At 71.0% G+C, this 53,596-nt stretch carries 58 protein-coding genes (1 of these 58 cut by a window edge); 26 read left to right on the forward strand and 32 right to left on the reverse strand.

Translation table 11 applies throughout. From position 1 onward, the window contains the following. Positions 1 to 16: 16 nt before the first annotated feature. On the reverse strand, positions 17 to 1,030 hold the full coding sequence (locus EOINJALH_RS16325) for a S1C family serine protease (RefSeq protein ID WP_088281928.1): 1,014 nt from the start codon (positions 1,028 to 1,030) through the stop codon (positions 17 to 19). A gap of 79 nt (positions 1,031 to 1,109) precedes the next feature. Between EOINJALH_RS16325 and EOINJALH_RS16330 the strand changes: the two genes are divergently transcribed. After that, entirely contained in the window at positions 1,110 to 1,946 is an 837-nt protein-coding gene (locus tag EOINJALH_RS16330) for a TatD family hydrolase (RefSeq protein ID WP_088281930.1), read from the forward strand. A gap of 29 nt (positions 1,947 to 1,975) precedes the next feature. On the opposite strand, the gene EOINJALH_RS16335 is transcribed toward EOINJALH_RS16330, so the two are convergent. Continuing rightward, positions 1,976 to 2,785, reverse strand: coding sequence for a mechanosensitive ion channel family protein (locus tag EOINJALH_RS16335; protein WP_088281932.1), 810 nt, complete (start codon positions 2,783 to 2,785; stop codon positions 1,976 to 1,978). Positions 2,786 to 2,825: 40 nt separating this feature from the next. On the opposite strand from EOINJALH_RS16335, the gene EOINJALH_RS16340 reads away from it, so the two are divergent. Both EOINJALH_RS16340 and EOINJALH_RS16345 read left to right on the forward strand, forming a co-directional pair. After that, positions 2,826 to 3,353, forward strand: a complete 528-nt coding sequence (locus tag EOINJALH_RS16340) for a DNA-deoxyinosine glycosylase (RefSeq protein ID WP_088281934.1) — start codon at positions 2,826 to 2,828, stop codon at positions 3,351 to 3,353. Further along, entirely contained in the window at positions 3,350 to 4,132 is a 783-nt protein-coding gene (locus tag EOINJALH_RS16345; RefSeq protein WP_088281936.1) for a spermidine synthase, read from the forward strand. The genes EOINJALH_RS16340 and EOINJALH_RS16345 overlap by 4 nt, the downstream gene beginning before the upstream one ends. 24 nt (positions 4,133 to 4,156) lie before the next feature. On the opposite strand, the gene arfB is transcribed toward EOINJALH_RS16345, so the two are convergent. Further along, on the reverse strand, positions 4,157 to 4,561 hold the full coding sequence (arfB, locus tag EOINJALH_RS16350) for an alternative ribosome rescue aminoacyl-tRNA hydrolase ArfB (protein WP_088282223.1): 405 nt from the start codon (positions 4,559 to 4,561) through the stop codon (positions 4,157 to 4,159). Positions 4,562 to 4,608: 47 nt separating this feature from the next. On the opposite strand from arfB, the gene EOINJALH_RS16355 reads away from it, so the two are divergent. The 4 genes from EOINJALH_RS16355 to EOINJALH_RS16370 all read left to right on the forward strand — a co-directional run bounded on the left by EOINJALH_RS16355 (position 4,609) and on the right by EOINJALH_RS16370 (position 10,350). Next, positions 4,609 to 5,223: a LysE family transporter gene (locus EOINJALH_RS16355; RefSeq protein ID WP_088281938.1), complete on the forward strand. Its 615-nt coding sequence runs from the start codon at positions 4,609 to 4,611 to the stop codon at positions 5,221 to 5,223. Positions 5,224 to 5,238: 15 nt separating this feature from the next. Beyond that, positions 5,239 to 5,772, forward strand: coding sequence for a methylated-DNA--[protein]-cysteine S-methyltransferase (locus EOINJALH_RS16360; protein WP_088281940.1), 534 nt, complete (start codon positions 5,239 to 5,241; stop codon positions 5,770 to 5,772). Positions 5,773 to 6,017: 245 nt separating this feature from the next. After that, positions 6,018 to 8,921 (forward strand): CheR family methyltransferase, encoded by a 2,904-nt coding sequence (locus tag EOINJALH_RS16365; protein ID WP_158219792.1) that lies wholly within the window; start codon positions 6,018 to 6,020, stop codon positions 8,919 to 8,921. 97 nt (positions 8,922 to 9,018) lie between these two features. Then, positions 9,019 to 10,350: a HAMP domain-containing sensor histidine kinase gene (locus EOINJALH_RS16370; RefSeq protein ID WP_088281944.1), complete on the forward strand. Its 1,332-nt coding sequence runs from the start codon at positions 9,019 to 9,021 to the stop codon at positions 10,348 to 10,350. A gap of 59 nt (positions 10,351 to 10,409) precedes the next feature. On the opposite strand, the gene EOINJALH_RS16375 is transcribed toward EOINJALH_RS16370, so the two are convergent. Both EOINJALH_RS16375 and EOINJALH_RS16380 read right to left on the reverse strand, forming a co-directional pair. Further along, positions 10,410 to 10,796 carry an FKBP-type peptidyl-prolyl cis-trans isomerase gene (locus EOINJALH_RS16375; RefSeq protein ID WP_144290064.1) on the reverse strand — a complete coding sequence of 129 codons (387 nt, stop codon included), beginning with the start codon at positions 10,794 to 10,796 and terminating at the stop codon, positions 10,410 to 10,412. 100 nt (positions 10,797 to 10,896) lie between these two features. Then, the gene (locus EOINJALH_RS16380) at positions 10,897 to 12,729 is read right to left on the reverse strand and encodes an acyclic terpene utilization AtuA family protein (protein WP_088281948.1); all 1,833 of its coding nucleotides are present in this window, start codon (positions 12,727 to 12,729) and stop codon (positions 10,897 to 10,899) included. 150 nt (positions 12,730 to 12,879) lie between these two features. On the opposite strand from EOINJALH_RS16380, the gene EOINJALH_RS16385 reads away from it, so the two are divergent. After that, a complete protein-coding gene (locus EOINJALH_RS16385) occupies positions 12,880 to 13,659 on the forward strand; it encodes an enoyl-CoA hydratase/isomerase family protein (RefSeq protein WP_088281950.1) in 780 nt (259 codons plus the stop codon). 16 nt (positions 13,660 to 13,675) lie between these two features. Here EOINJALH_RS16385 and EOINJALH_RS16390 read toward each other — a convergent pair whose 3' ends face one another. Beyond that, entirely contained in the window at positions 13,676 to 14,284 is a 609-nt protein-coding gene (locus tag EOINJALH_RS16390) for a DUF1415 domain-containing protein (RefSeq protein ID WP_088281952.1), read from the reverse strand. A gap of 21 nt (positions 14,285 to 14,305) precedes the next feature. Between EOINJALH_RS16390 and EOINJALH_RS16395 the strand changes: the two genes are divergently transcribed. Beyond that, positions 14,306 to 15,241: a tRNA-dihydrouridine synthase gene (locus EOINJALH_RS16395; protein ID WP_234413884.1), complete on the forward strand. Its 936-nt coding sequence runs from the start codon at positions 14,306 to 14,308 to the stop codon at positions 15,239 to 15,241. Positions 15,242 to 15,263: 22 nt separating this feature from the next. Here EOINJALH_RS16395 and EOINJALH_RS16400 read toward each other — a convergent pair whose 3' ends face one another. The 14 genes from EOINJALH_RS16400 to EOINJALH_RS16465 all read right to left on the reverse strand — a co-directional run bounded on the left by EOINJALH_RS16400 (position 15,264) and on the right by EOINJALH_RS16465 (position 28,197). Further along, positions 15,264 to 15,551: a hypothetical protein gene (locus EOINJALH_RS16400; RefSeq protein ID WP_088281954.1), complete on the reverse strand. Its 288-nt coding sequence runs from the start codon at positions 15,549 to 15,551 to the stop codon at positions 15,264 to 15,266. Further along, entirely contained in the window at positions 15,548 to 16,900 is a 1,353-nt protein-coding gene (locus EOINJALH_RS16405) for a DUF6861 domain-containing protein (protein ID WP_088281956.1), read from the reverse strand. Before EOINJALH_RS16405 ends, EOINJALH_RS16400 begins: the two co-directional genes overlap by 4 nt. A gap of 51 nt (positions 16,901 to 16,951) precedes the next feature. Next, entirely contained in the window at positions 16,952 to 18,010 is a 1,059-nt protein-coding gene (locus tag EOINJALH_RS16410) for a DUF6352 family protein (protein WP_088281958.1), read from the reverse strand. Between the two features lie 14 nt (positions 18,011 to 18,024). Then, positions 18,025 to 19,812, reverse strand: a complete 1,788-nt coding sequence (locus EOINJALH_RS16415; protein WP_088281960.1) for a glutamine--tRNA ligase/YqeY domain fusion protein — start codon at positions 19,810 to 19,812, stop codon at positions 18,025 to 18,027. A 100-nt stretch (positions 19,813 to 19,912) separates the two neighbouring features. Then, positions 19,913 to 20,221 carry a 2TM domain-containing protein gene (locus tag EOINJALH_RS16420; protein WP_088281962.1) on the reverse strand — a complete coding sequence of 103 codons (309 nt, stop codon included), beginning with the start codon at positions 20,219 to 20,221 and terminating at the stop codon, positions 19,913 to 19,915. Positions 20,222 to 20,260: 39 nt separating this feature from the next. Continuing rightward, complete coding sequence (locus tag EOINJALH_RS16425) at positions 20,261 to 20,686, reverse strand: DUF2306 domain-containing protein (protein ID WP_158219793.1); 426 nt, start codon at positions 20,684 to 20,686, stop codon at positions 20,261 to 20,263. A gap of 133 nt (positions 20,687 to 20,819) precedes the next feature. Further along, on the reverse strand, positions 20,820 to 21,656 hold the full coding sequence (locus tag EOINJALH_RS16430; RefSeq protein ID WP_088281966.1) for a LytTR family DNA-binding domain-containing protein: 837 nt from the start codon (positions 21,654 to 21,656) through the stop codon (positions 20,820 to 20,822). A 22-nt stretch (positions 21,657 to 21,678) separates the two neighbouring features. Next, positions 21,679 to 22,797 carry a sensor histidine kinase gene (locus tag EOINJALH_RS16435; RefSeq protein ID WP_088281968.1) on the reverse strand — a complete coding sequence of 373 codons (1,119 nt, stop codon included), beginning with the start codon at positions 22,795 to 22,797 and terminating at the stop codon, positions 21,679 to 21,681. Positions 22,798 to 22,831: 34 nt separating this feature from the next. Beyond that, on the reverse strand, positions 22,832 to 23,344 hold the full coding sequence (locus tag EOINJALH_RS16440; RefSeq protein WP_088281970.1) for a DUF6622 family protein: 513 nt from the start codon (positions 23,342 to 23,344) through the stop codon (positions 22,832 to 22,834). Positions 23,345 to 23,480: 136 nt separating this feature from the next. Then, on the reverse strand, positions 23,481 to 24,788 hold the full coding sequence (locus EOINJALH_RS16445) for a hypothetical protein (protein ID WP_144290050.1): 1,308 nt from the start codon (positions 24,786 to 24,788) through the stop codon (positions 23,481 to 23,483). A 3-nt stretch (positions 24,789 to 24,791) separates the two neighbouring features. Further along, entirely contained in the window at positions 24,792 to 25,550 is a 759-nt protein-coding gene (locus EOINJALH_RS16450) for an outer membrane lipoprotein-sorting protein (RefSeq protein ID WP_199873394.1), read from the reverse strand. 10 nt (positions 25,551 to 25,560) lie between these two features. Further along, positions 25,561 to 26,775: an FtsX-like permease family protein gene (locus EOINJALH_RS16455; protein WP_088281974.1), complete on the reverse strand. Its 1,215-nt coding sequence runs from the start codon at positions 26,773 to 26,775 to the stop codon at positions 25,561 to 25,563. Further along, complete coding sequence (locus tag EOINJALH_RS16460; protein WP_088282229.1) at positions 26,772 to 27,470, reverse strand: ABC transporter ATP-binding protein; 699 nt, start codon at positions 27,468 to 27,470, stop codon at positions 26,772 to 26,774. The genes EOINJALH_RS16455 and EOINJALH_RS16460 overlap by 4 nt, the downstream gene beginning before the upstream one ends. Before the next feature lie 82 nt (positions 27,471 to 27,552). Continuing rightward, entirely contained in the window at positions 27,553 to 28,197 is a 645-nt protein-coding gene (locus EOINJALH_RS16465; RefSeq protein WP_088281976.1) for a hypothetical protein, read from the reverse strand. A 268-nt stretch (positions 28,198 to 28,465) separates the two neighbouring features. Here EOINJALH_RS16465 and EOINJALH_RS16470 point away from each other — a divergent pair, with 268 nt between their 5' ends. After that, positions 28,466 to 29,074, forward strand: a complete 609-nt coding sequence (locus tag EOINJALH_RS16470; protein ID WP_158219794.1) for a YMGG-like glycine zipper-containing protein — start codon at positions 28,466 to 28,468, stop codon at positions 29,072 to 29,074. Positions 29,075 to 29,124: 50 nt separating this feature from the next. Continuing rightward, complete coding sequence (locus EOINJALH_RS16475) at positions 29,125 to 29,946, forward strand: DUF6515 family protein (RefSeq protein ID WP_144290051.1); 822 nt, start codon at positions 29,125 to 29,127, stop codon at positions 29,944 to 29,946. Between the two features lie 36 nt (positions 29,947 to 29,982). On the opposite strand, the gene EOINJALH_RS16480 is transcribed toward EOINJALH_RS16475, so the two are convergent. Both EOINJALH_RS16480 and EOINJALH_RS16485 read right to left on the reverse strand, forming a co-directional pair. Next, the gene (locus tag EOINJALH_RS16480; RefSeq protein ID WP_088281982.1) at positions 29,983 to 31,578 is read right to left on the reverse strand and encodes a helicase HerA-like domain-containing protein; all 1,596 of its coding nucleotides are present in this window, start codon (positions 31,576 to 31,578) and stop codon (positions 29,983 to 29,985) included. A 57-nt stretch (positions 31,579 to 31,635) separates the two neighbouring features. Beyond that, the gene (locus tag EOINJALH_RS16485) at positions 31,636 to 32,688 is read right to left on the reverse strand and encodes a PEP-CTERM sorting domain-containing protein (protein WP_088281984.1); all 1,053 of its coding nucleotides are present in this window, start codon (positions 32,686 to 32,688) and stop codon (positions 31,636 to 31,638) included. 190 nt (positions 32,689 to 32,878) lie between these two features. Here EOINJALH_RS16485 and EOINJALH_RS16490 point away from each other — a divergent pair, with 190 nt between their 5' ends. The 10 genes from EOINJALH_RS16490 to EOINJALH_RS16535 all read left to right on the forward strand — a co-directional run bounded on the left by EOINJALH_RS16490 (position 32,879) and on the right by EOINJALH_RS16535 (position 41,474). Continuing rightward, positions 32,879 to 33,604 carry a YebC/PmpR family DNA-binding transcriptional regulator gene (locus EOINJALH_RS16490; protein ID WP_088281986.1) on the forward strand — a complete coding sequence of 242 codons (726 nt, stop codon included), beginning with the start codon at positions 32,879 to 32,881 and terminating at the stop codon, positions 33,602 to 33,604. 7 nt (positions 33,605 to 33,611) lie between these two features. Then, positions 33,612 to 34,910 carry a phosphoribosylamine--glycine ligase gene (purD, locus tag EOINJALH_RS16495; protein WP_088281988.1) on the forward strand — a complete coding sequence of 433 codons (1,299 nt, stop codon included), beginning with the start codon at positions 33,612 to 33,614 and terminating at the stop codon, positions 34,908 to 34,910. A gap of 124 nt (positions 34,911 to 35,034) precedes the next feature. Beyond that, positions 35,035 to 35,889: an oxygen-dependent coproporphyrinogen oxidase gene (gene hemF / locus EOINJALH_RS16500; protein WP_234413896.1), complete on the forward strand. Its 855-nt coding sequence runs from the start codon at positions 35,035 to 35,037 to the stop codon at positions 35,887 to 35,889. After that, positions 35,886 to 36,509, forward strand: a complete 624-nt coding sequence (gene nadD, locus EOINJALH_RS16505) for a nicotinate-nucleotide adenylyltransferase (protein WP_234413885.1) — start codon at positions 35,886 to 35,888, stop codon at positions 36,507 to 36,509. The genes hemF and nadD overlap by 4 nt, the downstream gene beginning before the upstream one ends. Continuing rightward, entirely contained in the window at positions 36,510 to 37,364 is an 855-nt protein-coding gene (gene rsfS, locus EOINJALH_RS16510; RefSeq protein ID WP_088281991.1) for a ribosome silencing factor, read from the forward strand. Between the two features lie 16 nt (positions 37,365 to 37,380). After that, positions 37,381 to 37,851, forward strand: a complete 471-nt coding sequence (gene rlmH, locus EOINJALH_RS16515) for a 23S rRNA (pseudouridine(1915)-N(3))-methyltransferase RlmH (protein WP_088281993.1) — start codon at positions 37,381 to 37,383, stop codon at positions 37,849 to 37,851. 62 nt (positions 37,852 to 37,913) lie between these two features. Continuing rightward, positions 37,914 to 38,534: a nucleoside triphosphate pyrophosphatase gene (locus EOINJALH_RS16520; protein WP_088281995.1), complete on the forward strand. Its 621-nt coding sequence runs from the start codon at positions 37,914 to 37,916 to the stop codon at positions 38,532 to 38,534. A 9-nt stretch (positions 38,535 to 38,543) separates the two neighbouring features. Next, positions 38,544 to 40,037, forward strand: coding sequence for a ribonuclease G (rng, locus tag EOINJALH_RS16525; protein WP_088281997.1), 1,494 nt, complete (start codon positions 38,544 to 38,546; stop codon positions 40,035 to 40,037). A 306-nt stretch (positions 40,038 to 40,343) separates the two neighbouring features. Next, the gene (locus EOINJALH_RS16530) at positions 40,344 to 41,063 is read left to right on the forward strand and encodes a thermonuclease family protein (protein ID WP_234413886.1); all 720 of its coding nucleotides are present in this window, start codon (positions 40,344 to 40,346) and stop codon (positions 41,061 to 41,063) included. A 96-nt stretch (positions 41,064 to 41,159) separates the two neighbouring features. Further along, a complete protein-coding gene (locus EOINJALH_RS16535; protein ID WP_310732312.1) occupies positions 41,160 to 41,474 on the forward strand; it encodes a cupin domain-containing protein in 315 nt (104 codons plus the stop codon). Between the two features lie 48 nt (positions 41,475 to 41,522). Here EOINJALH_RS16535 and EOINJALH_RS16540 read toward each other — a convergent pair whose 3' ends face one another. The 6 genes from EOINJALH_RS16540 to EOINJALH_RS16565 form a co-directional block, all read right to left on the reverse strand. Next, positions 41,523 to 42,398, reverse strand: coding sequence for an aldo/keto reductase family oxidoreductase (locus EOINJALH_RS16540; RefSeq protein ID WP_088282001.1), 876 nt, complete (start codon positions 42,396 to 42,398; stop codon positions 41,523 to 41,525). Between the two features lie 4 nt (positions 42,399 to 42,402). Beyond that, positions 42,403 to 42,987, reverse strand: coding sequence for a peroxidase-related enzyme (locus EOINJALH_RS16545; RefSeq protein WP_088282003.1), 585 nt, complete (start codon positions 42,985 to 42,987; stop codon positions 42,403 to 42,405). A gap of 196 nt (positions 42,988 to 43,183) precedes the next feature. After that, positions 43,184 to 43,795 carry a Crp/Fnr family transcriptional regulator gene (locus tag EOINJALH_RS16550; protein ID WP_234413887.1) on the reverse strand — a complete coding sequence of 204 codons (612 nt, stop codon included), beginning with the start codon at positions 43,793 to 43,795 and terminating at the stop codon, positions 43,184 to 43,186. 119 nt (positions 43,796 to 43,914) lie between these two features. Further along, complete coding sequence (locus tag EOINJALH_RS16555) at positions 43,915 to 44,592, reverse strand: helix-turn-helix transcriptional regulator (protein ID WP_144290053.1); 678 nt, start codon at positions 44,590 to 44,592, stop codon at positions 43,915 to 43,917. Between the two features lie 225 nt (positions 44,593 to 44,817). Further along, entirely contained in the window at positions 44,818 to 45,354 is a 537-nt protein-coding gene (locus EOINJALH_RS16560; RefSeq protein WP_088282009.1) for a hypothetical protein, read from the reverse strand. Between the two features lie 56 nt (positions 45,355 to 45,410). Continuing rightward, a complete protein-coding gene (locus EOINJALH_RS16565; protein ID WP_088282011.1) occupies positions 45,411 to 47,099 on the reverse strand; it encodes an electron transfer flavoprotein-ubiquinone oxidoreductase in 1,689 nt (562 codons plus the stop codon). A gap of 190 nt (positions 47,100 to 47,289) precedes the next feature. On the opposite strand from EOINJALH_RS16565, the gene EOINJALH_RS16570 reads away from it, so the two are divergent. Genes EOINJALH_RS16570 through EOINJALH_RS16580 form a run of 3 tightly spaced genes read left to right on the forward strand, consistent with a single transcriptional unit; the run spans position 47,290 to position 49,195 of the window. Further along, a complete protein-coding gene (locus tag EOINJALH_RS16570; RefSeq protein ID WP_088282013.1) occupies positions 47,290 to 48,072 on the forward strand; it encodes an SDR family oxidoreductase in 783 nt (260 codons plus the stop codon). A 29-nt stretch (positions 48,073 to 48,101) separates the two neighbouring features. Then, positions 48,102 to 48,770, forward strand: coding sequence for a YceH family protein (locus EOINJALH_RS16575; protein WP_088282015.1), 669 nt, complete (start codon positions 48,102 to 48,104; stop codon positions 48,768 to 48,770). Between the two features lie 2 nt (positions 48,771 to 48,772). Further along, the gene (locus EOINJALH_RS16580) at positions 48,773 to 49,195 is read left to right on the forward strand and encodes a thioesterase family protein (RefSeq protein WP_088282017.1); all 423 of its coding nucleotides are present in this window, start codon (positions 48,773 to 48,775) and stop codon (positions 49,193 to 49,195) included. 15 nt (positions 49,196 to 49,210) lie between these two features. On the opposite strand, the gene EOINJALH_RS16585 is transcribed toward EOINJALH_RS16580, so the two are convergent. Together EOINJALH_RS16585 and EOINJALH_RS16590 are read right to left on the reverse strand one after the other, a co-directional pair. Continuing rightward, positions 49,211 to 49,774 (reverse strand): PAS and helix-turn-helix domain-containing protein, encoded by a 564-nt coding sequence (locus EOINJALH_RS16585; protein WP_088282019.1) that lies wholly within the window; start codon positions 49,772 to 49,774, stop codon positions 49,211 to 49,213. Continuing rightward, positions 49,774 to 50,202 (reverse strand): PaaI family thioesterase, encoded by a 429-nt coding sequence (locus tag EOINJALH_RS16590; protein WP_234413888.1) that lies wholly within the window; start codon positions 50,200 to 50,202, stop codon positions 49,774 to 49,776. Before EOINJALH_RS16590 ends, EOINJALH_RS16585 begins: the two co-directional genes overlap by 1 nt. A gap of 98 nt (positions 50,203 to 50,300) precedes the next feature. Between EOINJALH_RS16590 and EOINJALH_RS16595 the strand changes: the two genes are divergently transcribed. Together EOINJALH_RS16595 and EOINJALH_RS16600 are read left to right on the forward strand one after the other, a co-directional pair. Continuing rightward, positions 50,301 to 51,020 (forward strand): CoA transferase subunit A, encoded by a 720-nt coding sequence (locus tag EOINJALH_RS16595; RefSeq protein ID WP_088282021.1) that lies wholly within the window; start codon positions 50,301 to 50,303, stop codon positions 51,018 to 51,020. A 3-nt stretch (positions 51,021 to 51,023) separates the two neighbouring features. Further along, positions 51,024 to 51,662, forward strand: a complete 639-nt coding sequence (locus EOINJALH_RS16600; RefSeq protein ID WP_088282023.1) for a 3-oxoacid CoA-transferase subunit B — start codon at positions 51,024 to 51,026, stop codon at positions 51,660 to 51,662. A 41-nt stretch (positions 51,663 to 51,703) separates the two neighbouring features. Here EOINJALH_RS16600 and EOINJALH_RS16605 read toward each other — a convergent pair whose 3' ends face one another. Next, positions 51,704 to 52,477: a FadR/GntR family transcriptional regulator gene (locus EOINJALH_RS16605; RefSeq protein ID WP_088282025.1), complete on the reverse strand. Its 774-nt coding sequence runs from the start codon at positions 52,475 to 52,477 to the stop codon at positions 51,704 to 51,706. An 8-nt stretch (positions 52,478 to 52,485) separates the two neighbouring features. Further along, positions 52,486 to 53,596, reverse strand: the 3' portion of a protein-coding gene (locus tag EOINJALH_RS16610; protein WP_088282027.1) for a TRAP transporter large permease. 167 nt of this gene lie beyond the right edge of the window; only the last 1,111 of its 1,278 coding nucleotides appear in the window; its start codon lies beyond the right edge, outside the window; its stop codon occupies positions 52,486 to 52,488.

The following is a 53,596-nucleotide window of genomic DNA, read 5'->3' on the forward strand; positions in this document are numbered from 1 at the left end:
GGATGGGGTGGCGGGGTCAGAACGGCGGCAGGCCGGCGGCTCCGGCAGCGTTCTCGATGGGCACCGCAAAGCCGATGCCGATGAAGGTGCGCTGCTGGTTGGGGTTCATGATGGCGGTGACGATGCCCACCACGTGGCCGTCGAGCGTGACCAGCGGCCCGCCGGAATTGCCGGGGTTGGCCGCGGCGTCGAACTGGATCAGGTTGGACAACATGCGCTTGCCCTCGGGCGAGCGGAACTCGCGCTTCAGGCCCGACACCACGCCGTACGAGGCCGAGGGCCCGATGCCGAAGGGGAAGCCCACCGCCACCACGTGGTCGCCGGGCACCAGGCCGCCGGTGGAGCGCATGGTGGCCGCGTGCAGGTCGTCGGGGATCACCAGCGCCTGCAGCACGGCCAGGTCGTCCTGCGCCTGGATGCCGACGATGGTGGCGTCGGAGTCGGTGCCATCGGCGAAGGTGACGGTGATGCGGTCGGCGCCCTGCACCACATGCAGGTTGGTGAGGATCAGGCCCTTGTCGACAATGACCACGCCGGTGCCGACGCTGCGGCCGGCCTCGTCGGGGTCGGCGTCCACCTTCGGGTGATCGGCCGGGATCTTGCCGCCGGTCTTGCGCTTGCCGTGGGTGCCGGATGCCGTGCCGGCCGGCGGGTTCTGCCGGCCCACCACGCGCACCACCGACGGCAGCACCGCGGCATAGGCGGCGGCCGCGGCCGAATTGAGCGGCTCCTTGGCGATGGAGTCGCGCATGGCCGTGTCGATCTGCTCGAAGCTCAACGGCCGGATGATCTTGCCCGTCCAGGCCGGCCAGCCGGCCAGCAGGGCCAGCAGCAGGGCGCCTGCGGCCCACAGCCAGCGTTCACGACGGTGCACCGCCCGTGCCCAACGCGACGGCGGTGCGGCAGGCTCGGGCTGTGACGGCTCTGCCGCGGCGGGGGCGGCGTCTGCGCCGGGTGGCACCGCATCGCCTGCGGGCGCGGCGCGCGCGGGACGCAGGGGGGAACGGCTGTACAGCGGCGTGCGGGCCATCGTCACCGGCTCCGGCAACCGGCTCCGGGCTGCCCGTTGCCACGGTACCACGGGCTCGGCGGTCGTGCATCATGGGGGAATGCCCCCCTGCTGGATCGACACGCACTGTCACCTCGATGCTGCCGAGTTCGACGCCGACCGCGCCGAGGTGCTGGTCCGCGCGCGCGGCGCCGGCGTGGCGATGCAGGTGCTGCCGGCGGTGGAGGTGGCGAACTTCGACAGCGTGCGCCGGCTGGCGCACGCCGAGGGCCTGGCCTATGCGCTGGGCATCCACCCGCTGTATGTGGACCGCGCCGCCGACGACGCCCTCGACCGCCTGGCCGACGCGCTGAAGGCGCACCGCGGCGACCCGCGGCTGGTGGCCGTCGGCGAGATCGGGCTGGACGGGTTCGTGCCGGGCCTGGACCTGGCGCGGCAGGAGCGCTTCTACCAGGCCCAGCTGGCCCTGGCGCGCGAGGCCGGGCTGCCGGTGATCCTGCACGTGCGCCGCTCGGCCGACGGGCTGCTGAAGGGGCTGCGGCGCATCGGTGTGGCCGGCGGCATCGCGCACGCCTTCAATGGCAGCCGTGCACAGGCCGACGTGTTCGTGGGGCTGGGCTTTGCGCTCGGCTTCGGCGGCGCGATGACCTTCGACCGCGCGCTGCAGATCCGCCGGCTGGCGGCCGAGCTGCCCGACGCGGCGCTGGTGCTGGAGACCGACGCGCCGGACATCCCGCCGCATTGGCTGTACCGCACCGCGGCACAGCGCGCGGCCGGCGAGCGCTCGCGCAACGAGCCGGCCGAGCTGCCGCGCATCGCGGCCGAACTGGCCGCCTTGCGCGGCTGGACGATCGAGCACACCGCGGCGGTCACGGCCGCCAACGCCGGGCGGGTGCTGCCGGGGCTGGGGGCGCTGATGCCGCGCGTGTCACCTTGACGGGGACGGCGCGGGCGGGCCCGCGGCGGTCAGCGGTTGCGCGGCGCGATGGGCGTCTCGGGCACCGGGTAGCCCGCCGCGCCAAAGGTGGCGACCACGGCCTTGTGCGTGTCGAAGTACACCTGCCAGTAGTGGTCGTTGTGGGTGTAGGGGCGCACGCACAGCAGCGGGCCTTCGGGCGTGAAGCCCATGATCTCGATGTCTGGCGCCGGGCTGGCCAGCACGTTGGGGATGGCGGCGATGGCGGGCTTCAGGCGCGCGATGGCGTCGGTGGGGCTGACGCTGTTGTCCACCTTGGCGCTGCAGTCGACGCGGCGATGCGGCAGCGTCGAGTAGTTCTGGATGCTCTCCGAGAAGACCTTGTTGTTGCCGACGATGGTCATCACGTTGTCGGGCGTGACGATGGTGGTGCCGAACAGGCCCACCTCGTGCACCGTGCCGGTGACGCCGCCGGCCTGCACGAAATCGCCCACCTTGAAGGGCCGCAGCACCTGCATGAACACGCCCGCGGCGAAGTGGCCGAGCAGCCCGCTCCAGGCGGCGCCGATGGCCAGGCCCGCGCCGGCCAGCAGGGCGGCGAACGAGGTGGTGCGCACACCGAAAATGTCGAGCACGGCCAGCACCAGCACGATCGTCAGCACCACGCTGATGATCGAGCTGAGGTACTTGGCCAGCGTGGCGTCGATCTTGTGGCCGCGCGAGACGACCCCATTGAACGCCTTCACGACCAGGCTGATGACCCAGCGGCCGATGATCCAGGCCGCGAGGGCCCCAAGCAGCTTCAACGCGAAGTCCACCCCCTGGGTGCTGAGAAAATTGATGACTGTTTCGACGTACATGGCTTCCTCCTGCGGACTCGACCGGATTGAATCGGCCCGCATGATGGCAGAGCCTGGTGACAAGTTTCCCCGTCCAAAGGTTTGGACGGGCCTGTCGGCGCAGGCACCGGCGGGCACGCGGCTGCTCGTGCTGGGCAGCTTTCCCGGGGTGGCGTCGCTGAAGGCGCAGCAGTACTACGGCCACCCGCGCAACCACTTCTGGCCGATCCTGTCGGCGCTGTGGCAGGTGGACCTGGTGGCCATGCCCTATGACGCCAGACTGGCCGAGCTGGCGCGGCGTGGCCTGGGCCTGTGGGACGTTTACGCCCGCTGCAGCCGCGAGGGCAGCCTGGACAGTGCCATCCGCGATGCCGAACCCAATGACCTGATCGGCCTGGCCGCCACGCTGCCGGCGCTGCAGGCCATCGCCCACAATGGCGGCGAGTCGGCCCGTGCGATGCGGCTGACGCGTGCGCTGGGCCTGCCGGTCTACCGCCTGCCGTCCACCAGCCCGGCCAATGCCAGCTGGTCCTTCGAGCGCAAGCTCGCCGCCTGGCGCGAGGTGTTCGCCGCGCATGGAGTGTCATGAGCACGAAGAAGAGCAAGGCCACCCAGGCCGGTGCCACCATCTCCGAATTCGACGGCGTGCGCTATCTGCACCTGGGCACCGACTGGGTGCAGGGCGCGATGCGCATCCGCAAGCCGCGGCAACTCGAACTCGAGTACGTGCAGCGCATGATGGCCTGGATGCTGTGGCGTCCCACCGAGTTGCTGGACCAGGGCCATGCGGTGCAGCTGGGCCTGGGCGCCGGCGCCATCACCCGCTTCGCGCACCAGGTGCTGCGCATGCGCACCACCGCGGTGGAACTCAATGCCACGGTGATCGACGCCTGCCGGCTGTGGTTCCACCTGCCCGACGACGATGAGCGCCTGGCCGTGGTGCACGGCGACGCCGCCGCCTGGGTGGCCGACGCGAGCCACCTGCTGTCGGTGGACGTGCTGTGCGTGGACCTGTACGACCACGAGGCCGCGGCGCCGGTGCTGGACGACGAAGCCTTCTACGCCGCCTGCCGCGGCGTGCTGGCGCCGGGCGGCCTGATGACGGTGAACCTGTTCGGCCGAGATTCGAGCTTCGACCGCAGTGCCGGGCACATCGCGGCCGCCTTCGGCAGCGACCAGGTCTGGCAACTGGCGCCGACGAAGGAGGGCAACACCATCGTCGTCGCCGGCCACGGCGTCGAGGTGCCCGACCGCGACACGCTGGTGCAGCGTGCGGCGGCCATCGAGTCGCGCTACGCGCTGAAGGCGTCGAAGTGGCTGCGGCTGGTGAAGCCCTGGCGGCCGGCGGTGGACGGCGACGGGGGCTGAGGGCCAGGCGCCGGGGTCCGGGCGCTACTCGCTGACGCGCCCGCGCAGCGCCTTGACCTGCCCGCGCTGCACCTTGCCTTCGACCCGTCGACGCTGCGACGAGCGTGTCGGCTTGGTCGGCCGGCGCGTCTTGGGCACGTGCGCCGCGGCGGCGATGAGTTCGCGCAGGCGGTCGATGGCATCCTGCCGGTTCATCTCGAGGCTGCGGTGCGACTGCGCCTTGATGACGACCACGCCGTCGCGGTTGATGCGCTGGTCGCCCAGCACCAGCAGCCGCTCCTTCACCGCGTCGGGCAGCGACGAGGCGCCGATGTCGTAGCGCAGGTGCACCGCGTTGGACACCTTGTTGACGTTCTGGCCGCCGGCCCCCTGGGCGCGGATGGCCAGGATCTGCATCTCGTGCTCGGCGGGCTCGGGGACGGGTGGCATCATCGCGGGATGGCCGCGCAGGGCAGCGCGGCAAAAAGGAGCAATCGATGTTCGGTGTGGCCGACTATGGCGCATTCGTGGTGGCAGTGATTGTGTTCCTGGCGATCCCGGGGCCGGGCAACCTGGCGCTGATCACGTCCACCGCCAAGGGCGGGGTGGTCGGCGGGCTGGCGGCCACGCTGGGCGTGATCCTCGGCGACCAGGTGCTGATGTGGCTGGCCGTGGCCGGCGTGGCGGCGGTGCTCACCGCGTCGCCGATGGTCTTCAACGGCGTGCAGTGGCTGGGGGCGGCCTACCTGGCCTGGCTGGGCTGGCGCATGATCACCACGAAGGCCGGCGACGCCCCGGTCATCGAGATCCGCGCTGGGCAGTACGTGCGCCAGGCGCTGGCCATCACGCTGCTCAACCCCAAGGCCATCGTGTTCTACATGGCCTTCTTCCCGCTGTTCGTTGACCCGGCCCGCCACCAGGGGCTGCTCACTTTCGGTGTCATGGCCGCCACCATCGCCGCGCTCACCTTCCTGTACGGCCTGGGCATGGTGCTGCTGGTGCGCCACTTCGCCGAGCGGCTGCGCGCCAGCCCGCGGGTCACGCAGTGGCTCAACCGCGCGGGGGGCACGCTGCTGGTGGGCTTCGGGCTGAAACTGGCCCTTTCGCGCTGACCAGGGGCTTGCGCGGTGGCCGGCTGGTGCTGTTTCGACACCGCCCTGGGCCCCTGCGGCATCGCCTGGGGCGATGAGGGCATCGTCGGCTCGCAACTGCCGCAGGCCACGCCCGAGGCCACGCGCGATCGAATGAGCCGGCGCTTCCCGGCACTGTCCGAGGCCGACCCGCCGGCCGAAGTGGCCGCCGCCATCGCCGGCGTGCAGGCGCAACTGCGTGGCGAGCGCTGCGACCTGTCGGCCGTGCGGCTGGACCTGCGTGGCGTCAGCGCCTTCCACCAGCGCGTCTACGCCCTGTCGCGCGAGCTGCAGCCGGGGCAGACCACCACCTATGGTGAACTGGCCGAGCGCCTGGCCGATGCCGGGCTGGCACGCGCCGTGGGGCAGGCCCTGGGCCTCAACCCCTTCGCGCCGATCGTGCCCTGCCACCGCGTGCTGGCCGCTGGTGGCCGCAGCGGCGGCTTCTCGGCAGAGGGTGGCGCGCAGACCAAGCTGCGCATGCTGGCCCTCGAGGGGGCGGCCCCGAACGGGCAACCCTCGTTGTTCTGAGCACCCGACGGACCGGTGGCACCCGGCCCGCGTCGCGGCGCGGCGAGGAACCCCCAACACGGTGCACCGACGGACGCTCGAGCGTGAGCACAAGTCGTCACGAAACGTCAGGTGAGTTTGACAATGGCCCTGACTTGATTCCTGTCAAATAACATTCTGAACGCGGGTCCGTACCATTCACGACGTCACGGAGGCGATTCATGGACGAGGGGCCGGGTTCGGCTGAAGTACCGCAGCCCGGCGCTATGGCAAGCCCACTGGGGTTGAGCCGCAGCGACGGCCAGTGGGTGGTGGCGGTGGGCGCGTCGGCCGGTGGGCTCGAGGCCTTGCAGCGCTTCTTCGCCGACATGACCTCGCCGACCAATGCCGCGTTCGTGGTGCTGCAGCACCTGTCGGCGGACCACAAGTCGATGATGATCGAGCTGCTGGGCCGCCACACCAGCCTGCCGGTGCGCACCGCGCAGGCAGACGAGCCGCTGCTGGTGGACAACATCTACCTGCTGCCTGCGGGCGTGATGATGCGCATCGAGTCCGGCCGGCTGGCCTTCGCGCCCAAGCCGCCGCACGGCGTGTCGCTGCCGATCGACCTGTTCTTCCACTCGCTGGCCGAGGCGTCCGGCGACCACGCCATCGCCGTGGTGTTGTCGGGCTCGGGTTCGGATGGCGCCGCTGGTGCCCCCGCGGTGCGGGCGGCCGGTGGCTACGTGCTGGTGCAGTCGCCCGAGAGCGCCAAGTTCGACAGCATGCCGCGCAGCGCCGTGGCGGCCACGCAGGTGGACGTGGTGGCGGCGCCCGAAGAACTGGCCGCCAAGGTGCTGGACCTCACCCACGGCCGCGCGGCACGCGTCGGGCAGGGCGAGATGGTCGATGCCAGTGCGGCGAAGCCGGCGCTGCAGGTGATCTACGAATCCCTCGAGCGCAACGGCGGACTCGACTTCAGCGAGTACAAGCTGCCCACGGTGATGCGCCGCATCGAGCGCCGCATGATGCTCACCGGCAGCGCATCGGTGATCGAGTACGCCGACCGGGTGGCCGCGTCGGCCCAGGAATCCGAGGCCTTGCGGCGCGAACTGCTGATCCCGGTGACCAGCTTCTTCCGCGACCCCGAGGCCTTCGCGGCCTTGCGCCAGCAGGCCCTCGAGGCCATGGTGGCCTCCTACACCGGCGACCGGCCGCTGCGCGTGTGGTGCGCCGGCTGCGCCACCGGCGAGGAGGCCTACACCCTGGCCATCTCGCTGCTCGAGGTGTGCCACGGCGCGCAGCGCTGGCCGGCCATGAAGGTGTTTGCCACCGACGTCGACCAGCGCTTCCTCGACGTGGCCGGCCAGGGCTCTTACCCGATCGGCGCCGCCGCGGGGCTGACACAAGAGCGCCTGGCGCGCTGGTTCACGCACGACAACGAACGCATCGTCGTCAAGCCCGAACTGCGGCAGATGGTGCTGTTCGCGCGGCACAACCTGCTCGAGGACGCACCGTTCACCAAGATGGACCTGGTGGTCTGCCGCAACACGCTGATCTACTTCCAGGCCGAACCGCAGCAGCGTGTGATGCGCCGGCTGCAGTACGCGCTGAACCCGCGGGGCGTGCTCTTCCTGGGCTCGAGCGAATCGCTGGGCGCGCTGCAGCCCGACTTCACCGCCATCGACGCCAAGCACAAGCTTTACCGGCTGATCCGGCCGGTGCTCACCGCGCTGGCGCTGCACGACGGATTCACGCGGTCGGCCACGGCGCTGCGCTCGCGCTCGACCAAGGTGGCGGTCAGCAGCCCCAGCGGAGACGGCGTCGTGGAAGCCGCCGGCCAATGCCTGATGCGCGACTACGTGCCAGCCAGCCTGCTGGTCAACGCCCAGCGGCAGATCGTGCATGCCTGGGGTCCCACGCAGACCTACCTGCGCGTGCAGGAGGGCGGCGTCACCATGGACGCGCTGCGGCTGATGCCGCCGCGGCTGGCGGCGGTGGCCGGGCATGCGCTGAACGTGGTGATGAAGCAGTCCGAGATCTTCCGCTCGTCGCCGACGGCGGTGGACGTCGACGGCGTGCCGGTCGAGATCATCGTTGTGGCGCGGGCCATGCAGGCCGCTGAACACGAAGGATATGCGTTGCTCAGCCTCGAGCCCACCGGCCGGCAGCTGGCGCCGTCCGACCTGTCGGCGATGGCCGGTGCCGGCTCGCTCGACCACCTGGCCCTGCTCGAGCGCGAGCTGGCGGACACCCGGCTCAACCTCGAAAGCGGCATCGAGGAGCTGAAGGTCGCCAACGAAGAACTGCAGAGCACCAACGAGGAACTGATGTCCTCGAACGAAGAGCTGCAGAGCACCAATGAAGAGCTGCAGTCGGTGAACGAGGAGCTGTACACCGTCAATGCCGAGTACAACGCCAAGCTCGAGACGGTGAACATGCTGATGGCCGACCTGGAAGGCATGTCCCAGGCCACCGGCATCGCCACGCTGTTCGTCGACGAGCACCTGATGCTGACGCGTTTCACCGCCGAGGCCACCACGCTGTTTCGCCTGCGGCCGGGTGACGTCGGCCGCTCGATCGAGGACTTCTCCAGCGCCGTCATCTACCCGCAGCTGGTCGATGACCTGCGCCACACCATGCTCACCGGCGAGCGCCGGGAACGCGAGGTGCTGGGACCGCACGGCGTCTGGTACCTGGCCCGGGTGCTGTCCTATGGCCAGCGGGCCAATGGCACACGGCGCATGGTGATGAGCTTCGTCGACGTGTCGCGGGTGCGCGATGCCCGGCGCATGCAGGTGCTGATCGACGCCCTGCCGCTGCACGTGGCCGTGCTCGACGCCCAGGGCACGGTGCAACTGGTCAACCATGCCTGGATCCGCTTCGCCGAGGACAACGGCGACCCCGGCGGTCACAGCACCGGCGTCGGCGTCAACTGCCTGGCCGTGCTGGCGCGGTCCACCGAACCGCAATCGGGGCATATCCTGCGTGGGCTGCAGCAGGTGCTGGACGGCGCCATGCCCGAGTTCGTGTGGACCTACCCGTGCCATTCGCCCCTAGAGCAGCGCTGGTTCACCCTGCACGCCCGGGCCCTGGCCTGGCCCGACGCGGGCCTGGTGCTGGCGCATTACAACGTCACCGACTGGGTGTCGCGCGCGGGCGAGCCGCTGCCGCTGACGACCATCACATGAGCACGCATTGCCATCCCCAGGGCGACGACCGGAGGGCGCCGCCCGAAGGCAGCCCACCAAGCACCTCCGGGCCGCTGGAAGCGCGAAGGTCCGTCCCGTGAGCGACGACGAACCGCAGGCCCACGACGTGCTGCTGGCGCGTGCGCTCGACGCGGTGCGCGATGGCCGCCTCGGGGTGGCCGAGGAGGTGGTGGCCCGCTCACCGGGCATCACGCTGGGCGCGGTGCTCGAGCTGTACCGCCACGAGCTCGAGACGCAGGTGCAGCAGTTGTCCGAGAGCCTGCAGCTCACCGAGGCCGCGCTGGGCTGGCATGCGGCCGTGCTGCGGCGCCTGCCGCTGCCGGTGCTGTCGCTCGACGGCCTGGCCCGCATCGTCGAGGCCAACGATGGCGCGCATGCGCTGCTGGGCTTCGACGAGGACATGCTCAAGCTTGCCCAGCCGATGCGCCGGGTGCTGGCGGACGCCGCGTCGGAAGGCCGGTTCGTCGAGGCCCTGCGCTCGGCCGAGTTGGCGGCCGGCGTGACCAGCCTGCCCGGCGTGGCCATTGCCACCACCGACGGCCGGCAGCTGTGGGCCGACGTGCAACTGATGCGCGTGCCGCCGCGCCACGACGGACGCGACACCCGCTTCCTGTGCGTGCTGCAGGACCGCACCGAGCACATCCTGGCCGAACAGGCCAGCAGGGCGGCGGCCGATGCCGAGCGCCGCCGTGACCTGGCCGAGAGCGCCAACCAGTCCAAGACCGAGCTGCTGTCGCGGGTGAGCCATGAGTTGCGCACGCCATTGAATGCGGTGCTGGGCTTCTCGCAGTTGATCCTGATGGACGAGGAGAAGCTCGAGCCGCGCACCGCGGCACAGATCCGCCACATCAGCGAAGCCGGCCGGCACCTGCTGTCGCTGGTGGACGAGGTGCTCGACCTGAACAAGGCCGAGGCCGGCACCCTGAGGCTCGACCTGGGGGCGGTGACGCTGGCGCCGCTGCTCGATCAGGTGATCGAACTGCACGGGCCCGCCGCCGCGCCGATGAACCTGCACCTCTCGGTCGATCTGGCGCCGGATGCGCGCACGGCGCAGGCGCATGCCGACCCGCGCCGGGTGCGCGAGGTGCTGAACAACCTGGTCAGCAACGCCGTCAAGTACAACCGCCGCGACGGCTGGGTGGTGGCCCGCGTCTCGGTGGACGGGCCGCAGGTGCGCATCGACGTCACCGACAGCGGCATCGGCATCAACCGCAGCCAGAAAGAGCACCTGTTCGAGCCCTTCAACCGGCTGGGCGCCGAGCAGCTGCGCGTCAGCGGCCACGGCCTGGGCCTGAGCATCTCGCGGCGCTTGGCCGAGGCCATGGGTGGCCGGCTCGAGGCCACGTCCGCGCCGGGCCTGGGCAGTTGCTTCAGCCTGTTCCTGCGGCGCTGGGGTGACCCGCGTTGAACGTGCCGAACGCGCGACCGCGGCTGCGGCGCGCGGTCAGCGCGGGCCGGTGAGCCCGCTCAGCGCTTGTTGATGCCCAGCAGTTCCACCTCGAACTGCAGCACCGCGTTCGGCGGGATGGTGCCGCCGGCACCGCGCTCGCCATAGGCGATGGCGCTGGGGCAGGTGAGCTTGGCCTTGCCGCCCACGGCGATGCGCTGCACCCCTTCGGTCCAGCACTTGATGACGCGGTTCAGCGGAAACTCGGCCGGGCTGCCGCGGCTGTAGGAGCTGTCGAACTCCTTGCCATCGGGGAAGGTGCCGCGGTAGTGCACGCGCACCGTGTCGGTGGCCTGCGGGCTGGGGCCGGTACCGTCCTTGATCGAGCGATAGACCAGGCCGCTCGGCGTGACCACGGCGCCGGTTTCCTTGGCGGCGGCACCATCCCGCCGAACGCGGTGCTGCAGTTCGAGGTGGAACTNGCAATGGCGCAGTTGCTGCTGGAGATGCCGGTGGCCTTGACCGACGCGGTGGCGACCAGGGAAAGGGCAATCAGCAGTCGACGCATCACGGAACGGCTCCATCTCGGGTTGGGGCCGTGATCATCGCATCCCGGGCCAGGTCGGCCGCCACCGCGTCGGTCAAGGCCACCGGCATCTCCAGCAGCAACTGCGCCATTGCCTTGCCCAGCGGGTCGAGGCGCAGCGACACCGGGCCGCCGCCATCGAGCGCCTCGTGCAGCACCAGGTTCATCGCGGCCAGGCCCGGCAGGTGGAAGCGCTCGACGCGGCCCTTCACCAGGTGCCCCAGCCAGGCCGCCACCGCCTCGGGCGTGACCTGCTGCCACAGCAGCGGCAGCCACTCGGGCCGCCGGGCGATCAGGCCGATGTTCGACAGGTCGCCCTTGTCGCCGCTGCGCGCCCAGGCCAGGCGCACCAGGGGCACCCAGCGGTGGGCGTCCACCGCGCCGGCGACGGGAGGATCGGGCAGTGGTGTCGGCGGACGTGCGGGTGCCGCGGTCGCGGACATCGGCACCTCGAGCCGCAGGTGGCCCATCTGCACCACGGGCACGACGGCATCTCTCGCGACGGCGAAGCTGCAGGGCGCGATCAGCGGCTGCACAGGCGGGCGTCCGCCGCCAGCGCCGGTGGTGCCGGGCGACCAGGAGGTGCCGGCGGGCGCGATCTCGCGCGCGAACAGCTCCAGCGGCTCGCGCTGCGCATGGTGCACGGCCACGCGCAGCAACACCTCGCGTGGCGGCCGCGCGGTGGCGTGCGGGCCGTAGCTGGCCTCGGCGCCCAGTACCTCGAGGCGGCTGGCGGCCATTGGTGCCCAGCCGCGCTGCGCGAAGAGCTCGCCCACGCGCTGCAGGATGGCGTCGCCGGTGCGGCGCGCCTTGGCCGCGGCATCGATGCCGACGATCGTCAACGTGCCGGTGCAACGCCAGCCGCGCATCGCCGTGGCGCTCACTTTGAGGGTTGGCGGCGGCGCCGAGCCCCGGGCGCCACGCACCTGCACGCGGTCGGGGCCGATGGCCTCGATCGTCACCTGGCGGAAGTCGCAGGCGACGTCGGGCAGCAGGTAGGCGCCGGGGTCGCCGATTTCGTACAGCAGTTGCTCGGCCACCGTGGCGCGGCTGACCAGGCCGCCGGTGCCCGGCGCCTTGGTGACGACGAAATTGCCGTCCTCGGCGCACTCGACGATCGGGTAGCCGATGTGGGCCCAGTCGGGCACCGTGTCCCAGTCGGTGAACAGGCCGCCGGTGGCCTGGCAGCCGCATTCGATGATGTGGCCGGCCAGGCTGCCGCCGGCCAGGCGGTCGAAGTCGTCCATCGACCAGCCGAAGTGGTGGATCAGCGGCCCCAGCGTGACCGCGCTGTCGACGCAGCGGCCGGTGATCACCACGTCGGCGCCTTCGGCCAGCGCGCGGGCGATGGGCAAGGCGCCGAGGTAGGCGTTGGCGCTGAGCAGCGGGTCGGGCACCGGCGCGCCGCTGAACAGGTCGGCCAGGCCCTGCGCCCGCAGCGCCGGCAGCACCGGGCGCAGGTCGTCGCCCTCGACCACGGCGATGCGCACGGCCAGGCCCAGCGACGCTGCCAGCGCCGACAGCGCGTCGGCGCAGGCCCGCGGGTTCACGCCGCCGGCGTTGGCCACCACCTTGATGCCGCGGGCGACGACCTCGGGCAGCACCTGGGCCATGGCGCTGTCGACGAAATCGGTGGCGTAGCCGGCGGACGGGTTCTTGCGCTGCGCGCCCACCAGGATGGCCATCGTCGTCTCGGCCAGGTAGTCGAACACCAGCACGTCGATCAGGCCGCTGTGCACCAGTTGCGGGGCGCCCACGCACGAATCGCCCCAGAAGCCGGAGGCGCCGCCGATGCGCAGGACAGGTCGGGTCATTGCAGTGCTCCTTCGATGCCGTGGAGGGTAGGCCGGCCGGGCGCGCCGGTCTTGCGCACAGTGGCTGCCAGCCGCTGGCCGCAAGACCCGGCGGGCGGTACGGGGGTATCGTCGCGCGACAGACTGTCAGCCGTTCGGAGGAGAACGTCGATGAACACCGCCCCCGCCGTGCTCGTGGAACGACGCGGCCCCGCCTGCTGGGTGACGATCAACCGGCCCGAACGCCGCAATGCGCTGAATGCCGCGGTGGTGGCCGGCCTGCGCGAGGCCTGGGCCCGCGCCCATGACGACCCCGAGGTGCGGGTGATCGTGCTCACCGGCGCCGGCGACCGGGCCTTCTGTGCCGGCGCCGACCTGCAGCCCGGCCAGAGCTTTGCCTTCGACCTGTCGCGCCCCAATGCCGACTATGCCGACCTGCTGCGCGAGGTGCACGACGCCACGCTGCCCAGCATCGCGCGGGTCAACGGCGCCTGCATGGCCGGCGGCATCGGCCTGCTGTGCATGACCGACCTGGCGGTGGCGGCCGACGATGTGACCTTCGGGCTGCCCGAGGTGAAGATCGGCCTGTTCCCGATGCAGGTGCTGAGCCTGCTGCAGCGGCTGGTGCCGGCGCGCACGGTGCGCGAGTGGTGCCTCACCGGCGAGCCCTTCACCGCGGCCGAGGCGCTGGCGGCGGGGCTGCTCAACCACGTGGTGCCGGCGGCCGAGCTGGACGCGCGCACCGAGGGGCTGGTCAATCGCCTGGCCGACAAGTCGCCCACCGCCATCCGCCGCGGCAAGTACGCGCTGCGCGCCATCGAGAGCATGTCGTTCGACGAGGCCATCCGCTACACCGAGAGCCAGATCGCGCTGCTGGCCATGACCGAGGACGCCAAGGAAGGCCGCGCGGCCTTCAACGACAAGCGGCCGCCGCGCTGGACGGGCCGCTGACGCCGGCCGGCGTGCGTCAGCGGGGCGGCGCCGGTGCGTCGTCGCCGCGCTGCAGCGCATCCAGCTCGGCCTGCGCATCGTCGCGGCACTGCTGCTGCAGCCTGGCCCAGCCCTTGGCACCGAGCTGCTGCAGGGTGAGCATGTTCACCTCGTAGATGGCCTCGGCCTCGGGGAAGGCGGCCACCGCACGGTCGATGCTGGCCTCGCGGATCAGGTGCAGCGTGGGGTAGGGCGAGCGGTTGGTGGCGTTGGTCACGTCGTCGGTGTCGGTGCCGGCGAAGAGGTAGTCGGGGTGGAAGCTGGCCACCTGCAGCACGCCGCCGAGGTCGAGCCGTTCGACGGCGCCATCGGCCTGGTCGAGGAAATCGTTGTAGGCAGCGAAGTCCTGCAGCACCTGTGGGTGGATCAGCAGCGTGGTGTCGGTGTGCCGAGGGTCGGTGTCGGCCAGCCGCTGCAGCTCGGCCAGCAGGTCGGCCAGCAGCGCCTCGGTGTCGCGCGCGGCGCTCACCACGTAGCGCACCTGCTGCTTCACCTGCACCGCCTTGGCGAAGGGGCACAGGTTCAGGCCGATCACCGCGCGGTCCACCCAGGCGCGGGTCTCGGCGATGATGCGGGCCGTGTCCATGCCGCCATTCTGCCCCGCCCGATGATCCTGCTCGCGCCCATGGAGGGCCTGCTCGACTTCAGCCTGCGCGACGTGCTCACGCGCGTCGGCGGCATCGACCGTTGCGTGTCGGAGTTCATCCGCGTCACCGACCAGCTGCTGCCCGACCGCGTCTTCACCCGCATCGTGCCCGAGCTGCTGAACGCCGGCCGCACGCCCGCGGGCGTGCCGGTGCGCCCGCAACTGCTGGGCTCCGATCCGTCCTGCCTGGCCGACAACGCGGCGGCGCTGGCCGCGCTGGGCCCCGAGGGCATCGACCTGAACTTCGGCTGCCCGGCCAAGACGGTGAACCGCCACCGCGGCGGTGCGGTGCTGCTGGACGAGCCCGAGCTGGTGCATGCCATCGTCGACGCGGTGCGCCGCGCGGTGCCGCGCGCGGTGCCAGTGTCGGCCAAGATGCGGCTGGGCAACCAGGACGCCTATCGCATGCTCGACTGCGCCCACGCCATCGCTGCGGCCGGCGCGCAGGAGCTGGTGGTGCATGCCCGCACCAAGGCCGACGGCTACCGCCCGCCGGCCCACTGGGAGCAGGTGGCGCGCATCCGCGCCGCGGTGCGCCTGCCGGTGGTGGCCAACGGCGAGATCTGGACCCCCGACGACGCCCGCCGCTGCCGCGAGGTGAGCGGCTGCGACGCGCTGATGATCGGCCGCGGCATGGTGGCCGACCCCGGCCTGGCCTGGGCCATCCGCGCGCCCGGCACCGAGCCGCCGGGCTGGCCGGTGATGGCGCCACTGCTGCAGCGCTACTGGCGCAACATCGCCGGCCACGTGGCGCCCAAGCACCGCGCCGGCAGGCTGAAGCAGTGGCTGAACATGCTGCGCCGGCGCTTTCCGGAGGCGCAGGTGGCCTACGACGCGGTGCGCACCGTCAACGATTCGGTGGAGGTGTCGATGCGGCTGTGGGGCGAGCCGGCCTGAGCGCGGGCGCCCCGGCGGCCGCTCAGGGCCTGCGCTGCGTGGCGTACTCGCGCAGCGCGTTGGACAACTCGGCGGCGGCTTCGGCCAGGTCGCCGCCACCCACGCCCCAGGCGTCCAGCCCGCGCGACAGGCTGAGGCTGGGCAGTGCGGCGTCGAGGGTCAACTGCGTTCGCAAGTCGGCCAGCAGCCGCAGGTAGGCGGCCTGCGCGGCCGGCGACCAGCCTTCCCGGGTGTCGGCCGGCGTCAAGGGCGCGGCCAGGCGGGCCGCGAAGCGGTCGAGCTGGGCCAGCAGTGCGAGTCGGTCGATCATGGGAAAGGCACCCCCGTGCCGATGGAAAAGGCCGTGCGGTCGACCATCAGCGTCTGCACGGTGCCGGGCGGCACGCCGTTCGCGATGGCGCCTTCCAGCACGGTGGTAGCCTTGGTGGCGGTGACCTGCTGCACCAGGCTGGCCTGGTTGCCGTAGGGGCCCAGGTACAGCGCCTCGGCGGCCTCCTTGGGCGAGCCAAAGGCCTTGTTGGTGAGGAAGCTGCCTTTGCTGGACGGATCGTCCGCGTAGCGCAGGAAAGTCTCGCCCTTGTCGATCTCGCGCAGGGTGATCGGCCCGTCGAACGAGGCCACGTAGTCCTTGGCCCTCGCCGGGCTGAGGCCGTTCTTCACGAGCACCGCCTCGGCCTCTGCGCGCGAGAGCACCGTGGCGGCCATCTTGGTCCGGGGTGGCGGCGCGTCGTCGACGCGCCCGGCCAGCTGCCGCGGCGTTTGCGCCGGCCCCGAAGTGCGCTTGGCGCCGCCACCGCCCGAACGCCCCTTGCCCTCGATCATCGCCATCTGGGTGCCGAACTTGCCCTCGTTGGCCTCTACCCACTGCGCCACCTTGGGCCCCAGCTGCCGGCTGTTGCGGATCTCGGAGAGCAGCGTCTGGCGGTTGCCCTTGCCGCGGGTGAGGTAGGCCATCACCGCCATCAGCAGCGCGGTGACGAGGAGCACATGGCCGGTGGCGATCTCCATCGTCGCCGCACGGACGGCCTCCGGCCCGCGGCCGGCGCGCGCCAGGCCGCTGTGGCCCAGCGGCCCCTCGCCGCGCTGCGCGCCACCGCCCCAGGCCATCCTGAAGCCGGATACATAGTGGCCGGCCGCCTCGGGGATGGCCTTGGCCAGGTCTTGCGCCAGGCTGGCCAGGCCCATCCAGTTCATCACCGCCGCACCGATGCCGGCCCCTGCCGACGCGCCGGCCGCAGCGCCCGGGATGGCACCGACCCCGCCCAGGAAGAAGCCACCGATGGCACCAAGCACGCCGCCGCCCACGGCGCCGCCGCCCACGTACATGGCGATGTCCTTGACCAGTCCGATGAGGATGGGCCAGACCACGCCGATGTCGATCGCGGAAAAGTCGGCCGCGATGCGGCGCCAGGCCTCGTTGTCGGCCTCGTCGAAGGCCTGTCGCAGCCGTCCCAGCCGGCTGGACGATTCCTCGGTGCCATAGGGCACCGGGGTCCAGTGGATGGCCGCGCCCAATGAGTCGTAGGCGGCCTCTGCGAAGTGCCCCAGCGCGTCATCGCGCGACAACTGGTCTTCCAGCTCGTGCAGTGCCTGCCAGAACGGCTGTTGGCGATGCAGCCGGTCTGCGCCTGCGCCGCCGCTGTGGCGTTCGTCCGTCATGGGGCGGATGATATCGGCGCGGCACGGCGTGGTGCCGCAGGGCACCCCGGATCAGGTGGTCGTCGCCAGCGGCAGGTTCAGCAGCAGGTTCTGCGGCTTCAGCCGCAGCACGCCGTCGGCATTCATCGCCAGGCCCAGCCACACGGGCTTGCCGGCCACGTCGGGCCGCATCTCGGCGGTGCGCTCGAAGCGCAGTTCGAACAGGCTGACGAGCCGCGCCAGCTGGGCCTCGTCGACCGGCTGGTCGAGGTACAGGGCGTTCAGCAGCGCGGTGGACTCGGCGTCCAGGCCCAGGTGCCAGCGCCATTGCGTGTCGTCGATGCGCTGGCGAGGCTCGATGCGCACGGCCACGCCCAGCAGGTGGGCCACCCAGCGCTCGAGCACGCGGGCCAGTGCCGAGAGCGCGGAATCGGTTCGGGACAGGCGCACGCTCAGGCCTTCGGCCAGCGGCATCGCCACCTCGTGCGTCAGGTCCAGCAGGAAGCGGTGGCGGCGGTCGGCCCAGTACTCGACGCCGTTGTCGGCGCCCAGCACCTGCAGCTGCACGGCCTTCAGCGGCGCCTGGGCCTGCTTGAGCAGCCGGCCGATCTCGCCCAGGCCGTTGGTCTGGTCGAGCAGGTCGAGCGTGTCGCGGTCACCGGCCAGCAGCCGGCCCTCGTGCACGCTGACGCGCTGGTGGCGGAACAGCAGCTCGGCCGCCCGGGCCTGCAGCGCGTCGCCGCAGTCGTCGAGCAGCTCGCGCAGCACGGCCTGCACCACCGCGTCGATCAGCGGCGGCGGCACGTTGACCTGGCCGCTGCGAAAGAGCGTCAGCAGCCAGGCTTCCAGCGTGCCGGCGGCCAGCAGCGTGTCGCGGAAGGCGATGAACAGGCGCCAGTTGTCGCGCGCGTCGGCATCGGCCAGCGCGGCCAGGCTGGCGTCGGTGACCGGCTGCCGTGGCGATGCCTGCAGCGCGCGGTGCAGCGCGATCTCCGCCGCGCACGATTCGGGCACCAGCGCCAGCTCGGGGCGGGCCAGCAGCCAGCGCAGGTAGTCGTCGCCGGGCACCAGCCAGCCGCCGGCCGTGCGCTGCAGGTGGCGGTGGCCGCAGTCGGGCCAAAAATCTTGCATGGGCGATGGCCGGCTCAGCGGCCGCCCCAGCCGTCCTTCAGCCCCGTGATGCGGTTGAACACCGGCGCGTCGGCGCGGTGGTCGAGGCGGTCGGTGACGAAGTAGCCGTGCCGCTCGAACTGGAAGCGCGTGTCGGCCGGCACCGTGGCCAGCGAGGGCTCGACGTAGCCGCTGACGACCTGCTTGCTGCCGGGGTTGAGCACCTCGCGGAAGTCGCGGCCGCCGGCGTCGGGTTGCGGCTCGGTGAACAGGCGGTCGTAGAGCTTGACCGTGGCGGCCACGCCGTCGTGCACGCCCACCCAGGTGATGGTGCCCTTGACCTTGACGGCGTCGGCGCCCGGCGTGCCGCTCTTGGTGTCGGGCACCACGGTGGCGGTGACGGCGACGATGCGGCCGTCGGCGTCCTTGCGGCAGCCGGTGCACTCGACCACCATGCCGTACTTCAGGCGCACCTTGTTGCCCGGGAACAGGCGGAAGAAGCCCTTGGGTGCCACCTCGGCGAAGTCGTCGCGCTCGATCCACACCTCGGGGCCGAGGCTGAACTGGCGCTGGCCCAGTTCGGGGCGCTGCGGGTGGGCCGGGGCGCTGCAGGGCTCGCGGTGGTCGGCACCGAACAGATCGGCCCAGTTGGTGAGCTCGAGCTTCAGCGGGTCGATCACGGCCATCGCGCGGGCGGCCTTGCCTTCCAGGTCTTCGCGCAGGGCGATGTCCAGCACGCCGTAGTCGACCCAGATGTTGGTCTTGCTGGCGCCGGTGTCCTCGGCCATCTTGCGCACCGCCTCGGGCGTGTAGCCGCGGCGGCGCATGCCGGCCAGCGTGGGCATGCGCGGGTCGTCCCAGCCTTCGACGATCTTCTCGTCGACCAGTGCCTTGAGCTTGCGCTTGCTGGTGATGACGTAGGTGAGGTTGAGCCGGCCGAACTCGTGCTGCTTGGGGCAGGGCCGCTGCAGCAGGCCGCGCTCGGCCAGCTTGTCGAGCAGCCAGTCGTAGAACGGCCGCTGGTCTTCGAACTCGAGGGTGCAGATGCTGTGGGTGATGTTCTCCAGCGCGTCCTCGATCGGGTGCGCGTAGGTGTACATCGGGTAGATGCACCAGCGGTCGCCGGTGTTGTGATGGTGCGCGCGCTTGATGCGGTAGAGCGCCGGGTCACGCAGGTTGATGTTGGGCGAGGCCATGTCGATCTTCGCGCGCAGCACCATTGCGCCGTCGGCGTGCGCGCCGTCGCGCATCTCGCGGAAACGGGCCAGGTTCTCGGCCACGCTGCGGGTGCGCCAGGGGCTGTCGGTGCCGGGCGTGGTGAAGTCGCCGCGGTTGGCGCGCATGGCCTCGGCGCTCTGCTCGTCGACATAGGCCAGGCCGCCCTCGATCAGCGACTCGGCGGCGCGGTACATGAAGTCGAAATAGTTGCTCGCGTAGTACAGGTGCGAGGTGCCGGCCACATCCCAGGTCCAGCCCAGCCACTGCACCATCTCGACGATGGCGTCGACGTACTCCTGCTCTTCCTTCTCGGGGTTGGTGTCGTCGAAGCGCAGATGGCACACGCCGCCGAAGTCGCGTGCCAGGCCGAAGTTCAGGCAGATGCTCTTGGCGTGGCCGATGTGCAGGTAGCCGTTGGGCTCGGGCGGAAAGCGCAGCCGCACGGCCATCGGGTCGGGCACGCCGGCGGCGTGGTGGGCGCCGTCGCCCGGGGTGCCGCCCCAGCGACGCTGGGCATAGACGCCGTCCTGCACCTCGCGCTCGATCAGGGTGCGCAGGAAATTGGCGGGCTTGGGGGCGGTGTCGTTCTTGGCGGGCGCGGACATGGGCTGGCGAGCCGGCCCCGGGTGACGGAGCCGCTGCGGTTCGAGGCGGAGCGCCGATTCTAGCGAGGGGGTGCCCGGCGCCCGGCCCGGCCGCAGGGGGTCATTGCCCCTCGCGGCGGCGCAATGTCTCGATTTCGCGCTCGACCATGCGCCGGCCCATGCCTTCGCCCTGCAGCTTCAGGAACACCACGATGCCGTGGATGCTCAGGCCCAGGGCCCAACCCCACAGCGGGACGAAGGTGCCGCCGCCGTGCCAGCGCCCGAAGCCGCCGACTGTGGAGGCCAACCAGAGCCCGGCGTTGACGAGCACGAACACCAGGGCATGGATGAAGAAGCCGGTCTTCAGCGCGACACGGCGGCGGGCGCGTTGTTCGAGCGTGGGGGACTCGGTGAGGTGCCTGGATGACATGGTGTGCTCCTTGGTGAACGGGGACGTGAACGGAATCGATCAGGCCGCGATGCCGGCCAGCGACTGCCACAACAGGCCACCGAGGAATCGCCCCGGCAGCAGCGTGAATAGGCCGGCCACGACGCAGCCGCCGATGAACATGCCACGCATGGCCTTCTGGTGCAACGCCACGTTGCCCTGGCGGATGGCCCAGATGCCGCGCGGCAGGTTCACCGACACCAGCAGCGTGAAGGCATGGATCGGCGTGATGCCGGCCAGGTTGATCATGTGGTGGTCGCGGATGAAGGCGCTGGCCAGCGTGGTGCTGCTCATCAGCAGCACCCAGGCCCAGCCCAGCGCGCGGTGGCTGCCGGTGCCCTTGCGGCGGGTCATGACCACGATGCCCACGAGGAGTGCGCCGATGGCCGTCACCAGGTGGAAGAACACCAGCGGGTTGCGGTCGAGCAGTTGGGAGAAGGCGGTCATGGCGTGAAGTCCTGGTGCGATGGACCTCATTCTGCGAATGCCCGTCTGCCCTGGGGCCTGCCCTGCGACGAAACCGCGGGGGCGGCGACGAAGCGGGCCGCACGCGGCGCGAAGCGCGGGGGCCCCGCTCGCCCTACATGCCCTTGAACAGGTGCGCGTACAGCCGGCTGGCGGTGAGGCGCTCGTTGCGCCCGCGCAGGCTCAGGAAGACCTTGCCCGATTCGTCGCGCACCGCGGTGGCGATGGCCGACGCGCGCACCACCAGGCCGCGGTGCACCTGCCAGAAGACCTGGGCATCGAGCTGCGGCAGCAACTCGCGCAGCGACAGCCGGATCAGGTGCTCGCGATCGGCGGTGACGACGCGCACGTACTTGTCGGCGGCCTCGAAGTACAGCACCTCCGCCACCGGCACCAGGTGCACGGTGTTGCCCACGCCGGCCTGGATGACCTCGAGCCGCGGCGGCGAGGCCGCACCCGCGGTCCCCGGTGCGGCCCCTGGCCCGGCCCCCGGTGCGGACAGCAGCGCGCGCAGCTGGTCGATGGCCGAGGCCAGCCCGGCGGCCGCGGGTGCGGCCTCGGCCCGGCGGTCGGCCAGGCGGGTCTGCAGCCGCTTGATGCACGCCGCCAGGCGCGCCGTCTCCACCGGCTTGACCAGGTAGTCCACCGCCTGGGCCTCGAAGGCGCTGACGGCGTACTGGTCGTAGGCGGTGACGAACACCAGCAAGGGGAAGGGCGCGTCGGCCGGCCAGTCCTCCGCCAGGGCCTGCGCGGCCTCCAGCCCGGTCTGGCCCGGCATGCGGATGTCGAGGAAGCACACCGACGGCCGCAGCGCCAGCGCCTGCGCCACGGCACTCAACCCGTCACCGACGTTGGCGGCGATGACCAGTTCGGGCCACAGGCTGGCCAGGTCGGCCTGCAGCGCGGCGGCGAGCAGGGGTTCGTCTTCGGCGATCAGGGCGGTGGGCGTCATGGCGGGGTGTCGTGCGGGGGCGTCATGCGGGAACGTTCGGCAGCGGCAGCGGCAGCGTCACCGTGGCCAGCGTGCCGCCGTCGGGGCCGTCGGCGGGCTGCAGCGTCAGGCCGGCGCGGTCACCGAACAGCGTGGCCAGGCGCTCGCGCACCTGGGCCGTGCCGAAGCCGGTGCCCGCGCTGGCCGGCGCCGCGGCCAGGCCGACGCCGGTGTCGCGCACGGCCAGCCGCAGCAGCGGGCCGTCGCGGCGGGCGCTCAGCTCGATGCGGCCGCCGGCCACCTTGGGCTCCAGCCCGTGGTGGATGCAGTTCTCCACCAGCGGCTGCAGCAGCAGCGGCGGCACCGGCAGCGTGCGCAGGTCGTCGGGCAGGTCCAGAACCACCTGCAGCCGCGGCCCCATGCGGATGGCCATCAGCGCCAGGTAGTCGGCCACGCGGTCGAACTCCGCCGACAACGGGTGGCGGTCGCTGCGCGACGCGTTGAGCGTGGCGCGCAGGAAGCCGATCAGGTGGTCGAGCATGGCCTGCGCGCGCGCCGGGTCCAGGCCGATCAGCACCCGCAGGTTGGCCAGTGTGTTGAACAGCATGTGCGGCTCGAGCTGCGATTGCAGCAGCTTCAGCTGCGTCTCGACCGAGGTGCGTCGTGCCGCCTCGGCCATGGCCTCGATCGTGGCCATGCGGCCGCGCGAGTAGAAGAAGAAGGTCGTGCCCACCGAGGCGACCAGGGTGACCAGCAGGATCACCGCCAGGACACGCGGGTTGCCGGTGAAGATGCCGTGCGTCCGCGTGTTGCCGGTGATCAGGTCGCCGAGGTGCGACCCGGCCCAGTAGCCGCCGATGGAGCTGATCACCACCCAGGGCGCCATCAGGGTCCAGCCGGGCCAGTCCGACACCAGGCTCGCCCGGTCCGGTTCGCGCCGCCGCAACCAGGCGGCCATCGCGTAGCGGCCGCCTTCGATCGACCACTGGATCAGCGTGCCGATGCACAGCGAGTACACCAGCATGTTGCCGAACGAGTCGCCGAACAGCACGCTCAGGAAGGCCGCCACGCCCACACACAGCGGCACCCCGATGCGCAGCTCGGTCCACAGGAACTGCAGCGGCGTGCGCGGCGCTTGGGGCGAATCGGGGGGCAGGTGCATGGGGCGGGACGGGCAGTCGGGCGATTGTGGAGGATCACGCCGCCTGCAGCGCCAGGGCCGGGCGGCCGGCCTGCAGCAGGCGGCGGGCGCGCGCCGCGAGCAGCCCGCTGGGCAGGCCATACAGCGCACTGGCGCCGGCGGCGAACAGCGGCAGATCGGCCAGCTGGGGCACGATGGCCAGCGAGACCGAGCCGACGTAGCGCAGCATGAAGATCGCCACGATCAGCACCAGCGGCGCCCAGCTGCCACCGATCGCGAAGCGGCCACCGGCCAGCGCCTGCACGCGCAGCGGCGGCATCAGGTGCCGGGACAGCGCGATGCCGAGCGCGAAGCCGGCGAGCCAAACCGGCTGCACGGTGGCGTGCCAGCCGAAGGCGCTCGCGGCACCGAAGAACGACAGCAGGCCCAGCGCGATCGGCTGCACCAGTGCGCGGCCGCGCGACACCTCGTGGTCGCGGGCCTGGTGCAGCCCCAGGGCCACCAGCGCGGCCAGCAGGGCCCAGACCCAGATCGGGGTGCGGGTGATGATGAGAAGGATGAGGTTCATGGCGGGCTCCGGTGCAGTGGTTCGATGGGCTCATCGTCGCGCCCAGGCGTCCGCGTCGCAGCCCCGGCGCGACGGAATGCGCGCTGCCGTCGCGAAGTGCCGCCTTGGCGGCGCCTCGTGGCCGGCCTCGGGTTGATCAGAACGCCCAGGTGGCCGCGACCACGCCGGTGGCACGCTGCGGCAACTGCGCGAAGACCGAGTCCGCCGGCCCGCCGTAGACGCGCCAGGCGGCGTTGAGCCGCACCCGGTCGCCCTGCCATTGCAGGCCGGCCGTGAGGGCGCGGCCGCGGTCGGCCGGCGTCCACAGCAGGTCCAGCGTCGCCAGCCAGGGGCCCGGCTGCCAGGAGCCACGCACGAACAGGTTGTCGCGGCGCAGGTTGGGGCTGTCCAGCGGCGTGGCCTGCCAGGCCAGGTTCCCGGCGAGGGCACCGGCCGGCGCCCCCGAGCCGGGCAGGGTGCGGGTTCGCGCCGTCCAGGCGTCCCAGTCGCGGTCGGGCAGGGCCGTGCCGTCGTGCCAGGCCTCGACCAGCAGGCCCTGTTGCGAGGCACCGGTCCAGCTCAGGCCGACCAGCCACTGCGCGGTGCCTCCGCGCTGCTGCAGTTGCCAGGGGTTGGCGGCCCGCGGTTCGGCCGCTGCCAAGGTCGGCGTGCGCCAGCCCTCGTGCCGCTGCAGCCCGCGCCAGGACGCGTGCAGTTCCAGTTCGTCACCCGCCACCCAGGCCACCGCCGCGCCGATGGAGCCGCGGGTGCGCCGGCCGAGGCGGGCAAAGCCGTGCCAGTCGGCGGCGCCCACGCGCCAGTACCCGCGGGCCGCCAGCGCGCTTTCGTCGGCGCGTCGGGATTCGTCGGGTGCGGCGTTCAGCTGCTGTGGATTCACCCACACCAGCGTGCCGGCGGTGTCGCTGCCGAAGTGGTCGATCTGCAGCAGCGGCCGGCCCTCGGGCGTGGTGCCCAGCAGGGTGCGGCGCGCCTCCTGCTGCACCACGTCGTTGGGCCGGAAGCCCTGGCCCACGTCCCAGCCCACCACTTTCTTGCCGGCGGCCAGGCCCCAGGCGTCGAGGTCGGTGGCCAGGTAGAACTCGTTGAAGCGGGCCTGGCTGCGGCCGGACCGGTCCGGTGCGTCGCCCTGCGGCCGTGTGTGCCAGGCCAGCGCGTCGACGCCCAGCGACCAGGCCTGCGTCCCCAGGCGCGTGCGCAGCGTCTGGCGCCAGCCGGCCTCGGCCACCCAGGCGCCCGGGGTGGGCTCGGCGATGTCGGGGGCCAGCGCGTGAGCGAGCGCCAGCGGGCCGCGGTCGGACGCCACGCGCGCGTCCCAGCGCAGGCGCAACTCGCCGGCGCCTGCATCGGCGTCGGTGCCGGCCTCGGCCGCCCGCACCGCCTGGCAAGCCAACGCAGCGGCCAGCGCCACGGCCCAGGCGGCCACCGCGGATCTCGGCATGCGCATGGCTCACTCCAGCGTGGGGTTGCGGGCCAGGAACATCGGGTTCAGCCAGGTGTCGGGCACCTGGCGCGTCTGCCGCGACAGGTAGCGCACCCGGGTCTCCTTGTTGGCACCCAGCTTGTCCACCAGCACCATCTCGTCCACCCGCGTCGGCGCGGCGGGCTTGTCCAGGGTGAAGCGGGCCTGCTTGGCCAGCTTGTCGGACAGCACGTACAGGTCGGCCGCGATCGGCTCGTGGTGCTGCTGGCCCAGCCACAGCTCGATGCGCTGGTAGCTCAGACCCTTGCGCGTGGCGGCCAGCGACAGGTGCAGGCAGGGCCTGGCACCGCAGGTCTCCTCGGCCACCACGGTGCCGGCGTAATCGTCGGCCCAGCTCATCGTGGCGATGTCGCCGGTGGAGGCCTCGCCCAGCAGCTTCTGCGACGGCGTGATGCGCATCGGCCGGGCGCTGCCGGGCAGCAGCAGCCAGAAGTCGTCGCCCAGCATCAGCACCTTCTGCCCGGCCTCGGCGGGCGAGCGCATCAGCACCAGCGACTTGCGCTGTGCCTGGGTGAACACGGTGTAGCGGCGCTCCTTGTCGACGCTGCCGTCCTGTCGCAGCAGCGTCACCTGCGTCTCGACCTGCAGGTTGTCGGCGCCGGTGCGGTAGCGGTCGGCGGCTTTCAGCAGCGCACCGACGTCGGTAGCGCCGCCGGCGGCGGTGCCCAGGGCGAGTGCGATCGGCAGCAGGGCCATGCGCAGGCGCGACACGAATGGGGTGGTCATGGCAGGTCCTTCAGGTGTGGGCCAGGGCGTCGACGATGGGCTGGCGCACCGTGCGCCGCGCCACCCAGGCCGAGGCCAGCAGGGCCAGCGACAGCATCGCCAGCAGCGTGACGGCGTACAGCGCCGGATCGAGGGCGACGTTCAGCGGGTAGCTGTCGCTGCGGCCCGGCGGCGGCGGCATCTGCACCGGGAACAGCAGCAGGCCGATCGACACGGTCAGCGACAGCAGCGCACCGGCCAGGGCACCGACACCGCCCAGGATCAGCCCTTCCAGGGCGAAGCTCGTGATGAGCTGCGAGGGCAGGGTGCCCACCGCGCGCAAGGTGCCGATCTCGCGGGTGCGCTCGATCACGGCCATGGCCATCGCGTTGGTGACGACGAACACCACGATCACGCCGATGATCAGGCCCAGCGCGCCGAAGATGCGGTTGTAGAGGTCCTTGACGCTGCGGTAGAAGGTGGCCTGGTCGATCCAGGTGCGCACCGCCAGCTGCGGCAGGGCGGCCTGCACGCGGGCCTGGGCCGCGCCGGTCGATTCCATCCGGTCGAGGAACACGCCCAGGCTCGACACGCGCGCAGTGGCCAGCAGCTTCTGCGCAGTGGCGAGGTCGGTGTAGACCAGGCGCTTGTCCATCTCGGGCACCCCGGTGGCGAACACGCCCACCACCGTCACGTCCAGTGCGTTGAGCGCGCCCTCGGTGGTGCTGGCCATCAGCGTGAGGCCGGTGCCGGGCTGCGCCTTCAGGCTGCGCGCCAGGCCTTCGCCCAGCATCACCTCCAGGTGCTGGCCGGAGGAAAGCACGCGGCCGGAACGCATCGCCAGGAAGGGGCCCTTGACCGCAAACTCGGCGTCCGGGTCGATGCCGGCGGCCATCATCACGGTGCTCTTGTCGCCGTTGCCGATGAGCCCCGAGAACTCGATGCGCGGCAGCACCTGGCGCACCGCGTCGTCGGCGAGCAGGCGGGCGCGCAGCGCGTCGGCGTCGTCCAGGCCGTGCTGCAGCGGCACGTCCTCGTCCTGCGTGAACTGCGCCGGGCGCGCCACGATGAGGTGGCCGCTGCTGCGCGCCGAGCCCTGGGCCAGCGACTGGTAGGTGTACAGCGCGAAGCCGCCGGCCAGCAGGATGGCGGCGGTGCCCAGCGCGGCGATGGTGACGGTGACGGCCGAGCGCCGCCGGTTGCGCAGCGTGTTGCGCCAGGCGAACAGGAGCCAGCGGAGCGTCATGACGGGTTCTCCTGGATCAGGCCGTCGAGCAGGGCGACGGCGCGGTCGCAGCGGCGCAGCAGCCGCGCGTCGTGGGTGGCGATGAGGAAGGCCGCGCCATGGGCATGGCCCTGCTCGCGCATCAGGTCGAGCACCTGGTCGGCGGTGTGCGAGTCGAGGCTGGCGGTGGGCTCGTCGGCGATCACCAGCGCCGGCCGCTTGACCAGCGCGCGGGCGATGGCCACGCGCTGGCGCTGGCCGCCCGACAAGGCGTCCGGCCGGTGGGCCGCATGCTCGTGCAGCCCCACCGCCTGCAGCATGTCGCCAACGCGGCGGCGGCGCTCTGAGGCGCCCACGCCGGCCAGCATCAGCGGGTAGTCGACGTTCTCGGCCACCGTCATCACCGGCACCAGGTTGAAACCCTGGAAGACGAAGCCGATGGCGTCGCGCCGCAACAGCGTGGCCTCGGTGGCGCCGAGCGATTCGACCGCGCGGCCGCGCAGCAGGATCTGGCCGCGGTCGGGCGTGTCGATCAGCCCGGCCAGGTTCAGCAGCGTGCTCTTGCCGCTGCCCGACGGGCCGGTGAGCGCGAGCATCTCGCCCGGCTGCACGCCCAGGTCCACGCCCTGCAGGGCCGGCACCACGTGCGCGCCGAGGCGGTAGGTCTTGTGCACGCCGCGCACGGACAGGGCGGCGGACGAAGGCGGCGCCGTCATCTCTGGCCCCCTGCCGGGCCGCACGGAGGGGCTGGCGTGCACGTCGGGCGCTGCGAACGCCATGGGCTCGGGGCGGCCCATGTCACAACTCGCCGAGCCGGGCCTGCGCCTGCGCCGCGACGGGCGTGCCGCTGGTGCCGGCCTTCTGCAGCCAGAGCCGCGCCTCGTCGGTGCGCTTGTCCTTGGCCGCTTCCAGGCCGGCGCGCAGCCACACCTGGGCGCGGAACGCCATCGGCGCGGCCTCGAGCAGGGGGCTGCGCACCACCTCGTCCAGCAGCCTGGCGCCCCGCGCCCCGCGGTTGAACATCGACGGCAGGCTCAGGAAGGTGCTGGCGGCGGTGAAGCGCACTTCCAGCGTGGCCGGCACGCCCCGGTGGGCCGGCGCGTCGTGCGCCGGGGTGAGCTGCGCCAGGGCCTTGTCGAGCAATGCCAGCCCGTCCTCGGCGTGCGAGATCTTGCGCCAGGGCAGCAGGGTGGTCAGCGCCCGCATCGACGTGGCGGCGCCGGCGTAGGCGCGCAGCACGGGGTCGGTGGGCTCGGCGTCGGACAAGGCGCGCCACTGGGCCGCGGCGCCGTCGATGGCCGAGGTCTGGCCCTCGGTGGCGCGCTGGAACTGCGCCGTGGCGTCGGCGTAGGCCTGCGGGCTGACGGCGGCGGCCGGCGCGGCCACGAAGAGGTGCAGGCCGAGGGCCAGGACCAGGGGGGTGAGGGCGATGGGGCGGATCATGTCGGCGACTCCGGGGTTGAACATGGGACGCAGTCTGGTCAGGCCTGCGCCGCCGGTCAGCCGCTGCGCGACGAAACGCCCGGAGCTGTCGCGAAATGCCGTCCGAGGGCGCGAATCCGCGGCCCGGGCGGCGTGGTGCCGGTGCATCGCGGACAAGCGCCGCCCACCGACAGGGCAGGGCACGGCCGGATCGCCGGACGCTGCCACCTTTGCACTCCTTTACCTCGACGCAAGGCGGGCCACACGGGCTTGCCCCATCATGTGCAGCATGAAGAACCTGCGTCCCGACCCGTCCTGGCGCCCCGCCGTGCGGGGCCTGTGTGCCGTTGCCGCGCTGCTGGCCCTGGGGGGCTGCGTGGTGGCGCCCGTGGCACCGTATCGCTCGGGCCCGGTGTATGCGCCGCAGGGGCGTGCGTTGCCGCCGGCCCCGACGCTGGCGCCGCTGTACTTCTACCCCGAGCGCAACCAGCCCGAGGCGCTGCAGGACCGCGACCGCTACGAGTGCTACCGCTGGGCCGTGCGCGAGACCGGCACCGACCCCGGCATGACGCCGGTGCGTCAGCCGATGCCGATGGCCGAACCCGGCCCGCCGCTTCGCGATGGGTCGGGTGTGGTGGCCGGTGCGGCCACCGGGGCAGTGATCGGTGCGGTGACCTCGTCGCCACGGCATTCGGGTGGCAACGCCGTCATCGGCGCCATCATTGGCGCGACGATCGGCGCGGTGGCGCAGGAGTCGCGCGCGCAGGCCATCGAAGCCAACCAGGCCAGGCGCCAGCAGGCGGCCGAGGCCTCGGCCGCGGCGTCGCGCCAGCCGCACGACAACTTCCGCCGCGCCATGTCGGCCTGCATGCAGGGCCGCGGCTATCGGGTGGGCTGAACGGCGATGCCCGGCCCATCCACCGCACGTCAATGACACCCGGATCCGACATGACCGCTCAGCACGCTACCAGCCCCTTCGTCCGACGCCATGCGACCGGCACCGCCGTGCTGTTGATGACGCTGGCGGCCTTTGCAGCGCAGGCGGCACCCGACGGGGCACCGCCTCCTGCTCGTGACGGGTTCCGTGGCGGCGACCGCGATGGCCCCCGTCGCGGCGACCGCGAGGCAGTCCCGCGCGCTGGCGAACGCTACGCACCCCGCCCCGGGGGGCCAGGGGCAGGACGCTGGTTCGACGGTGCCCACGGCCACGCCCGCAGCTACCCCGCGCCCGGCGTGGCGGTGCGCCACCTGCCGCCGCGCAGCCGCATCGTCTTCTGGTCGGGCGTGAACTACGGCTTCTACGACGGCATCTGGTACGCGCCGGGGCCCTACGGCTACGCAGTGGCGCGGCCGCCCTACGGCGTGGTGGTGGGCGACCTGCCGCTGTTCCGCACCCTGGTGGTGGTGGGCGGCCTGAGCTACCTGTACGCCAACGGCGTGTACTACCGCGAACGCACCGAGGGCGGCTACGAGGTGGTGCCGGCGCCGGTGGCCGACGAGTCCGCACCGGCCGCTGCGGCGGCGATGCGCACCTTCGTGTACCCGCGCGCCAACCAGGGGCCGGAGCAGCAGGCCAGCGACGAGTACGAATGCCACCGCTGGGCGGTGACGCAGTCCGGCTTCGACCCCACCGTGGCGGCCACGGGTGCGCCGGGCGCCACGCCAGGCGCCGACCCCGCGGCACCGCCGCGCACGCCGATGGCGCTGCGCTCGGACTACCAGCGCGCGAAGAGCGCCTGCCTGGAAGGCCGCGGCTACACCGTCAAGTGAGTCGCGGCGCGGTGTGCCGCACCGGCCGCCAGTCGCTCAGCGCCGCTTGCCGCCGCCAAGGATCGAGCCCAGCACGCCGCGGATGATCTCGCGGCCCACGGCCGAGCCGATCGAGCGCATCGCCGAGCGGGCCGCCGATTCGGCCAGGCCCTCGTGCTTGCCACCGCGCGGCCCGGTGCGGCCGAAGAGCACGCCCTTCAGGTCGTCCATCACGCCGCCGCCGCTGTCCTGCGCCGGGGCCGGTGCACCTGCCGGGCCGCGGCGCAGCGCGCCGGTGGCCTCGTCGGCCAGCGAGCCGCCATTTCGGCCGGCGGGGGCCGTCGACGCGCCATCGCCGCCGGCGTCCGCCGACGGCGCGGCGCGGCCCTTGAGCTTCTCGTAGGCCGATTCGCGGTCGACGGTCTTCTCGTACACGCCGGCCACCAGCGAGCCGGCGATCAGCGCCTTGCGCTGCTCGGGGCTGATGGGGCCGATCTGGCTGCCCGGCGGGTGCACGAACACCCGCTCGGTGACGCTGGGCCGGCCCTTGGCGTCGAGGAAGCTGATCAATGCCTCGCCCACGGCCAGTTCGGTGATGGCCGTGGCCATGTCGCCGATCTTGGGGTTGGCGCGCATGGTCTCGGCGGCCGACTTGACGGCCTTCTGGTCGCGCGGCGTGAAGGCGCGCAGCGCGTGCTGCACCCGGTTGCCCAACTGGGCGAGCACGGTGTCGGGCACGTCCAGCGGGTTCTGCGTCACGAAGTACACGCCGACGCCCTTGCTGCGCACCAGGCGCACCACCAGTTCGATGCGCTCCACCAGGGCGCCGGGCGCGTCCTTGAACAGCAGGTGCGCCTCGTCGAAGAAGAACACCAGCTTGGGCTTCTCGAGGTCACCCACCTCGGGCAGCATCTCGAACAGCTCGGACAGCATCCACAGCAGGAAGGTGGCGTACAGCCGCGGCGCGTTCATCAGCTTGTCGGCGGTGAGGATGTTGATCACCCCCAGGCCATCGACCGTCTGCATGAAGTCGCCGATGTCGAGCATGGGCTCGCCGAAGAACCGGTCGCCGCCCTGTTCCTCGATCTGCAGCAGGCCGCGCTGGATGGCGCCCACGCTGGCGGCGGAGATGTTGCCGTACTCGGTGGTGAACTCGCTGCCGTTGTCGCCGACGAACTGCAGCATCGCCCGCAGGTCCTTCATGTCGAGCAGGGCCAGGCCGTTGTCGTCGGCGATCTTGAACACGAGGTTCAGCACGCCGGCCTGGGTTTCGTTCAGCGCCAGCATGCGCGACAGCAGCAGCGGGCCCATGTCCGATACGGTGGCTCGCACCGGGTGGCCCTGCTCGCCGAACACATCCCAAAGCGTGGCGGGGCAGGCGGCGGCCACCGGCTCGGGCAGGCCGCGCTCTTTCAGGATGGCGGCCAGCTTGGGGCTGATGGCGCCGGTCTGGGTGATGCCGGTGAGGTCGCCCTTCACGTCGGCCATGAACACCGGCACGCCGATCTTGCTGAAGTGTTCGGCCAGTGTCTGCAGCGTGATGGTCTTGCCGGTGCCGGTGGCCCCGGTGATCAGCCCATGGCGGTTGGCCAGGGCCGGCAGCAGTTCACAGACGACATCACCATGCTGGGCGATGGGCAAGGGGTCGGACATGGGGCGGCTCTCCAGCGGACTGCGGTGCCGGCAAGTCTAGCCCGACCGCCGCCGCAATCAGTCGGGGCGGCGGCGTCGCACGATGTGGCCCATGGCCAGCAGGCCGGCCAACCACATCGCGTAAGTGGCCGGTTCCGGCACGGCCGTGATGCTCACGGTCATCTGCCTCGATTGCAGGCTGCTGGCGACACCCACCGAAGTGTCGTCGCCGAGCGTCAGCTGGTAGACGGCCGTGCCGCCCGCTGGCTGGCCGATGACCGTCACCTGCCCAGTGGCCTGGCTGCCGGCGGCCAGGTCTGCCAGTGGCAGCGTCAGCGAGAACTGACCGCAGGCGCCAGTACAGGTGACGTTCAGCAGGTCGAGGCGGGTGGTGTTGGCATTGCCGAGCGCAAACACGTTGAAACTGCCGCCCCCGGTGCCCAGCGTCATCGACAGGCTGTCGATCGCGGCGGCGTTGCTGAACGACCCTCGGGCGTGGGTGAGGTAGCTGTACTGCAGGCTCAGTGCCGCGTTGAGCGGCGCCGAGAGCGTCGACGTGACGCTGCCGGTGCCGTTGGCCGTGGGATCCTTCAGCGCCAGCAAGGACGTGGTGATCGACGTCGACAGGTTGCCGACGCCGACGAACCCGGCCCGGTCTGCCGCCGGCGCGGTGTAGGCCATCTGCGAGAAGGTGCTGGTGGACAGTGACGGCACATTGCGGTTGACCACGAGTTGGGCCAGACCGTTGTCGCCGCTGTAGATCGACGTTGCCGGCGTGGTGCCGAAGTTCCACAGGGCCCGCAACGTGCCCGTGCCGTTGAACTGGTTGGTGTTCACTGTGCGGCTGACGGCCAGGTTGGTGCCCGGCACCACGTTCAGCGTGCCGGACACGCCGGTGAGCACGCCCAGCGACGGGTCGAAGCGCGCCAGCGACGCCGAGGTGATCTGCTGCACCGTGACCGGATTGGCGTTGGCGGCGTTGTCGGTGACCGTCAGGCTGCCCGTGCCCAGCAGCGTCGGGCTGGCCGTGGTCGTCTGTGTCAGTGCGGTCTGGGCCGAGGCACCGGCTGCCAGGCCCATGGCCAGCAGGCTGGCGATGGAGACGGAGGTGCAAAGGTGTTGGAAGTTCATGGAGGTTACAGCGCAGACGACTCGACAAGGGCCAGTGTCGCCGGCGAACAACCACTTTCGTCCTCCACCGATGGGGGGTGCGACGCTGAGTCGCACCTCACGACCGTCCTCCGGTGCGGGTGACCGCCTTGCCCGAGCGCGCCGGGCGACCACTTAAACTCCCGCCTTCAGCACAAGGAGCTTCACCAGCATGGCTGGACATTCCAAATGGGCCAACATCCAGCACCGCAAGGGCCGGCAGGATGAAAAGCGCGGCAAGGTGTGGACCCGCATCATCCGTGAAATCACGGTCGCGGCCCGCCAGGGCGGGGGCGACATCAGCGCCAACCCGCGGCTGCGCCTGGCCATCGACAAGGCCAAGGCCGCCAACATGCCGGCCGACCGCATCAAGTACAACATCGACAAGGCCTCCGGCGCGCTCGAGGGCGTGAGCTACGAGGAAATCCGCTACGAGGGCTACGGCATCGGCGGCGCCGCGATCATCGTCGACTGCATGACCGACAACCGCGTGCGCACCGTGGCCGAGGTGCGGCATGCCTTCAGCAAGTACGGCGGCAACCTGGGCACCGAGGGTTCGGTGGCCTTCCAGTTCAAGCATTGCGGGCAGTTCGTCTTCGCACCTGGCACGTCGGAGGACAAGGTGATGGAATCGGCGCTCGAAGCCGGCGCCGACGATGTGATCACCGACGGCGATGGCGCCATCGAGGTGCTGTGCGCGCCGGCCGACTTCGAGGCCGTGAAGCACGCGCTCGAGGCCGCCGGCCTGGTGCCCGAGGTGGCCGAGGTCACCTGGCGCGCCGAGAACTCCATCGAACTCGCCGGCGAGGACGCCCAGCGCATGCAGAAGCTGCTGGACGTGATCGAGGACCTGGACGACGTGCAGGAAGTCTTCCACAACGCCGAGATCGGCGAATAGCCCGCGCATGAACATCCTCGTCATCGGCGGCGGCGGCCGCGAACATGCCCTGGCCTGGAAGCTGGCGCAGAGCCCGCGGGTGCAGGGCGTCTACGTGGCGCCGGGCAACGGCGGCACCGCGCGCAGCCCGCACCTGCAGAACGTGCCCATCTCCGACCCCGTGGCGCTGGCCGACTTTGCCGAGGCGCAGAAGATCGGGCTCACCGTGGTCGGCCCCGAGGCGCCGCTGTCGGCGGGCGTGGTGGATGTGTTCCGCGCCCGTGGCCTGCGCATCTTCGGCCCGACGAAGGCCGCTGCACGGCTGGAAAGCTCCAAGGCCTTCGCCAAGGACTTCATGCAGCGCCACGGCATCCCCACGGCGCTGTACGCCACCTTCACCGACGCCGCCGAGGCCCATGCGCACGTCGACAAGGTGGGCGCGCCCATCGTCGTCAAGGCCGATGGCCTGGCCGCCGGCAAGGGCGTGGTGGTGGCCACCTCGCTGGCCGAGGCCCACGAGGCCATCGACTTCATGCTCGGCGGCCAGGCCACCGGCGTGCAGTACAACGCCGATGCCGACGGCAACGCCGTGCCCCGCGTGGTGATCGAGGAATGCCTGCAGGGCGAGGAGGCCAGCTTCATCGTGCTGGTGGACGGCACCCGCGTGCTCCCGCTGGCGTCCAGCCAGGACCACAAGCGCCTGCAGGACGGCGACCTGGGCCCCAACACCGGCGGCATGGGCGCCTATTCACCGGCACCGGTGGTCACGCCCAATGTGCACGCACGGGCCATGCACGAGGTCATCCTGCCCACGGTGCAGGGCATGGCCCGCGACGGCAACCCGTTCACCGGCTTCCTGTACGCCGGGCTCATGATCGACCCGGCCGGGCAGGTCAAGACGCTCGAGTTCAACACCCGCATGGGCGACCCCGAGACCCAGCCCATCCTGATGCGCCTGAAGAGCGATCTGGTCGAGGTCTTGATGCAAGCCACCGACGGCACGCTCGACCAGGTCGAACTGCAATGGGACCGACGCTTCGCGCTGGGCGTGGTCATGGCTGCGGCGGGCTATCCGCAGGCACCGCGCCAGGGCGACCCCATCACCGGCCTGCCGGCCGACACCGACGATGCCGTCGTCTTTCACGCCGGTACCACGCTGCAGGCCGATGGGCAGCTGCAGGTCAGTGGGGGTCGGGTGCTGTGCGTCACCGCGCTGGGCGATTCGGCCCGGCTGGCGCAGCAACGCGCCTACCAGGTGCTGAGCGGCATCCAGTTCGACGGCGCGCAATACCGGCGCGACATCGGCCACCGCGCGATCAAGCGCTGACGGGCCTGCGCGTCGGCGCGCCCGCAATTCACACCACATCAGGTACACGACGGAGGAGACCGACTTGGACACGACCGCGATTCGCAGCTACCTGCTCGGCCTGCAGCAACGCATCGTCACGACGATGGAACAGGTGGACGGCAAGCCCTTCGCCACCGATGCCTGGACCCGCGAACCCGGCGGCCGGCTCGAGGGCGACGGCAAGACCCAGCTGGTGGAAGAGGGCGGGCTGCTCGAACGCGGCGGCTGCAACTTCAGCCATGTGAAGGGTTCGGCGATGCCGCCCTCGGCCACGCAGCACCGCCCCGAACTGGCTGGGGCACCGTTCGAGGCCATGGGCGTGTCACTGGTTTTCCACCCGCGCAACCCGCACGTGCCCACGGTGCACATGAACGTGCGCATGTTCGCGGCCCGGCCGGTGGGACGCCAGCCGGTGGTGTGGTTCGGTGGCGGCATGGACCTGACGCCTTACTACGGGGTCGAGGCCGATGCTGCGCATTTCCATCGCACCTGCCGCGATGCCTTGCTGCCCTTCGGGCCTGAACTTCACCCGCGCTTCAAGCGCTGGTGCGACGAGTACTTCTTCCTGAAGCACCGCAACGAGCCGCGCGGTGTCGGCGGCGTGTTCTTCGACGACTTCAGCGAGCTGGGTTTCGGACGCAGCTTCGAGATGCTGCGCGCGGTGGGCGACAGCTTCCTGCCGGCCTACCTGCCAATCGTCGAGCGCCGCCGCGACACGCCCTACGGCGAGCGCGAGCGCGACTTCCAGGCCTATCGGCGTGGCCGCTATGTCGAGTTCAACCTGGTGTTCGACCGTGGCACGCTGTTCGGGCTGCAATCGGGCGGCCGCACCGAGAGCATCCTGATATCGATGCCGCCGGTGGTGAAGTGGCGCTACGACTGGGCGCCCGAGGCCGGCACACCCGAGGCGCGGCTGTACACCGACTTCCTGGTGCCGCGGGACTGGGCCAACGCGTGACGCTGTCGACCGGGCGCAGGCGCCGCATCGGGGTGCTGGGTGGCAGTTTCGATCCGCCGCACCTGGCGCATCTGGCGCTGGCGCATGTGGCGCTCGACACCCTGCAACTCGACGAGCTGCGCTGGCTGCCCGCCCGCGCGCCCTGGCAGAAGGCCGGCCGCGACATGGCCCAGGCCAACGACCGCGAAGCCATGGTGGCCGCGATGATCGCCGACGAACCGCGCTTCGTGCTGGACCCTCGCGAACTGCACCGCGACGGCCCCACCTACACCATCGACACCGTTCGCGAGCTGTGCGCGGACGAGCCCGATGCCGACTGGTTCCTCGTCATCGGGCAGGACCAGTACGGCCGTTTCGACACCTGGCGCGACTGGCGCGAACTGCTGTCGCGCCTGACGCTGGCCGTGGCCGCCCGGGAAGGGCAGCGGCCCCAGGCGCCGCCGGCCGTGGCGTCGATGCCACACCGAGTGGTGATGCTCGAACTGCCCAGAATCGACATCGCCGCCAGTGACATTCGCGTGCGCCGGGCCGCCGGAGGCGAGATCGTCTCGCTGGTGGGCGAGCCGGTGGCGCGCTATATTGACTCTCACGCCCTCTACACCGGGCAACCCAGGAGCTGAATGGACATCCGCAAGCTGCAGCGCGCCATCGTCGATGGCCTCGAAGACGTGAAGGCGCAGAACATCGTCGTCTTCAACACCGAGCACCTTTCACCGCTGTTCGAGCGCGTGATCATCGCCTCGGGCACCAGCAACCGACAGACCAAGGCGCTGGCCTCGAGCGTGCGCGTGGCCGTGAAGGGGGCCGGCCTGCCGGTGCTCAGCACCGAGGGCAGCGACAACGGTGAGTGGATCATCGTGGACTGCGGCCCCGCCGTGGCCCACATCATGCAACCGTCGATCCGCGACTACTACCGCCTCGAGGAGATCTGGGGCGGCAAGCCGGTGAAGATGAAGATCGGCAGCGACGAACCCAAGGGCCTCGTCAAGGCCTCGGCGGATGCCATGGACGACGAGCCCGCGCGCAAGCCTGCGGCCCGCAAGTCCGCCGCAGCGAAACCCGCTGCGAAGGTGGCAGCCCGGTCGGGTGCCAAGCCCGCGGCAGGCCAGTCCGCTGCGGGCAAACCGGCTGCGCGCAAGGCGGCGCCTGGCAAGGCGGTGGCCGGCAAGGGATCGGCGCCGGTCGTGACGTCGATGTCGGGCACGGTGGGCAAGGCGGCCACGTCGTCCCGGTCGACCACCGCAGCCAAGAAGTCGGCGATCCCGTCGAAGCAGGCCACGGCGGCCGTCAAGAAGGTGGTGGTGGCGGCCAAGAAGACGGCGCCGTCGCGCAAGACAGCACCTGCCAAGGCGCCTGCCCGGGCGCCAGTGGCCCGCAAGGCCGCACCGACCAAGGCGGCACCGGCGCGCAAGACCACCGCGGCCAAGCGGCCGGCCAACGGGTCGACCGCGCGCAAGAAGCCCAGCCGCGGCTGACGGCGCGGCGGCAGGCATGCGGCTGGCGCTCGTGGCCGTGGGCCAGCGGCCGCCTACCTGGGCCGAGGCGGCCTACGAGGACTTCGCCAAGCGGTTTCCGCCCGAACTGCGGCTGGAATTGAAGGCCGTGAAGGCCGAACCGCGCGGCAGCGGCAAGACGGCCGCCCAGATGATGGCCGCCGAGGCGCAGCGCCTGGAGGCCGCCATTCCGAAGGGCGCGCGCCGCGTGGTGCTCGACGAGCACGGCAGCCGGCTGACGACGGTGCAACTGGCCGACCGGCTGCGCTTCTGGCTGGGCGACGGCCGTGACGTGGCGCTGCTGGTGGGCGGGCCCGACGGGCTCGACAGCACGCTCAAGGCCAGCGCCGACGAGACGCTGCGCCTGTCCGACCTGACCTTGCCCCATGCCTTCGTGCGCGTGCTGCTGGCCGAGGCGCTGTACCGCGCCTGGTCGGTCACCGCCGGGCACCCGTACCACCGCGAGTGAGGTGCCCAGAGGGCGCCGCCGCCACGGGCCGTGCGCGGCCGCGGCGGGCACAATCCGCGGCCATGCCCGCCGCCGACCGCATCCACCTGGCTTCGCAGAGCCCCCGCCGCCGTCAACTGCTCGACCAGCTGGGCGTCGCGCACGACCTGCTGCTGCCCGGCGACGATGAAGACGCCGAGGCGCTCGAGCATGTGCTGCCGGGCGAACTGCCGGCCGACTACGTGCAGCGCGTCACCGGCCTGAAGCTCGATGCCGCCCGGCGGCGCCAGCGCCGGCGAGGCGGCGCGGCGCTGCCCATCCTGTGCGCCGATACCACCGTGGCCGTCGGCCGCCGCATCCTGGGCAAGCCGGCCGATGCCGCCGAGGCCGCAGCGATGCTGGGCGCGCTGTCGGGCCGCACCCACCGCGTGCTCACCGCCGTCGCCCTGGCGTCTGGCCGCCGGCGATGGACGGCGCTGAACACCTCGCATGTGACGGTCGCGCCGCTGTCGCGGCAGGCCATAGCCGCCTACGTGGCCAGCGGCGAGCCCTTCGGCAAGGCCGGTGCCTACGCCATCCAGAGCCAGTTCGCCGGCTGGATCGTGCACATCGACGGCAGCCATTCCGGCATCATGGGCCTGCCCTTGTACGAGACGGCCGAGTTGCTTCGGCAGGCGCGCATCCGCTTCGGGCAGACCGGCTAGGATGCGCCGATGCACGACATCCTGATCAACTGGGCTCCGCAAGAGACACGCGTCGCCATCATCGAGAACGGGGCCGTGCAAGAGCTGCACATCGAGCGCACGCTCGAGCGCGGCCTGGTCGGCAACATCTACCTGGGCAAGGTGGCGCGGGTGCTGCCCGGCATGCAGAGCGCCTTCATCGACGTCGGCCTGGAGCGCGCCGCCTTCCTGCACGTGGCCGACCTCCACGCCGGTGGCCACCACCATGGCCATGCCCCCCCGCATTCCGCACGCGGCGACGTGGTGGTGCAGGTGCCGATCGAGCGCCAGGTGTTCGAGGGCCAGACGCTCATGGTGCAGGTCATCAAGGACCCGATCGGCACCAAGGGGGCGAGGCTGTCCACGCAGATCAGCATCGCCGGGCGCATGCTGGTGTTCCTGCCGCAGGACAAGCACATCGGCATCTCGCAGAAGATCGGCTCGCCCGAGGCGCGCGAGGCCTTGCGCGCCCGCATGCACCGCCTGGCCGGCCCGCCCGACGACAGCAGCGGCGGCTTCATCCTGCGCACCAACGCCGAGGACGCCAGCGACGAGGCCCTGGCCGACGACATCGCCTACCTGCGCAAGACCTGGAATGCCATCCGAGCGCAGGGCCTGTCGCAGCCACCCGGCACGCTGCTGCACGAAGACCTGAACCTGGCCGAGCGCGTGCTGCGCGACCTGGCCAACGACGCCACGCAGACGATCCGTATCGACTCGAAGATGCAGTACGACGACCTGCAGGCCTTCGGCGCGCTGTTCACGCCGTCGTCGGCGGCCAAGCTGGAGCACTACAAGGGCGAGCGCCCGATCTTCGACCTCTTCAACATCGAGGAGGAGATCGCCAAGGCGCTGGCCCGGCGGGTCGACCTGAAGAGCGGCGGTTACCTCATCATCGACCAGACCGAGGCGCTGACCACGGTGGACGTCAACACCGGCGGCTTTGTCGGTGCGCGCAACTTCGACGACACGATCTTCAAGACCAATCTCGAGGCCGCAGGCGCCATCGCACGCCACCTGCGCCTGCGCAACCTGGGCGGCATCATCATCGTCGACTTCATCGACATGACCCGCGAAGAACACCAGCAGGCGGTGCTGGCCGAGTTCAAGAAGCAGCTCAGCAAGGACCGCACGAAGGTCACCGTCAGCGGCTTCACCCAGCTGGGGCTGGTGGAGATGACGCGCAAGCGCACCCGCGAGAGCCTGGCCCACATGCTGTGCGAGCCATGCCCAACATGCCAAGGACGTGGCCAGGTGAAGACGGCGCGCAGCGTCTGCTACGACATCCTGCGCGAGATCTTGCGCGAAGCCCGCCAGTTCAGCCCCAAGGAGTTCCGCGTCATTGCCAGTGCGTCGGTGGTGGAGATGCTGCTCGACGAGGAAAGCCAGCACCTGGCCGGGCTGTCCGATTTCATCGGCAAGCCGATCTCGCTGTCGGCGGAACCGTCGGTGAACCCGGAGCAGTACGACATCGTGCTGATGTAGCCAACGCCGGGTGACCACCGGGTGCAGGCCGCGGACCGTTCGCATCGGCGCGGGCCGGGCAGCCCACCGAACCGTCACGCCCGGACACCGTGCCGCCACGGTGGGCGCATAGACTGATCCACCTTCCCAATGGCCCCGTCGGCACAAGGCCGCGTGGCATGGCCGATGCGTCCTGCTGTCCAGCCTTCCCTCCGCTCCTCTCCTGTCGACCGCGCGGTGGGCCAGTGGCCGACGGGTTCGCAGGCTGGCGACACGGTCGGCCGGACGCAGTGTCGGCAGGGCGCACCCTGGAGGCGGCTGCTTGCCGTGTTGGCCTGCTGGACAGCGCTGGGCCCGGCCGAGGCCGCGCGGCCCCCGGCGGCGGCCGTCGTCGGCCATGTCACCCGCGTGATCGATGGCGACAGCCTGTGGTGGCAGGCGTCGCCGACGGCCAAGCCGGTGGAGGTGCGCCTGGCGCACATCGACGCACCGGAGATCTGCCAGGCCTGGGGGCCGCAGGCCCGCGCGGCGCTGCAAGACCTGGTGCTCGACCGACCCGTCAGCCTGCGCGCGGTGGGGCGGGACGACTATGGCCGCACGTTGGGGGTGCTGCACACCGAGGGCATCGACGTCAACCTGAAGATGGTCGAGGAGGGCCACGCCTGGAGCAGTCGCTGGCGCTGGGACCGGGGGCCGCACGTCAAGCACGAGCGCATGGCGCATGCGCTGCGGCGGGGCCTGCACGGCGAGGGCGGTGCGGTGATGCCGCGCGACTTTCGGCGCGAGCATGGGCCTTGCGTTCCGGGTGACGGTGCGGCGGGTCGCGCCCGGTCGGCCACACCCGGCGCCGCGGTGAGCGGATCGGCGGCCCCGCCGGCCAGCGGCCGGTCGACCAGCCGTCCGGCGGCCTACCGCTGCGACGGGCGCACCCGCTGCAGCCAGATGACGTCGTGCGAGGAAGCGACCTACTTCCTGCGCCATTGCCCCCGGGTGACGATGGACGGCGACGCCGATGGCATCCCTTGCGAGGAACAGTGGTGCCGTTGACCGCCGACTGAGCGCAGAATCAGGCTGTGGGGCGGCCGGCATGCCCGGCGGCCTGGAACGCATCACTGGAGGTGTGCAATGGCGATGGAGCATTCATTGCCCGGCCAAGCGGTCGACGTCGGCCCGCTGGGGGCCCGGCTGCGAGACAGCCAGACCACGGCGCTGCTGAAGGCGGGCCAACTCGAGATCATGCGGGTGGTGCTGGGCGCCGGCAAGGAGATGCGCGAGCACCGCGCGCCCGGCGAGATCACGCTGCAGTGCATGGAGGGTCTGATCGAGGTGCGCACCGGCGGCTCGACGCTGTCGCTGCGCCCGGGGCAACTGGTGCTGCTGCCGGCCAAGGCGCCGCATTCGGTGCGGGCGCTGGAAGACTCGTCGGCGCTGCTGACGATGTGCCTGCGCACGGTCTGACCGGCCGCCCGGGCGGGGCCGCGTGGTCCTGCCCCCGGTGACGGGTCGTCAGGGCACCTCGTGCCCTGCGCCGGCCTGCCACAGCCGATACCACTGCTGTGCGTCCAGGCGCAGTTCGGTGGCGGCCATGGCCTCGCGGGCCATCTCGATCCGGCGCGAGCCGATCACTGGCCGGGGCCGGCTGGGGTGCCGCATCACCCAGGCACACAGCAGCGTGGTCCAGCCCACGCGAAGTTCATGGCCGAGCGATTCGAGTTCTGCCCGCACCCGTTGCGCGGCGGGTTCATCGCTGGTGAAGATGCGGCCACCGGCCAGTGGCGACCAGGCCATCGGGCGCAGGCCCAGGTCCTGGCACTGGTCGAGGGTGCCGTCGTGCAGCGGGTCGCGGTGCAAGGGCGAGAGCTCCACCTGGTTGGTGGCCAGCGGGCAGTGCCGGTGCAGCAGCGCCAGTTGCGAGGGCGAGAAGTTGGAGACGCCGAACTGCAGCACCTTGCCGGCGGCGCGCAGGCCGTCGAAGGTGGCCGCCAGTTCGCCGGCGTCGAGCAGCGCATCGGGGCGGTGGATCAGCAGCAGGTCGAGGTGGTCGGTGCGCAGCGCGCGCAGCGAATGGTCCACCGAGGCCTGCACGTGCGCGGCCGAGGTGTCGTAGTGCTTGACCACGTTGCCCAGCCGTGCCGGCGACACCATCCGGATGCCGCACTTGCTGACCAGTTGCAGGCGGCGGCGCAGCGCCGGCGCAAGCGCCAGTGCCTCGCCGAACAGGCCCTCGACGGTGTAGCCGCCGTAGATATCGGCGTGATCGAAGCTGGTGATGCCGAGGTCGAGGTTGCCCTCGATCCAGCGCAGGCGCTCCTGGGCCGACCAGCCCCAGGCGGCCATGCGCCATGCCCCGGCCACGACGGGTGACAGCGGCAGGTCCATCATCGCCTCACTTCTTGTCGCGTGGCAACCGGCCCATCAGGTAGAACTCGTCGTTGGGGCGCATGCCCGCCACGTTGGCCATGCGGTTCGACAGGCCGAAGAACGCGGTGATGGCGGCGATGTCCCAGATGTCGTCGTCCGAGAAGCCGTGCGGGCGCAGGCGTTCGAAGTCGGCCTCGTCCACCGCGGCCGAGTCGTTGCACACCTTCAGCGCGAAATCGAGCATCGCGCGCTGGCGCGGCGGGATGTCGGCCTTGCGGTGGTTGACGGCCACCTGGTCGGCCACGAGCGGCTTCTTCTCGTAGATGCGCAGGATGGCGCCATGCGCCACCACGCAGTACAGGCACTGGTTGGCGGCCGAGGTGGCGACGATGATCATCTCTCGCTCGCCCTTGGTGAGCGAACCGGTGTCCTTCAGCAGCAGCGCGTCGTGGTAGGCCATGAACGCCCGCCATTCGGCCGGGCGATGGGCCAGCGCGAGGAAGACGTTGGGCACGAAGCCCGCCTTGGCCTGCACGTCGAGGATGCGCGCGCGCAGGTCATCGGGCAGGTCGCTCAGTTCGGGCACGGGGTAGCGGCTGATGGGGGGCATGGCGGGGTCTCCTGTGGTGATCGCCAGCAGAAGGGTACTCGGCTTTGCGGTGGCGGCCCATCCGGCCACCTCGCCCGACCTCCGAGGACCTGATCCGGATCATCCCGCCTGGAGGCGGATGGCGCAGGGGAGACGACGGCTGCCCCGGGCGGTCTCGGGTCGCCCGCAGCCTCGACCAACCCACCAGCGCCCGGCGTCAGAACCTCACGGGCAAGGCTCGCCTGATCGTCACCCGGTGCGCGCTCGTCTCGATGTAGGCGCCGGACTCCAGTTCCTTCATCACCCGGCTGACCATCGGCCGCGTGCAGGCCAGTGCATCGGCCATGTCCTGGTGCGTGATCGGCCCGACCACCCGGGTGCCATCGGACTGGAGCGACGCCCGGCTGTTCAGCAGCCAGATCACGCGGCCGTACACATCGTTCAGTGCCACGGCGCGCAGGCTCAGCGTGGCCGCGCGGGCGCGCCGGATGACCTTCGACAACAGCTCGAAGGCGAACTCCGGGCACTCGGCGATGTGGCGCTCCAGGGTGGTGCGCGTGACCACCACGCACCAGCTGGCTTCGGCCGCTTCGACGTTGGCGGACCGCGCGCCGCCGTCCAGGCTCATCTCGCCCAGGAACTCTCCGGGCAGGTACTCACCATAGGTGACGCGGCGCGAGCCGTCGTCGTTGACCGAGAAGGCGCGCAGCCGACCGCTCAGGATGATGAACAGCGTGTTGCCGACGTCGCCTTCCTGGATCAGCAGGCGGCCCTTGGGATACAGCCTGGCCTCGCCACGGGCCGCCAGCCGGCTGAGTGCGTCGCTCATCGGCACGTTGGTCAACTCGGGCGGAGGGTGGCTGGCGCGGCGCTGTCTCGGCATCGGTGGACGTGGAGCGCGGCAGCGTGCCGCTCGTCGCCCGATGTTAGGTGGCGCCCGGCGCGGTGTCACGCACGCGCGCGTATGCGCCGGAACAGCGGGGGCAGCTTCGTCACCTCGAGCACCAGGTCGCCCACGCTCGGCGCGCCGGTCTTGTCGCGGATGTTGCTGATGTGCGTGCGCACGGTGCACAGGGCCACCCTCTGCGCCAGCGCGATGTCTGCAGGGCGGCGTCCCAGGCACAGCAGCTTCAGCACGCGCACTTCGGCGTCGGTCAGGCGACTCTGCCGTCCGAACGCCTCCACGCTGAGATCGTCGCAGGCACTGCGCCGGCCGACCACGAGCATGGCCCCGGCACGGGGGCCGATGGCGGGATCGCTCATCGGGATGAAGGCCACGGTGACGGATTCGCCCTCGGCGTCGCCCAGCGTCAGCATGCGCTGGAGCCCTCGCAGGGCGGCACATTCCAGAGCCGCCCACAGCGGCGCGATGTCGCGCGAGCGGCGGGCCCGCAGCGATTGCCCCAGCAGTTGCAGCGGATGCCGGTCGTCGAGTTCCTCGCGCGCCACCTTGTTGGCGAATACGACGTGTCCGTCGTCCAGCGCGAGCAGCACGCCGTAGTCGATGACATCGAGCATGCGCGCCAGCACGCTGGCGGTTGGCGCAGCCCCCTCCTGGAACGCGGCGAGGGCCGTTGCCGGATCACCGGCATCGGGAGAGTCGGAACGGTCGCTGTGGCTGTACATGGTCTGTCCTCCTGTGTGTCCGTGCCGCCGGAGTCCGCTCCGACGGCATGGCAGCAAGGCTAGGGCGACAGCGCGTCGGCAGGGGGTGCATAGACACGCACCGGCGTGTACGAAACTCACCAACTTCGGTACGAGCACCCGCGGGGGTCGGCGGGACGGTGCCCGGTGGGCAGCGGGCCGGCCGCCGACAGGCGCCGTCCCGATGGCGACGCGCGGAGACTGCCGTCAGTTCGGGCCGTCGCCGCGCCCCAGCAGCCACTGCACCGCCCACTGCAAGGTGCGGGCATCCGCACTCGCCCGGTGCCGTTCCACGTGCAGGTGCGCCCGCGCCATGGCCTTGCCGTCGGCCAGGCGGTCTGCCTGGGCGTCGGTGAGCAGCACACGCAGATGCTCGAGCTTGAAGCGCTGGCTGCGGCCGGCGGTGTCGAACAGCAGGCTCAGCCAGCTGTAGTCGTAGGCCCAGGCGTCGCTGTAGACAGTCTGGCCGTCGAGTTCTCGGTTCAGCAGGTCGGCCACCTCGGCCACCGGCCGGCCATGCTGGCGGGCCACCTCACGCCGGATGCCGTGCAGGCGCTCGGCCGACGTGTCCCAGTGGGTCCAGTCGTCGGCCGGCTGCACCAGCGTGCACAGGCCGCGCCCATCGGCCAGGGCCAGGCCGATCTCGATGGGGTAGCTGTGCCGTCCGAAGCCCGAGGCCTCGATGTCGATCACGCAGGGCGCCGCACCCAGGTTGGGGCGGTCGACAGCGCGTGCAGGCACCATCGACAGTGGCTAGCAAGTCGCCTGCCAGTGCCGCTGCGCGGTGCCTCGGCGCGGCCTCACATGCCGGCGTAGTTGGGCCCGCCGCCGCCTTCGGGGGTGACCCAGACGATGTTCTGCGTCGGGTCCTTGATGTCGCAGGTCTTGCAGTGCACGCAGTTCTGCGCGTTGATCTGCAGGCGGTCGGACTGGTCGTCGTTCTTGACGAACTCGTAGACGCCCGCCGGGCAGTAGCGGCCTTCGGGGCCGGCGAACTTGGCCAGGTTGACGGCCACGGGCACGCTGGCGTCCTTCAGTGTCAGGTGCGCCGGCTGGTTTTCCTCGTGGTTGGTGTTGCTGATGAACACCGAGCTGAGGCGGTCGAAGGTCAGGATGCCGTCGGGCTTGGGGTAGTCGATGCGGGTGTGCTGGCTGGCAGGCTGCAGCATCAGGTGGTCGGGCAGCAGGCGGTGGATGGTCCACGGCGCGATCTTCTTGCCCAGCTTGGGCAGCAGCCACTGCTCGATGCCGGTCATCAGCGCGCCGACGGTGTTGCCCTTCTTGAACCACTGCTTGAAGTTCTTGGAGGCCTGCAACTCGTCGTGCAGCCAGCTGCGCTCGAAGGCGGCCGGGTAGGCGCTCAGCTCGTCGTGCGAGCGGCCGGCGCGCAAGGCCTCGAAGGCCGCCTCGGCGGCCAGCATGCCGGTCTTGATGGCGGCATGGCTGCCCTTGATGCGGCTGGCGTTCAGGTAGCCGGCGTCGCAGCCCACCAGGGCGCCGCCGGGGAACACGGTCTTGGGCAGGCTGAGGATGCCCCCCGCGGTGATGGCGCGCGCGCCATAGCCGATGCGCTTGCCGCCTTCGATGTGCTGGCGGATCGCGTGGTGCGTCTTCCAGCGCTGCATCTCCTCGAACGGGCTCAGCCAGGGGTTCTTGTAGTCCAGCCCGGTGACGAAGCCCAGCGTCACGCGGTTGCCTTCCTGGTGGTACAGGAAGCCGCCACCGTAGGTGCTGTCGTCCATCGGCCAGCCGGCGGTGTGCACCACCAGGCCGGGCCGGGCCTTGTCGGCGGGCACTTCCCAGAGTTCCTTCACGCCCAGGGCGTAGGACTGCGGGTCCTTGCCGTGGTCGAGCTTGAAGTGGGCGATCAGCTGCTTGCCCAGGTGACCCCGCGCACCTTCGGCGAACACGGTGTACTTGCCCAGCAGTTCCATGCCCAGCTGAAAGCTGTCGTGCGGTTCGCCGTCCTTGCCGATGCCCATGTTGCCGGTGGCCACGCCGCGCACCGCACCGCGCTCGTCGTACAGCACCTCGGCGGCGGTGAAGCCGGGGAACACCTCGACGCCCAGCGACTCGGCATGCTCGCCCATCCACTTGGTGAGCGCGCCCAGGCTGATGACGTAGTTGCCCTCGTTGTGGAAGCACTCGGGCACCAGGAACGGCGGGGTGGTGGCCGTGCCGTCGCCTTCGCTGAGGAAGAGCACCAGGTCGTCGGTGACGGGTTGGTTCAATGGGGCGCCGAGGGCTTTCCAGTCGGGGATCAGCTCGTTGATGGCGATGGGGTCCATCACCGCGCCCGACAGGATGTGGGCGCCGGGCTCCGAGCCCTTCTCGAGCACCACCACCGACAGGTCCTTGCCGTCCTGCGCGGCCAGTTGCTTCAGGCGGATCGCGGTGGCCATGCCGGCCGGGCCGCCACCGACGATGACGACGTCGTACTCCATGGCCTCTCGGGGGCCGTGCTGTTCGAGGATCTCCTGGGGTGTCATTTGACGTCGTCGCAAGTCAATGAAAAAAGCATTGTAGCCAGCGAAAGCCCAAAAAAGCACGGTCGTGCTATTACGAATTGATGCGTCCATATGCACCTCGATTCGGTGCCGCTTGGCGCTCGACCGCGCCCGACCGCGTGCTATCGTGAAACCCTTCGCCCACAGACCTCAGCGTCCCGAATCGGCAGCCATGACCTACAAGATCGATCTCTCCGGCCGCGTGGCCTTCGTCACCGGCGCGTCCGGTGGCCTGGGTGCGCAGTTCGCCCGCACCCTCAGCCAGGCCGGCGCCGGCGTGGTGCTGGCGGCCCGCCGCATCGAGCGGCTCAAGACCCTGCGCGCCGAACTCGAATCCGAGGGCGGTGACGCCCATGTCGTCGAGCTCGACGTGACCGACATCGACAGCATCAAGTCGGCCGTCGCCCACGCCGAGACCGAGATGGGCACGATCGACATCCTGGTCAACAACTCCGGCGTCAGCACCACGCAGAAGCTGGTCGACGTGACGCCCGACGACTACGACTACGTGATGGGCACCAACACCCGCGGCGCGTTCTTCGTCGCGCAAGAAGTGGCGCGCCGCATGATCGCCCGCTCGCGCGGCGCGGCGCCGGGCACCTTCACCGGCGGGCGCATCGTCAACGTGGCCTCGATGGCCGGGCTGCGCGTGCTCAGCCAGATCGGCGTCTATGCGATGAGCAAGGCCGCCGTGGTGCACATGACCCGATCGATGGCTCTGGAATGGGGCAAGTTCGGCATCAACGTCAACGCGCTGTGCCCGGGCTACATCGACACCGAGATCAACCACCACCACTGGCAGACCGAAGCCGGCCAGAAGCTGATGAGCATGCTGCCCCGCAAGCGTGTGGGCACGCCGAAGGACCTGGACGTGGCGCTGATGATGCTGTGCGCCAACGAAAGCCATTTCATCAACGGCGCCGTGCTGTCCGCGGACGACGGCTTCGGCGTGTGAGCCGGCCCTTCGCCGGAGCGCGCTGAGCCATGCGCGCACTCACCCCCCTCGAGGCCCGCGTGCTGGCCGTGCTGGTGGAGAAGCAGGCCACGGTGCCCGACACCTACCCGCTCTCGCTCAACTCGCTGGTGGCCGGCTGCAACCAGAAGACCGCGCGTGACCCGGTGATCAACGCCACCGACGCCGAGGTGCTGACCGCCGTCGACGGCCTCAAGGCCTTGAGCCTGCTGTTCATCAGCAGTGGCAGCCGGGTGGCCCGATACGAGCACAACCTGGCCCGCGGCCTGGGCGTGCCCAGCCAGGCCCAGGCGCTGCTGGCGGTGCTGATGTTGCGCGGGCCGCAGACCTCGGCCGAGCTGCGTGCCAACTGCGAGCGCCTGTACCGCTTCGCCGACATCTCGTCGGTCGAGGGCTTCCTCGAAGAACTGGCAGGCAAGACACCGCCCAAGGTGCTGCACCTGCCACGATCGCCCGGCGAGCGCGAGGCCCGCTGGGCCCACCTGCTGTGCGGCGAGGTGCAGATGACGGCGCCGCGGCCCTACACGGGCGGCGATGCCGACGAGGGCGTCAGCGCCGGCGAGCTGTCGGCGCTGAAGGCCGAGCAGACCCGCATGGCCGCCGAACTCGCCGACCTGCGTGCCGTGGTGCAGCGCATGGCCGCCGAACTGGGCATCGACACCACGCCCCCGCCGGCCTGAGCATGCGCTTCGACATCCCCGAGCAGAAGAAGCTGACCTTCGAGATGGTCATCCCCATCCGCTGGGGCGACATGGACGCGATGGGCCATGTCAACAACACCGTCTACTTCCGCTACCTCGAAAGCCTGCGCATCGAATGGTTCAGCAGCATGGGCTGCGTGCCCAGCGAGAGCGCGCAGGGCCCGATCATCGTCAACGCCTTCTGCAGCTTCATCCGCCAGCTCGAGTACCCCGGTGACGTGCTGGCGCGCCACTACACCGGCGCCCTGGGCCGCAGCACCATCGACACCTACGCCACGCTCGAGCGCACCGACCAGCCCGGCGTGGTCTATGCCACCGGCGGCGCCACGGTGGTCTGGACCGATTTCAAGGCGCAGAAGTCGGTGCCCCTGCCAGACGCCATCCGGGCGCTGCTGGCACCCTGACGCTGGCGGTGCGGCTCAGCCCGCCAGCAGCTTGTTCACCAGTTCGGGCGTCGTCGACGCGCCCACCTTGCGCATCAGGCGAGCCCGGTAGACGTCCACGGTGCGTGGGCTGATGGCCAGCTTCTTGCCGATCAGTTTGCTCGTCAGGCCGTCGATCAGCAGCGCCGCGATCTCGCGCTCGCGGGCGGTGAATTCCACCTTCAGCTTGCGCCGCGACGACAGGTCCTCGAAGGCCCAGATGCCGGCGGCGTGCGGTTCGCGCGGGTCCAGCGCGCGTCCGCTGACATGGCACCAGAACAGCTCGCCGCGCTGGGGCCCGTCCACCCGCTTCATCACGCGGTCGTCGGCGTACCAGCCGCGGGTGTCCAGGCTGGCAACGATGCGGGCGCCGGTGCGCTCGAACTCGTCGTGCGTGGGGTAGAGCACCTGGAACGACTGTCCGACCAACTGGTCGCGCTGGGCACCGAACATCGCCAGCACCTGCTGGTTGCAGTCGACGATCTGGCGCTGCCGCGACATCACCAGTCCGATCGGCGCCAGGTCGAACGCGGTGCGGTAGTCCAGCGCGATCGGTGCCATCACAGCAGGGCGTAAGTGGTGGTCGAATGCGCGGCGAGCCGCCCCGACGCATCGTGCACCTCGATCTCGCCGAAGGCCAGGCTCTTGCCGAGCCGCAACACGCGGGCAATGACGCGGGCCTCGGTGTCGGTGCCCGGCACGGGGCGCAGGAAGCTGGTCTGCAACTGCACCGTGGTCATCGGCTGGAAGCCGCCCAGCTGGCTGGAGACGGCCAGCACCATCGCCGTGTCGGCGGCGGCCATCAGCGTCTGCCCGCAGACCACGCCGCCGCCATGCACGTGGCGCGCGGTGACGGGCAGGGCGAGGTGCACCTCGCCCGGGCGCACCTCAGCAACACGCAAGGCCAGATCGCGCACCCAGGCGGCGAACAAGGGGCTGTCCAGCATCTCCTGCAAGCTGGACAGACTCATGCCGACGGGATCTGCCATCAGGGGCTCCGAAGTATTTAGGCAATTCTACGTATCCCCTACGTAATGCCGTAGGTAGTACCCTTCGCCCCTTCGGACACATTGCGGAGTTCCCCGGCATGAACAAGATCTACCCCAGCGCGGCGGCGGCCCTGGCCGGCATCGTGCATGACGGCCAGTTGCTCGCGGTCGGCGGCTTCGGGCTGTGCGGCATCCCCGAGGCACTGATCGAGGCACTGAAGGATTCGGGTGCCAAGGGCCTCACCGTCATCAGCAACAACGCAGGCGTCGACGGTTTCGGCCTGGGCAAGCTGCTCGAGACGCGGCAGATCAAGAAGATGATCTCCAGCTACGTCGGCGAGAACAAGGAGTTCGAGCGCCAGTACCTGGCCGGCGAACTCGAGCTCGAGTTCACGCCGCAGGGCACGCTGGCCGAGCGCCTGCGCGCGGGCGGTGCCGGCATCCCGGCGTTCTACACCCGCACCGGTGTGGGCACGCTGGTGGCCGAGGGCAAGGAAACGCGCGAGTTCGACGGCCATGTGTACGTCATGGAGCGTGCGCTGCTGCCCGACGTGGCGCTGGTCAAGGCCTGGAAGGCGGACAAGAGCGGCAACCTGGTGTTCCGCCGCACCGCGCGCAACTTCAACCCGGCCGTGGCGATGGCCGGCCGCATCTCGGTGGTGGAAGTGGAGGAGATCGTCGAGACCGGCACCTTCGACCCCGATGCGGTGCACCTGCCGGGCATCTATGCCCACCGCCTGGTGCTGAACGCCACGCCCGAGAAGCGCATCGAGAAGCGCACGATCACCGAAAAGTCGACCGAAACGAAGGGAGCCTGAACCATGGCCTGGACCCACGACCAGATGGCCGCGCGCGCGGCCAAGGAACTGCAGGACGGCTTCTACGTCAACCTGGGCATCGGCCTGCCGACGCTGGTGGCCAACTTCGTCGACCCCAGCATCGAGGTCTGGCTGCAGAGCGAGAACGGCATGCTCGGCATCGGCCCGTTCCCCACCGAGGACGCCGTCGACGCCGACCTCATCAACGCCGGCAAGCAGACGGTGACCACCATCCCCGGCTCCAGCATCTTCGGCTCGCACGAGAGCTTCGCGATGATCCGCGGCGGCAAGATCAACCTGTCCATCCTGGGCGCAATGCAGGTCAGCGAGAAGGGCGACCTGGCCAACTGGATGATCCCCGGCAAGATGGTCAAGGGCATGGGCGGCGCGATGGACCTGGTGGCCGGCGTCAGGAGCGTGGTCGTGCTGATGGAGCACGTGGCGCGCAAGAAGGACGGCGGCTTCGACCTGAAGATCCTGCCCGCCTGCACACTGCCGCTGACGGGCGTGGGCGTGGTCGACCGCATCATCACCGACCTGGCGGTGCTCGACGTGACGCCGCATGGCCTGAAGGTCGTCGAGATGGCGCCCGGCGTCACCCGCGACGAGTTGCAGTCGAAGACGGGCGTGCCCTTGCAGTGAGGCTGCGGCGCCTGGCGCGGCCGGGTTGACGCGGCGCCGCGTCAGGGCGCCTGTCGTATGACCAGCGGCTGAGCCAGCCGCGCGCCCTGCTGGCGCCAGAAGGCCGGGTCGGCGCTCTCGATGCGGCGGATGGCGTTGTCCATGTGACGCGCCGCGGCCGCCCGGGCCGCATCGGCATCGCCGGCCTCGATGGCCTGCACGATGGCCGCGTGCTCCTCGCGCACCTGCTGCGCGAAGTCGGCCCGGCGGGCCTCATTGGCCCGCGTCACCCGCGTGGCCCCCCGTAGGAACTGCGCCAGGTAATCCAGGGTGTCGATCAGGAAGGGGTTGCCCGCGGCGTCGGCCATGGCGCGGTGCAGGCGCACGTCCTCCTCCACACCATCGCCGCCGGCCTGCACGGCACTGTCCAGGGCCGCCACCGCCTGGCGGATGCGCCGCAGGCCGGTGGCGGTGCGGCGCTGCGCGGCCAGCGCCGCCACCTCGGATTCCAGCGCGCGGCGCACCACCACCATCTGCACCACCGCCTGACGCGAGCCGGCGTGCCGCGGATCGAAATTCAGGGGTGCGATCGCCGGGCTGGCGCAGACGAACACGCCGCTGCCCTGGCGCGAGTCGACCAGCCCCTGCGACTTGAGCCGGGCCACCGCCTCGCGCACCACGGTGCGGCTGACCTGGAACTGCTCCACCAGCCGGGCCTCGGTGGGCAGCTTGGCGCCCGGTGCGAGCGTGCCGTCGCGCACCTGTGCCGCCAGCTGCTGCGCTACCTGCTCGGACAGGCGGGCGCCACTGGTGACCGGGGACAGACGCGAGGCCATGTCGGGGGCTACTTGGCGTAGACCAGGTCGCGCAGGAACAGCGACAGCGACGGCACATAGGTCACCACCATCAGGCAGGCCATGATCACGCCGACGAAGGGCAGCAGGTGCACGACGATGCGGTCCAGCGAGATGCGCGCCACGGTGCAGGCCGCGAACAGGTTGACGCCGAAGGGCGGTGTGATCATGCCCATGGCCAGGTTGACCACCATGACCATTCCGAAGTGCACCGGGTCGATGCCGAAGTGCATGGCCACCGGCGCCAGGATCGGGGCCAGCACGATGATGGCGGCGCTGGTCTCGATGAACATGCCGATCACGAACAGAGCCGCATTCACGCCCAGCAGGAACATCGTCGGCGATTGCAGCACCGCTTCGAGCCAGCGGCCGATGGTGTCGGGCACGCCGGCGCGGGTGATCAGGAAGGCGAACAGGCCGGCGTTGGCGATGATGAACATGATGACCGCGGCCGACAGCACCGACTTGCGCAGGATGCCGTAGAGGTCGCCGAGGCCGATCTCGCGGTAGATCACCATGCCCACGACCAGCGCATAGAACACCGCCACCGCGGAGGCTTCGGTGGGCGTGAAGATGCCACCGTAGATGCCGCCCAGGATGATCACCGGCATCATCAGCGCCCAGCCGGCCTGCCAGGTGGCGCGGCCGACGGACAGGCGGCCATCGCCATCGTTCTTGCCCCAGCCCTTCCATTTGCAATAGGCCCACACGAAGGCCATCAGTGCGCCGCCGATCAGCAGCCCCGGCCCGAAGCCGGCGATGAACAGTTCGCCGATCGAGACCTCGGCGCTGACGCCGTACAGGATCATCGGGATCGACGGCGGGATGATCACGCCCAGTTCGGCGCTGGTGGCCTGCAGCGCGGCCGCGTAGGACGTGGGGTAGCCATGTTTGATCAGCGCCGGGATCAGGATGGCGCCGATGGCGAAGGTGGTGGCCACCGACGAGCCCGACACCGCGGCGAAGATCATGCAGGTGAGCACGCAGGTCATCGGCAGGCCGCCCTGGACGCCGCCCACCAGGCTCTTGGCGAACTCGACCAGCCGGCGCGAGATGCCGCCGGTTTCCATCAGGTTGCCGGCCAGGATGAAGAAGGGGATG

Source organism: Ideonella sp. A 288, from assembly GCF_002198735.1.
Lineage (GTDB): Bacteria > Pseudomonadota > Gammaproteobacteria > Burkholderiales > Burkholderiaceae_C > Pseudaquabacterium.

Excerpts from the sequence above, each read along its gene's own strand:
- EOINJALH_RS16325 (WP_088281928.1), bottom strand. The coding sequence starts at position 1,030 with ATGGCCCGCACGCCGCTGTACAGCCGTTCCCCCCTGCGTCCCGCGCGC.
- EOINJALH_RS16330 (WP_088281930.1), top strand. The coding sequence starts at position 1,110 with ATGCCCCCCTGCTGGATCGACACGCACTGTCACCTCGATGCTGCCGAG.
- EOINJALH_RS16335 (WP_088281932.1), bottom strand. The coding sequence starts at position 2,785 with ATGTACGTCGAAACAGTCATCAATTTTCTCAGCACCCAGGGGGTGGAC.
- EOINJALH_RS16340 (WP_088281934.1), top strand. The coding sequence starts at position 2,826 with ATGATGGCAGAGCCTGGTGACAAGTTTCCCCGTCCAAAGGTTTGGACG.
- EOINJALH_RS16345 (WP_088281936.1), top strand. The coding sequence starts at position 3,350 with ATGAGCACGAAGAAGAGCAAGGCCACCCAGGCCGGTGCCACCATCTCC.
- arfB (WP_088282223.1), bottom strand. The coding sequence starts at position 4,561 with ATGCCACCCGTCCCCGAGCCCGCCGAGCACGAGATGCAGATCCTGGCC.
- EOINJALH_RS16355 (WP_088281938.1), top strand. The coding sequence starts at position 4,609 with ATGTTCGGTGTGGCCGACTATGGCGCATTCGTGGTGGCAGTGATTGTG.
- EOINJALH_RS16365 (WP_158219792.1), top strand. The coding sequence starts at position 6,018 with ATGGCAAGCCCACTGGGGTTGAGCCGCAGCGACGGCCAGTGGGTGGTG.
- EOINJALH_RS16380 (WP_088281948.1), bottom strand. The coding sequence starts at position 12,729 with ATGACCCGACCTGTCCTGCGCATCGGCGGCGCCTCCGGCTTCTGGGGC.
- EOINJALH_RS16385 (WP_088281950.1), top strand. The coding sequence starts at position 12,880 with ATGAACACCGCCCCCGCCGTGCTCGTGGAACGACGCGGCCCCGCCTGC.
- EOINJALH_RS16390 (WP_088281952.1), bottom strand. The coding sequence starts at position 14,284 with ATGGACACGGCCCGCATCATCGCCGAGACCCGCGCCTGGGTGGACCGC.
- EOINJALH_RS16395 (WP_234413884.1), top strand. The coding sequence starts at position 14,306 with ATGATCCTGCTCGCGCCCATGGAGGGCCTGCTCGACTTCAGCCTGCGC.
- EOINJALH_RS16400 (WP_088281954.1), bottom strand. The coding sequence starts at position 15,551 with ATGATCGACCGACTCGCACTGCTGGCCCAGCTCGACCGCTTCGCGGCC.
- EOINJALH_RS16405 (WP_088281956.1), bottom strand. The coding sequence starts at position 16,900 with ATGACGGACGAACGCCACAGCGGCGGCGCAGGCGCAGACCGGCTGCAT.
- EOINJALH_RS16410 (WP_088281958.1), bottom strand. The coding sequence starts at position 18,010 with ATGCAAGATTTTTGGCCCGACTGCGGCCACCGCCACCTGCAGCGCACG.
- EOINJALH_RS16415 (WP_088281960.1), bottom strand. The coding sequence starts at position 19,812 with ATGTCCGCGCCCGCCAAGAACGACACCGCCCCCAAGCCCGCCAATTTC.
- EOINJALH_RS16420 (WP_088281962.1), bottom strand. The coding sequence starts at position 20,221 with ATGTCATCCAGGCACCTCACCGAGTCCCCCACGCTCGAACAACGCGCC.
- EOINJALH_RS16425 (WP_158219793.1), bottom strand. The coding sequence starts at position 20,686 with ATGACCGCCTTCTCCCAACTGCTCGACCGCAACCCGCTGGTGTTCTTC.
- EOINJALH_RS16430 (WP_088281966.1), bottom strand. The coding sequence starts at position 21,656 with ATGACGCCCACCGCCCTGATCGCCGAAGACGAACCCCTGCTCGCCGCC.
- EOINJALH_RS16435 (WP_088281968.1), bottom strand. The coding sequence starts at position 22,797 with ATGCACCTGCCCCCCGATTCGCCCCAAGCGCCGCGCACGCCGCTGCAG.
- EOINJALH_RS16440 (WP_088281970.1), bottom strand. The coding sequence starts at position 23,344 with ATGAACCTCATCCTTCTCATCATCACCCGCACCCCGATCTGGGTCTGG.
- EOINJALH_RS16445 (WP_144290050.1), bottom strand. The coding sequence starts at position 24,788 with ATGCGCATGCCGAGATCCGCGGTGGCCGCCTGGGCCGTGGCGCTGGCC.
- EOINJALH_RS16450 (WP_199873394.1), bottom strand. The coding sequence starts at position 25,550 with ATGACCACCCCATTCGTGTCGCGCCTGCGCATGGCCCTGCTGCCGATC.
- EOINJALH_RS16455 (WP_088281974.1), bottom strand. The coding sequence starts at position 26,775 with ATGACGCTCCGCTGGCTCCTGTTCGCCTGGCGCAACACGCTGCGCAAC.
- EOINJALH_RS16460 (WP_088282229.1), bottom strand. The coding sequence starts at position 27,470 with ATGACGGCGCCGCCTTCGTCCGCCGCCCTGTCCGTGCGCGGCGTGCAC.
- EOINJALH_RS16465 (WP_088281976.1), bottom strand. The coding sequence starts at position 28,197 with ATGATCCGCCCCATCGCCCTCACCCCCCTGGTCCTGGCCCTCGGCCTG.
- EOINJALH_RS16470 (WP_158219794.1), top strand. The coding sequence starts at position 28,466 with ATGAAGAACCTGCGTCCCGACCCGTCCTGGCGCCCCGCCGTGCGGGGC.
- EOINJALH_RS16475 (WP_144290051.1), top strand. The coding sequence starts at position 29,125 with ATGACCGCTCAGCACGCTACCAGCCCCTTCGTCCGACGCCATGCGACC.
- EOINJALH_RS16480 (WP_088281982.1), bottom strand. The coding sequence starts at position 31,578 with ATGTCCGACCCCTTGCCCATCGCCCAGCATGGTGATGTCGTCTGTGAA.
- EOINJALH_RS16485 (WP_088281984.1), bottom strand. The coding sequence starts at position 32,688 with ATGAACTTCCAACACCTTTGCACCTCCGTCTCCATCGCCAGCCTGCTG.
- EOINJALH_RS16490 (WP_088281986.1), top strand. The coding sequence starts at position 32,879 with ATGGCTGGACATTCCAAATGGGCCAACATCCAGCACCGCAAGGGCCGG.
- purD (WP_088281988.1), top strand. The coding sequence starts at position 33,612 with ATGAACATCCTCGTCATCGGCGGCGGCGGCCGCGAACATGCCCTGGCC.
- hemF (WP_234413896.1), top strand. The coding sequence starts at position 35,035 with ATGGAACAGGTGGACGGCAAGCCCTTCGCCACCGATGCCTGGACCCGC.
- rsfS (WP_088281991.1), top strand. The coding sequence starts at position 36,510 with ATGGACATCCGCAAGCTGCAGCGCGCCATCGTCGATGGCCTCGAAGAC.
- rlmH (WP_088281993.1), top strand. The coding sequence starts at position 37,381 with ATGCGGCTGGCGCTCGTGGCCGTGGGCCAGCGGCCGCCTACCTGGGCC.
- EOINJALH_RS16520 (WP_088281995.1), top strand. The coding sequence starts at position 37,914 with ATGCCCGCCGCCGACCGCATCCACCTGGCTTCGCAGAGCCCCCGCCGC.
- rng (WP_088281997.1), top strand. The coding sequence starts at position 38,544 with ATGCACGACATCCTGATCAACTGGGCTCCGCAAGAGACACGCGTCGCC.
- EOINJALH_RS16540 (WP_088282001.1), bottom strand. The coding sequence starts at position 42,398 with ATGATGGACCTGCCGCTGTCACCCGTCGTGGCCGGGGCATGGCGCATG.
- EOINJALH_RS16545 (WP_088282003.1), bottom strand. The coding sequence starts at position 42,987 with ATGCCCCCCATCAGCCGCTACCCCGTGCCCGAACTGAGCGACCTGCCC.
- EOINJALH_RS16550 (WP_234413887.1), bottom strand. The coding sequence starts at position 43,795 with ATGAGCGACGCACTCAGCCGGCTGGCGGCCCGTGGCGAGGCCAGGCTG.
- EOINJALH_RS16555 (WP_144290053.1), bottom strand. The coding sequence starts at position 44,592 with ATGTACAGCCACAGCGACCGTTCCGACTCTCCCGATGCCGGTGATCCG.
- EOINJALH_RS16560 (WP_088282009.1), bottom strand. The coding sequence starts at position 45,354 with ATGGTGCCTGCACGCGCTGTCGACCGCCCCAACCTGGGTGCGGCGCCC.
- EOINJALH_RS16565 (WP_088282011.1), bottom strand. The coding sequence starts at position 47,099 with ATGACACCCCAGGAGATCCTCGAACAGCACGGCCCCCGAGAGGCCATG.
- EOINJALH_RS16570 (WP_088282013.1), top strand. The coding sequence starts at position 47,290 with ATGACCTACAAGATCGATCTCTCCGGCCGCGTGGCCTTCGTCACCGGC.
- EOINJALH_RS16575 (WP_088282015.1), top strand. The coding sequence starts at position 48,102 with ATGCGCGCACTCACCCCCCTCGAGGCCCGCGTGCTGGCCGTGCTGGTG.
- EOINJALH_RS16580 (WP_088282017.1), top strand. The coding sequence starts at position 48,773 with ATGCGCTTCGACATCCCCGAGCAGAAGAAGCTGACCTTCGAGATGGTC.
- EOINJALH_RS16585 (WP_088282019.1), bottom strand. The coding sequence starts at position 49,774 with ATGGCACCGATCGCGCTGGACTACCGCACCGCGTTCGACCTGGCGCCG.
- EOINJALH_RS16590 (WP_234413888.1), bottom strand. The coding sequence starts at position 50,202 with ATGGCAGATCCCGTCGGCATGAGTCTGTCCAGCTTGCAGGAGATGCTG.
- EOINJALH_RS16595 (WP_088282021.1), top strand. The coding sequence starts at position 50,301 with ATGAACAAGATCTACCCCAGCGCGGCGGCGGCCCTGGCCGGCATCGTG.
- EOINJALH_RS16600 (WP_088282023.1), top strand. The coding sequence starts at position 51,024 with ATGGCCTGGACCCACGACCAGATGGCCGCGCGCGCGGCCAAGGAACTG.
- EOINJALH_RS16605 (WP_088282025.1), bottom strand. The coding sequence starts at position 52,477 with ATGGCCTCGCGTCTGTCCCCGGTCACCAGTGGCGCCCGCCTGTCCGAG.